At 70.7% G+C, this 55428-nt stretch carries 55 protein-coding genes (2 of these 55 cut by a window edge); 37 read left to right on the top strand and 18 right to left on the bottom strand.

Annotated elements, in window-relative coordinates; genetic code table 11:
- A protein-coding gene (locus tag ACIBSV_RS07455) for a hypothetical protein (RefSeq protein WP_395860213.1) crosses the window boundary here: on the bottom strand, positions 1-637 show its 5' portion. The gene continues 38 nt to the left of window position 1, outside the view; the window shows 637 of its 675 coding nt (coding positions 1-637); it begins with the start codon at positions 635-637; its stop codon lies beyond the left edge, outside the window.
- Positions 638-984: 347 nt separating this feature from the next.
- Complete coding sequence (locus ACIBSV_RS07450) at positions 985-2262, bottom strand: hypothetical protein (protein WP_395860211.1); 1278 nt, start codon at positions 2260-2262, stop codon at positions 985-987.
- 305 nt (positions 2263-2567) lie between these two features.
- Here ACIBSV_RS07450 and ACIBSV_RS07445 point away from each other — a divergent pair, with 305 nt between their 5' ends.
- Entirely contained in the window at positions 2568-4037 is a 1470-nt protein-coding gene (locus ACIBSV_RS07445) for a hypothetical protein (RefSeq protein WP_395860210.1), read from the top strand.
- 204 nt (positions 4038-4241) lie between these two features.
- On the opposite strand, the gene ACIBSV_RS07440 is transcribed toward ACIBSV_RS07445, so the two are convergent.
- Entirely contained in the window at positions 4242-5183 is a 942-nt protein-coding gene (locus tag ACIBSV_RS07440; protein ID WP_395860208.1) for an EamA family transporter, read from the bottom strand.
- 38 nt (positions 5184-5221) lie between these two features.
- Between ACIBSV_RS07440 and ACIBSV_RS07435 the strand changes: the two genes are divergently transcribed.
- On the top strand, positions 5222-5788 hold the full coding sequence (locus tag ACIBSV_RS07435; RefSeq protein ID WP_395860206.1) for a CGNR zinc finger domain-containing protein: 567 nt from the start codon (positions 5222-5224) through the stop codon (positions 5786-5788).
- 64 nt (positions 5789-5852) lie between these two features.
- On the opposite strand, the gene ACIBSV_RS07430 is transcribed toward ACIBSV_RS07435, so the two are convergent.
- Complete coding sequence (locus ACIBSV_RS07430) at positions 5853-6287, bottom strand: VOC family protein (RefSeq protein ID WP_395860955.1); 435 nt, start codon at positions 6285-6287, stop codon at positions 5853-5855.
- A 511-nt stretch (positions 6288-6798) separates the two neighbouring features.
- Here ACIBSV_RS07430 and ACIBSV_RS07425 point away from each other — a divergent pair.
- Complete coding sequence (locus ACIBSV_RS07425; protein ID WP_395860204.1) at positions 6799-7137, top strand: NIPSNAP family protein; 339 nt, start codon at positions 6799-6801, stop codon at positions 7135-7137.
- 126 nt (positions 7138-7263) lie between these two features.
- Here ACIBSV_RS07425 and ACIBSV_RS07420 read toward each other — a convergent pair whose 3' ends face one another.
- The 3 genes from ACIBSV_RS07420 to ACIBSV_RS07410 form a co-directional block, all read right to left on the bottom strand.
- Positions 7264-7686, bottom strand: a complete 423-nt coding sequence (locus ACIBSV_RS07420; RefSeq protein WP_395860202.1) for an ATP-binding protein — start codon at positions 7684-7686, stop codon at positions 7264-7266.
- A gap of 96 nt (positions 7687-7782) precedes the next feature.
- A complete protein-coding gene (locus ACIBSV_RS07415; RefSeq protein ID WP_395860200.1) occupies positions 7783-9282 on the bottom strand; it encodes an MFS transporter in 1500 nt (499 codons plus the stop codon).
- A gap of 63 nt (positions 9283-9345) precedes the next feature.
- Complete coding sequence (locus ACIBSV_RS07410) at positions 9346-9960, bottom strand: TetR/AcrR family transcriptional regulator (RefSeq protein ID WP_395860199.1); 615 nt, start codon at positions 9958-9960, stop codon at positions 9346-9348.
- 436 nt (positions 9961-10396) lie between these two features.
- Between ACIBSV_RS07410 and ACIBSV_RS07405 the strand changes: the two genes are divergently transcribed.
- From ACIBSV_RS07405 to ACIBSV_RS07390, 4 genes are all read left to right on the top strand, one after another.
- Positions 10397-11287, top strand: a complete 891-nt coding sequence (locus ACIBSV_RS07405; protein WP_395860953.1) for an ABC transporter ATP-binding protein — start codon at positions 10397-10399, stop codon at positions 11285-11287.
- Positions 11284-12156 carry an ABC transporter permease gene (locus ACIBSV_RS07400; RefSeq protein WP_395860197.1) on the top strand — a complete coding sequence of 291 codons (873 nt, stop codon included), beginning with the start codon at positions 11284-11286 and terminating at the stop codon, positions 12154-12156. The genes ACIBSV_RS07405 and ACIBSV_RS07400 overlap by 4 nt, the downstream gene beginning before the upstream one ends.
- A gap of 144 nt (positions 12157-12300) precedes the next feature.
- A complete protein-coding gene (locus ACIBSV_RS07395) occupies positions 12301-13446 on the top strand; it encodes an ABC transporter substrate-binding protein (RefSeq protein ID WP_395860195.1) in 1146 nt (381 codons plus the stop codon).
- Positions 13447-13886: 440 nt separating this feature from the next.
- Entirely contained in the window at positions 13887-14768 is an 882-nt protein-coding gene (locus ACIBSV_RS07390; RefSeq protein ID WP_395860193.1) for an HpcH/HpaI aldolase/citrate lyase family protein, read from the top strand.
- A gap of 263 nt (positions 14769-15031) precedes the next feature.
- Here ACIBSV_RS07390 and ACIBSV_RS07385 read toward each other — a convergent pair whose 3' ends face one another.
- Entirely contained in the window at positions 15032-16027 is a 996-nt protein-coding gene (locus ACIBSV_RS07385; RefSeq protein ID WP_395860191.1) for an alpha/beta fold hydrolase, read from the bottom strand.
- 144 nt (positions 16028-16171) lie between these two features.
- Between ACIBSV_RS07385 and ACIBSV_RS07380 the strand changes: the two genes are divergently transcribed.
- Positions 16172-16759 (top strand): helix-turn-helix domain-containing protein, encoded by a 588-nt coding sequence (locus ACIBSV_RS07380; protein WP_395860189.1) that lies wholly within the window; start codon positions 16172-16174, stop codon positions 16757-16759.
- A gap of 250 nt (positions 16760-17009) precedes the next feature.
- Here the strand turns inward: ACIBSV_RS07380 and ACIBSV_RS07375 are convergent, their stop codons facing one another.
- A complete protein-coding gene (locus ACIBSV_RS07375) occupies positions 17010-17297 on the bottom strand; it encodes a hypothetical protein (RefSeq protein WP_395860951.1) in 288 nt (95 codons plus the stop codon).
- Positions 17298-17459: 162 nt separating this feature from the next.
- Between ACIBSV_RS07375 and ACIBSV_RS07370 the strand changes: the two genes are divergently transcribed.
- The 4 genes from ACIBSV_RS07370 (at position 17460) to ACIBSV_RS07355 (ending at position 21937) form a co-directional block, all read left to right on the top strand.
- A complete protein-coding gene (locus tag ACIBSV_RS07370; protein WP_395860187.1) occupies positions 17460-18008 on the top strand; it encodes a cysteine hydrolase family protein in 549 nt (182 codons plus the stop codon).
- A 729-nt stretch (positions 18009-18737) separates the two neighbouring features.
- Positions 18738-19352, top strand: a complete 615-nt coding sequence (locus ACIBSV_RS07365) for an RNA polymerase sigma factor (protein ID WP_395860950.1) — start codon at positions 18738-18740, stop codon at positions 19350-19352.
- Positions 19349-20368: a CU044_5270 family protein gene (locus ACIBSV_RS07360; protein WP_395860185.1), complete on the top strand. Its 1020-nt coding sequence runs from the start codon at positions 19349-19351 to the stop codon at positions 20366-20368. Before ACIBSV_RS07365 ends, ACIBSV_RS07360 begins: the two co-directional genes overlap by 4 nt.
- Before the next feature lie 207 nt (positions 20369-20575).
- Positions 20576-21937, top strand: a complete 1362-nt coding sequence (locus ACIBSV_RS07355) for an SMI1/KNR4 family protein (RefSeq protein ID WP_395860182.1) — start codon at positions 20576-20578, stop codon at positions 21935-21937.
- 80 nt (positions 21938-22017) lie between these two features.
- Here ACIBSV_RS07355 and ACIBSV_RS07350 read toward each other — a convergent pair whose 3' ends face one another.
- On the bottom strand, positions 22018-22380 hold the full coding sequence (locus ACIBSV_RS07350; protein ID WP_395860180.1) for a DoxX family protein: 363 nt from the start codon (positions 22378-22380) through the stop codon (positions 22018-22020).
- A 197-nt stretch (positions 22381-22577) separates the two neighbouring features.
- A complete protein-coding gene (locus ACIBSV_RS07345; RefSeq protein WP_395860178.1) occupies positions 22578-23102 on the bottom strand; it encodes a cupin domain-containing protein in 525 nt (174 codons plus the stop codon).
- Between the two features lie 95 nt (positions 23103-23197).
- Between ACIBSV_RS07345 and ACIBSV_RS07340 the strand changes: the two genes are divergently transcribed.
- Positions 23198-24049: a LysR family transcriptional regulator gene (locus tag ACIBSV_RS07340; RefSeq protein ID WP_395860948.1), complete on the top strand. Its 852-nt coding sequence runs from the start codon at positions 23198-23200 to the stop codon at positions 24047-24049.
- 103 nt (positions 24050-24152) lie between these two features.
- Here the strand turns inward: ACIBSV_RS07340 and ACIBSV_RS07335 are convergent, their stop codons facing one another.
- Positions 24153-24839, bottom strand: a complete 687-nt coding sequence (locus ACIBSV_RS07335) for a hypothetical protein (RefSeq protein WP_395860176.1) — start codon at positions 24837-24839, stop codon at positions 24153-24155.
- 266 nt (positions 24840-25105) lie between these two features.
- Between ACIBSV_RS07335 and ACIBSV_RS07330 the strand changes: the two genes are divergently transcribed.
- From ACIBSV_RS07330 to ACIBSV_RS07315, 4 genes are all read left to right on the top strand, one after another.
- Positions 25106-26101, top strand: a complete 996-nt coding sequence (locus ACIBSV_RS07330; protein ID WP_395860174.1) for an STM4015 family protein — start codon at positions 25106-25108, stop codon at positions 26099-26101.
- Between the two features lie 71 nt (positions 26102-26172).
- Entirely contained in the window at positions 26173-26514 is a 342-nt protein-coding gene (locus ACIBSV_RS07325; RefSeq protein ID WP_395860172.1) for a hypothetical protein, read from the top strand.
- A 191-nt stretch (positions 26515-26705) separates the two neighbouring features.
- On the top strand, positions 26706-27032 hold the full coding sequence (locus tag ACIBSV_RS07320) for a DUF1330 domain-containing protein (RefSeq protein ID WP_395860170.1): 327 nt from the start codon (positions 26706-26708) through the stop codon (positions 27030-27032).
- Between the two features lie 196 nt (positions 27033-27228).
- Positions 27229-28479, top strand: coding sequence for a protein-glutamine glutaminase family protein (locus ACIBSV_RS07315; protein ID WP_395860168.1), 1251 nt, complete (start codon positions 27229-27231; stop codon positions 28477-28479).
- Positions 28480-28800: 321 nt separating this feature from the next.
- On the opposite strand, the gene ACIBSV_RS07310 is transcribed toward ACIBSV_RS07315, so the two are convergent.
- Complete coding sequence (locus ACIBSV_RS07310; protein WP_395860166.1) at positions 28801-30255, bottom strand: PhoX family protein; 1455 nt, start codon at positions 30253-30255, stop codon at positions 28801-28803.
- 288 nt (positions 30256-30543) lie between these two features.
- On the opposite strand from ACIBSV_RS07310, the gene ACIBSV_RS07305 reads away from it, so the two are divergent.
- The 8 genes from ACIBSV_RS07305 to ACIBSV_RS07270 all read left to right on the top strand — a co-directional run bounded on the left by ACIBSV_RS07305 (position 30544) and on the right by ACIBSV_RS07270 (position 37869).
- Complete coding sequence (locus ACIBSV_RS07305; RefSeq protein WP_395860164.1) at positions 30544-30819, top strand: hypothetical protein; 276 nt, start codon at positions 30544-30546, stop codon at positions 30817-30819.
- Positions 30807-31124, top strand: coding sequence for a hypothetical protein (locus ACIBSV_RS07300; protein ID WP_395860162.1), 318 nt, complete (start codon positions 30807-30809; stop codon positions 31122-31124). Before ACIBSV_RS07305 ends, ACIBSV_RS07300 begins: the two co-directional genes overlap by 13 nt.
- A 543-nt stretch (positions 31125-31667) precedes the next feature.
- Entirely contained in the window at positions 31668-32549 is an 882-nt protein-coding gene (locus tag ACIBSV_RS07295; RefSeq protein WP_395860160.1) for an STAS domain-containing protein, read from the top strand.
- Positions 32546-32944 (top strand): STAS domain-containing protein, encoded by a 399-nt coding sequence (locus tag ACIBSV_RS07290; protein ID WP_395860158.1) that lies wholly within the window; start codon positions 32546-32548, stop codon positions 32942-32944. Before ACIBSV_RS07295 ends, ACIBSV_RS07290 begins: the two co-directional genes overlap by 4 nt.
- Positions 32941-33375 carry an anti-sigma regulatory factor gene (locus ACIBSV_RS07285; protein ID WP_395860156.1) on the top strand — a complete coding sequence of 145 codons (435 nt, stop codon included), beginning with the start codon at positions 32941-32943 and terminating at the stop codon, positions 33373-33375. The genes ACIBSV_RS07290 and ACIBSV_RS07285 overlap by 4 nt, the downstream gene beginning before the upstream one ends.
- Complete coding sequence (locus tag ACIBSV_RS07280; protein ID WP_395860154.1) at positions 33372-34436, top strand: ATP-binding protein; 1065 nt, start codon at positions 33372-33374, stop codon at positions 34434-34436. The genes ACIBSV_RS07285 and ACIBSV_RS07280 overlap by 4 nt, the downstream gene beginning before the upstream one ends.
- Positions 34436-36214 (top strand): ATP-binding protein, encoded by a 1779-nt coding sequence (locus ACIBSV_RS07275; RefSeq protein WP_395860152.1) that lies wholly within the window; start codon positions 34436-34438, stop codon positions 36212-36214. The genes ACIBSV_RS07280 and ACIBSV_RS07275 overlap by 1 nt, the downstream gene beginning before the upstream one ends.
- Positions 36211-37869, top strand: a complete 1659-nt coding sequence (locus ACIBSV_RS07270; protein WP_395860151.1) for a SpoIIE family protein phosphatase — start codon at positions 36211-36213, stop codon at positions 37867-37869. Before ACIBSV_RS07275 ends, ACIBSV_RS07270 begins: the two co-directional genes overlap by 4 nt.
- 13 nt (positions 37870-37882) lie before the next feature.
- Here the strand turns inward: ACIBSV_RS07270 and ACIBSV_RS07265 are convergent, their stop codons facing one another.
- Entirely contained in the window at positions 37883-38341 is a 459-nt protein-coding gene (locus tag ACIBSV_RS07265; protein WP_395860149.1) for an ATP-binding protein, read from the bottom strand.
- Between the two features lie 439 nt (positions 38342-38780).
- Between ACIBSV_RS07265 and ACIBSV_RS07260 the strand changes: the two genes are divergently transcribed.
- The 4 genes from ACIBSV_RS07260 (at position 38781) to ACIBSV_RS07245 (ending at position 44362) form a co-directional block, all read left to right on the top strand.
- Positions 38781-40433 carry a PucR family transcriptional regulator gene (locus ACIBSV_RS07260; RefSeq protein ID WP_395860147.1) on the top strand — a complete coding sequence of 551 codons (1653 nt, stop codon included), beginning with the start codon at positions 38781-38783 and terminating at the stop codon, positions 40431-40433.
- 169 nt (positions 40434-40602) lie between these two features.
- Entirely contained in the window at positions 40603-41997 is a 1395-nt protein-coding gene (locus tag ACIBSV_RS07255) for a diaminopimelate decarboxylase (RefSeq protein WP_395860145.1), read from the top strand.
- The gene (locus tag ACIBSV_RS07250; protein WP_395860143.1) at positions 41994-42827 is read left to right on the top strand and encodes a M55 family metallopeptidase; all 834 of its coding nucleotides are present in this window, start codon (positions 41994-41996) and stop codon (positions 42825-42827) included. Before ACIBSV_RS07255 ends, ACIBSV_RS07250 begins: the two co-directional genes overlap by 4 nt.
- 107 nt (positions 42828-42934) lie before the next feature.
- The gene (locus ACIBSV_RS07245) at positions 42935-44362 is read left to right on the top strand and encodes an amino acid permease (protein ID WP_395860141.1); all 1428 of its coding nucleotides are present in this window, start codon (positions 42935-42937) and stop codon (positions 44360-44362) included.
- A gap of 25 nt (positions 44363-44387) precedes the next feature.
- Here the strand turns inward: ACIBSV_RS07245 and ACIBSV_RS07240 are convergent, their stop codons facing one another.
- Entirely contained in the window at positions 44388-45332 is a 945-nt protein-coding gene (locus ACIBSV_RS07240; RefSeq protein WP_395860139.1) for an NAD(P)H-binding protein, read from the bottom strand.
- Between the two features lie 262 nt (positions 45333-45594).
- On the opposite strand from ACIBSV_RS07240, the gene ACIBSV_RS07235 reads away from it, so the two are divergent.
- The 3 genes from ACIBSV_RS07235 (at position 45595) to ACIBSV_RS07225 (ending at position 47692) form a co-directional block, all read left to right on the top strand.
- Positions 45595-45840, top strand: coding sequence for a hypothetical protein (locus ACIBSV_RS07235; RefSeq protein ID WP_395860137.1), 246 nt, complete (start codon positions 45595-45597; stop codon positions 45838-45840).
- Positions 45827-46303, top strand: coding sequence for a Clp protease N-terminal domain-containing protein (locus ACIBSV_RS07230; protein ID WP_395860135.1), 477 nt, complete (start codon positions 45827-45829; stop codon positions 46301-46303). The genes ACIBSV_RS07235 and ACIBSV_RS07230 overlap by 14 nt, the downstream gene beginning before the upstream one ends.
- A 228-nt stretch (positions 46304-46531) precedes the next feature.
- Positions 46532-47692 (top strand): serine hydrolase domain-containing protein, encoded by a 1161-nt coding sequence (locus ACIBSV_RS07225; RefSeq protein ID WP_395860133.1) that lies wholly within the window; start codon positions 46532-46534, stop codon positions 47690-47692.
- Positions 47693-48040: 348 nt separating this feature from the next.
- Here ACIBSV_RS07225 and ACIBSV_RS07220 read toward each other — a convergent pair whose 3' ends face one another.
- Positions 48041-49726: an FKBP-type peptidyl-prolyl cis-trans isomerase gene (locus ACIBSV_RS07220; protein WP_395860131.1), complete on the bottom strand. Its 1686-nt coding sequence runs from the start codon at positions 49724-49726 to the stop codon at positions 48041-48043.
- Between the two features lie 524 nt (positions 49727-50250).
- Here ACIBSV_RS07220 and ACIBSV_RS07215 point away from each other — a divergent pair.
- The 5 genes from ACIBSV_RS07215 (at position 50251) to ppk2 (ending at position 54199) form a co-directional block, all read left to right on the top strand.
- Positions 50251-50844: a hypothetical protein gene (locus tag ACIBSV_RS07215; RefSeq protein ID WP_395860129.1), complete on the top strand. Its 594-nt coding sequence runs from the start codon at positions 50251-50253 to the stop codon at positions 50842-50844.
- A 314-nt stretch (positions 50845-51158) separates the two neighbouring features.
- Positions 51159-51515: a PRC-barrel domain containing protein gene (locus ACIBSV_RS07210; protein WP_395860127.1), complete on the top strand. Its 357-nt coding sequence runs from the start codon at positions 51159-51161 to the stop codon at positions 51513-51515.
- A complete protein-coding gene (locus tag ACIBSV_RS07205) occupies positions 51512-51907 on the top strand; it encodes an ATP-binding protein (protein ID WP_395860125.1) in 396 nt (131 codons plus the stop codon). Before ACIBSV_RS07210 ends, ACIBSV_RS07205 begins: the two co-directional genes overlap by 4 nt.
- An 89-nt stretch (positions 51908-51996) precedes the next feature.
- A complete protein-coding gene (locus ACIBSV_RS07200) occupies positions 51997-52938 on the top strand; it encodes a YihY/virulence factor BrkB family protein (protein WP_395860123.1) in 942 nt (313 codons plus the stop codon).
- A gap of 292 nt (positions 52939-53230) precedes the next feature.
- On the top strand, positions 53231-54199 hold the full coding sequence (gene ppk2 / locus ACIBSV_RS07195; RefSeq protein WP_395860121.1) for a polyphosphate kinase 2: 969 nt from the start codon (positions 53231-53233) through the stop codon (positions 54197-54199).
- Positions 54200-54279: 80 nt separating this feature from the next.
- Here the strand turns inward: ppk2 and ACIBSV_RS07190 are convergent, their stop codons facing one another.
- Positions 54280-54906, bottom strand: coding sequence for an alpha-ketoglutarate-dependent dioxygenase AlkB (locus ACIBSV_RS07190; RefSeq protein WP_395860120.1), 627 nt, complete (start codon positions 54904-54906; stop codon positions 54280-54282).
- 248 nt (positions 54907-55154) lie between these two features.
- Positions 55155-55428, bottom strand: the 3' end of a protein-coding gene (locus ACIBSV_RS07185; protein ID WP_395860119.1) for an acyl-CoA dehydrogenase family protein. 836 nt of this gene lie beyond the right edge of the window; the window shows 274 of its 1110 coding nt (coding positions 837-1110); its start codon lies off the right edge, out of view; the stop codon is at positions 55155-55157.

The raw sequence follows: 55428 nt of genomic DNA, 5'->3' as shown, positions 1-55428 counted from the left end.
GGCGTACCGCTCGGCCGAAGTGGGCGCAGCGCGCCTCGAAACCGGGAGGGAGCCAGGTGCCGCCGAGGAGCCGGGGGTGTGCCGGGAACGCCGCCAGGGCTGCCAGGGCGAACATCAGCGACGCCCACGGGGTGGTGACGCGCACGCACATGTAGCCCTTGCCGTACATGTCGTGGTAGCGGGCCTCGAAGACGCCGGGCTCGGGCAGGTCGATCTGGTCGAGACCGGTGAAGCCGAGGCTCAGCGGATTGCGGGGATGAGCGAGATACGCCGACAGTTGGGTGATGGTCAGTTCGCCGCCGCCGTCGTGCACCCAACGTGGGACGGTGTCCTGCTGCGCACGCTTGCGGCGCGCCGCGTTGCCCAGGGCGTTCAGGGCCAGCGCGCCCACCACGAACCCCGGCTTGCCGATTGCGGCCACGCCGGTGCTGCGGTAACTGCCATTGCCCACCGCGCGCAGTCTGAACTGATCCCCCGGCCCGGTCGCGAGTACGCGTTCCCCCGCCTCGATCCGGGCCGTGCTCGCTACGAGCGGGCGGCGGTGCGCCTGGCCGGTGACGACATCGGCCACGATGTCGCAGGTGTACCAGAGGTATTCGTCATTCTGCGTCCACCCGTCGGCCGGTTGGGAGTCCATCCGGTTCCACCCTTGTTCTTTGCCCGGCGAGCCCCGTGCTACGCCGCACCTTCGAGTCTAAGCGTGCCCTCCGGGAGCCGGCCGGCATGTCGTTGTGACCGAGGTCGACGGCAGGTGCCCGGCCGGGCTCTTCGGCCGGGGCGTCGCGAGCGTCCGGTTTCCGCGCAGGGGACGCGCACCGAACCCCGAGCGGCGATCCCGAGTGCGGTCGTGGACGGGCCGGCGCGTACGCGACTCGGCGACCTCTCGCTGAGACCGCTCGGTATTTCCGGTTCGCCGGTCGGCCGCCAGGGTCCCCATGCCTGTGCGGCGGTGTGCACAGGTGTCTTGCCCACGCGCGACCCGGGCTACTGCTCTCGGGTGCAGTTCTCCAGGTACGGGTCGTCTCGCCAGAGGCAGATCTTGACGGTGACGGCACGGTTGTTGATGACGGTCGGAACAGCCGGAGTACGCACGTAGTCGCGTTCCTCCGTGGGAAGCGCCTTGCGGCACTCGTGCCACGCGGTTTCGCCGTCGAGCCGCCACAACAGGCGTACGCCGCCGGAGTGCGGGTCGTGGTCGTCGGACCCGGCCCTGCCCCAGTAGTACTTGCGGCCCTGGTGACTCAGGTAGCGGGCCGAGCCGTTCATGGTGTCGAAGTCCAGAGTGGGCAGGACCATCGTGGCCTGGCTGTCGACGAAGATCGTCGCGGGGGATTCGATGATGCCGGCGTCGACGACACCGTCGCGGCAACTGAGCACGGTCGGCGCCGACTCGGAAACCGGGTCGATGTGCTGTGTGGCCATGGGCCGCGCGTCGGCGGAATCCGACGGCCGCGCGTCCGAGTCTCCCGAGGTCGCCCACCACGTGATCCCCGCGGATGCCGCCGCGACGGCGGCCAACGCGGCGACAGCGGTGAGTCGGGGCGGTTGACGTCGCCTCGACGCGGTGGTCGGAGAGCCTTCGGACGATGCTGCCGGCGACGTGGCCGACCCACCGTCCGGCGATGTACCCGGGGATCCGTCCGGCGAGGCACCCGGCGATCCGCCCGAAGCAGTGTCCGGTGCCTCGGCGCCGCCTGCGCCCGGCTCGGTGACCGCGTCCGCCGTCGCACCCGCGAGCGGGCGTTCCGGCGGGCTGCCGACCGGGTCGAGCGGGCGGGCCTTGGCCGCGATCTCCGCCCTCCTGCGGAGCGCGTCGGCCTGCCGGGCCGCCGCTGTGTAGGTCCGGGCCTGGGCGTCACCGAACTCCTGTCCGGCGATGTGATGGCAGGCGCGGGCGACGGCGAGCACCAGGTCGACGTTGGCGACGCGGCCGGGCCTGCCCTTCAGGGCCTGGTCGATCGGGTTGTGGTCCGGACCGTCCGTCGGTGACACCGCCAGGTCGTACAGGCGTAACTCGATGACGACCGCCGCGATATGACGCAGCGACCCGGGACGTCGGGGCTTGGCGCTGCCCTTGCGCGGCTCGGGGACCGCGCCGTGCGCGACGGCGCGATTCTGGGCCTCCCGCAGCAGACGGGCGACGTGCTGTTCCGCCGCCACGGCCGCGGCGTGGGCGGACCGTTCGTCGTCGGCGTTCGTACCGCTCGTGTCCCCGGCGACGTCCGCGTCCGCGGAACTGCCCGTACCGGTGGTGTCGCTCATGCTCGAGTCCCCGTCCCATCGCGTAGGCGAGCACCGATTCTGCCGCAGCTATGCGCCTCATCTGTTTCGATCCGTCGCGGAAGACACATCGCGCCAGGTCACAGACACGTCATGGGCGCGATGAACGGTCTCTCCATCACTCGATCGTGGAAAGCTCCACATCGGTGGGGACTGCGGACGGGGCGTCGCGGCGTGCGGCGCCACTCCCACTTCCTCCTCTCACTGTCGTGCCGGTCCTGTGCCGACACCTGTTCTGTTCGCGTGCTTTCGCGGCCCTTGATGAACTCGGAGAAGCCGTGCGGTTGATGTCCAGGAACGTGGCCCTCGCCGGTGCCGTCGCCTTCACGCTCACCCTGGGCGGGTGTTCGGGCGACGGGGACAGCGCGGACGAGCGCCGTCCGGCCGGCGCCAACAGCGATGCCCCGACTGCCGGGGACGGCGCACCGGGCGGCGGCTCGGCGATCCGCAACGGCCCCGCGTACGCCGGGCCCGCGCTGCCGGGTCTGACCGACAAGCCGCTCTGGTCCGTGGCCGCTGGCAAGGAAGGTGCCAAGGTCGACACCTCGACGGGCAAGGTCACCGGGCCGGCCGAACCGCGGATCGTCGGCAACACGGTGGCGCTCGTGCGTACCGAACTGGCCGCGAACGTGCCCAAATCGACACCCGCGCCCGGTGCCGACACCATCGTCGGTGACTGGAACACCGTGGAACTGCGCGACGCCGAGAGCGGCGCGGTCCGCGCGACCGTGAACCTGCGTGGCCGCATCGTCGCCGGAACGTGGGCCGGCAAGCCGGTGCTGTACGCCGTCTACACCGAAAAGACCGCGTCCGACGGGTTGAGCACCGCGAAACGCACCACCGTGTGGTTGGCATTGGACGAGAACGGTCGTGAAGCGGGAAGGGCCGCGCTTCCCGAGGACAGCGACGCCGACACCACGGAGACCGTCGTCGACGGGTGGGTGGTGCGTACCGTGCACGACGGCTCCAAGGCCACGGTGAACGTGCGCCCCGCGCAAGGAGGTTCGGCGGGTGTGACGGTCGAGCACAACATCGCCGACTTCGACGGCGGCAAGGACCGGCAAATCTTCGGCGGCCTGCTGTTCTCCTACGACAAGGCGGACAAGGACGGTGTGAAGCACTTGGTCGCCACCGACATCGCCACCGGTCAGCGCAAGTGGACGACCGCGAGCGTACGCAAGCCCGCCGGCACTCCCGAGGCATCGACGACCAGCGGTCATGCTCCGGCGATCGTACGGATGATCGGCGGCGACAAGATCGTCATCGCCTGGGACGCGGGCTCGAAGGGCAGCTTCAGCTTCGCGACGCAGTGGGGACTGTACGACCTGGCGACCGGAAACCTCGTCCACGAAGGACCGCGCATCACCAGCGGCTACTACCGCGCGATCGTCGACCGCGAGGAGTCGCTGATGTTCGTCGCAGCCGGCACCGGCGGCGAAGTGCGAACCACGGCATGGGACCTGAGGACCGGTCGGATCGTATGGCAGCAGCCCAAGGAGGGTGAGTTGCCGATCGAGTCGTTCGTGGTGGTCAACGGCGCCCTGTACGCGAGCAAGCGCGGCTACAGCCCCAGTGGGAGCATGAACGGCGACAACCCGCGCGCCGGCGATCCGCTCGTGGTCGACGCTCGAACCAGGAAGGTCGTGCTGCCCGAAGGGGTGCCGGGCGAGCTGTTCCCCAGGATGACCGCCGACGGCCACGGTCTGGTGAGCACCAGGGACGGCATCTTCGTCTTCGGCGCCAAACCACTCGCATAACCACCGTCGGTTGGTGAGCGGTCGAACCGTCTGCGGCTGGGGTCGACGCGGGGTATGTGACGCCGCGCTCGCGGTGCGGGGAACCGGGCCACTCGTTCTCGCGACGGATCGATGCGGGACTTCACCGGAGCCGGTTGCCCGCTGCCCGGCTCCGGCGTTTCCCGAGCGCGTTTCGGCAGCGGTCGTTCCTGTGCTCCGGGGGGATCAGCGGTCGTCGAGCTTGGCCAGGACGACGCCGCCGATGATCAGGAGGCCGCCGACGGTCTGGGAAGTCGTCGGTGCCTCGTCGATCAGCAGCCAGGCGAAGCCCACACTGGCGACGACTTCCAGCAGGGCGATGAAGGAGGCGGTGCGTGAGCCGAGGCGGCGGCTCGCCGCGGTTCCCGTCGTGTAGGCCAAGGCGGCGGTGACCAGGCCGAGCAGGAGCACCGGCACCCACCACGGTGTGCTGCCGGTCGTGTAGGAAGCCGGTTCGAGGGTGGCGCGCATCGGCAACAGGCCGACGGCCGCGAGGGCGGCGAGGGTGACCGTGCCGATCACGAGACCGGCGCCGGTCAGGGCCACCGGCGGCAGCCCGGTGTCGGTGTCCGCCGCGATGAGGAAGTACGCCGTCAGGCCCACCATCGCGGCGAGCGCCCAGGCGACGCCCGACCATGCCAGGTCGGCGCCGGAGAGCAGGTCGACGGCCAGTACCAGGCCGGCGGCTGCCATGCCGGCGCCGGCCAGGGTGTACGGCCGCGGGCGCTGACCGCGACGCACCCACAACCACACCACGACGGCCGCCGGAGCGGTGTACTCGATGAGCAACGCGGGCGCGACGTCCATCGTGGCGACCGCGGAGAAGAAGCAGAACTGCGCGCCGGCGAGCCCCAATACGCCGTACACCAGCACGGTCGGCAGCTGCGCGCGCAGTTGCCGCAGGCGCCCGCGCAGGGACGCGACCGCGCACGGCGCCACGACGAGCGCGGCGATGCCGACCCGGGCCAGCACGATGGCTCCCGGGCTCCACCCGGACGAGAGCAGTCCTCGTGCCAACGATCCCGACATGCCGAAGGACATCGCGGAGACGAGGGCGAGGAACAGGCCGCCGCCGAGGGCGCCGGAGGAGGCGCGTACACGCAGCGTGTCATCGACTACCTGGGTCATAGACCATGACGCTAAGAGAGAAGATGTAAGATGTCAAAATGATTTTTGGTCATGACACCGAGTCCGACCTGCAGGCGGCCGTGGCGCTGGTCAACAGCGCGGAGGGGTCGGACACCCTCACCACCGTCCAGGAGTTGGACGCATGGTGCGCCGAACATCGCTACACCGGACGCCGGGACCGCGATGCCGAGGAACTCGCGAGCATGCGCGAGCTGCGGCCGGTTCTGCGCGAGCTGTTGACCGCCGACCGCGACCGCGCCGCGAGCCTGGTGAACACGATGCTCATCGACGCTCGTGCGCTCCCGCAGCTCGTTCGTCACGACGACCAGGACTGGCATCTGCACGCCGTGTCCTCCGACGCGCCCCTGGCAACCCGCGTCATCGTGGAGACCGCGATGGCCATGACCGACGTGGTGCGCGTCGACGAGCTGTCCCGCCTGTTCCTGTGCGCGGACGAAGGCTGTGCGGGCATCGTCCTGGACCTCACCCGGAACCGTTCGCGCCGCTACTGCAGCACCGCGTGTGCCAACCGCAACGCGGTGGCCGCCTACCGCGCCCGCCTCGGCACACGCCGGCCCGCGGACAGGCCGAGCACGGCGACCTGAACGGCGGCGCCCCTGCTCGTCGTCAGGCGGCAGGACCGGCAGGTGGCGGCGCGTTCACGACCGCTCAGTCGAGACAGAACTCGTTGCCCTCGATGTCCTGCATCAGGATGCAGGATTCGTTCACGGCATCGGCATGCAATACCCGCACCTGTACCGCTCCGAGCGCGACCAGTCGTGCGGACTCGGCCTCGAGTGTGGCGAGGCGCTCTTCACCCACGAGCCCGGTGCCGGCCCGTACATCGAGGTGCACCCGATTCTTGACGACCTTGCCTTCCGGAACACGCTGGAAGTACATGCGTGGGCCCACACCGGTGGGATCCATGCAGACGAACGCCGCGCCCCGGCGCTCGGGCGGCAGCGAGCGGTGGTATTCGTTCCAGGTGGCAAAGCCCTCCGGCGGCGGCGGTACGACGTACCCCAACACCTCGCACCAGAAACGAGCGACGCGCTCAGGCTCCGCGCAGTCGAAGGTGACTTGGAACTTCTTGATCGATGCCATCGGTCCACGGTAGCGGCGCGTGCCGTTCACCGGGAGCAGGGCTTGATCGCCGCGCGGCGGACGTGGCCCGCCCAGGTCCGTGAGCACCCTCATACCGCCTTCTCTGCCCAGAAGGCGACACCCCATGCGCTGCCCGCGGATCGCGGGGAGAGGCACGGATGCTCCCGGCACGGGGTGAGCGATCGACGGGGCGCGCTGTGTCGCGCCGTAGTCGGCCAAGACGGCTGATCACAGCGAAGACGGCTGGTCCGTAACGCATGTGCTGCGAACGGATCGCCTGGGCGGCTTTCGAGATTGTCGACGGCGAGGACCGCTACCCGGTCGTCATGTGGGGCTTCGCCGCCGAACCGGGCGTCGTTCCCGTCGCCCATCGCCCGTCGCCTGTCGGCCGTCGCCCGTCGCCCGTCGCCGGCGGCGGCGAAGGGAAGCGCCGAAAGCCTCCGCTTCGGTCGCTCCGCCGCGCCGCCGGACGACCGTGACTGGAAGCTCTGCGGAAGGGAAGGATGTTCGGGTGATCACTTGCGTCGTCGACTACACGATCGATCCCGCCAAGATCGAGGCGTTCGAACGGTTCGGGCGTTGTTGGATGGAACTGGTCGGTCGCCACGGTGGAATCCATCATGGCTACTTCCTGCCTGCCGAGGGGGCGAGCGACCGGGCCCTGGCCCTGTTCACCTTCCCGAGCCTGGCCGCCTACGAGCGGTACCGCGGCCTGTTCGGAGTGGATCCGGACTTCGTGGCAGCGGACCGTATCCGGGACGAGAGCGGTTGTGTCGTGCGCTACGAACGCACGTTCATGCGGCCGATACTGCCGGGGGACGTCGGTCCCGAAGCCGCGCCGCGGGATTGACGGAATCGGCGGCGCATCGCGAACGCCGCCGCCCGCCGTCGTGGTCGTCCCGTACGGGGATGGGGATGTGCGATCTCGCAGGCATCCGGTGGGTGGCCATCCCGCGAACCGCGCTGGGGAGTTGCTTCAGGGCTTCGTCGACTCGCTCGTTGTCGGAGGGCGGAAGCAAGTGTCGATGGTTTTGCCGTGGCGGTGGGGGTGGATGTTCCAGTCGTCGGTGACCGCGTCGACCAGGGCCAGGCCCCGTCCGCCGGGGGTGAGGCTGTCGGGGGTTCGTGGTGTCGGCAGAGTGGGGTCGTCGTCGCACACGTGCACGTGCAGGCAGTGGCCGTCCCAGGAGATGACCACGTGAGCGCGAGTGTGGGCGTGCAGGTGAGTGTTGGTGACCAGTTCGGTGACCACGAGCAGAATCGCGTCCACCGTCTCGGGGGCGTCCTCGGTCCACTCCAGCATGGCCAGGCGTTCCCTGGCCCATCGCCGCCCGGCGCCGACTCCCGTCTCCACGGGGAACGCCCGTGCCCATCCCTTGGCCCGCATCGCCTCGCCCAAAACCGTCCTCCCGGATCGTGTTGTCGCGGGTGCCTACCCGGTGAAGGCCACGCCATCCGTTCCGGGAGAGGTCAAGAAGACGGGCCGGGACATCGACTACATGTGCACGGTGGGGGCCGTGTTCGGGTCGACGACGGGGGCCCCGCGACGGAAGAGCAGCGCCGTGGCGACCAGGCCGACGGCGAAGAACGCGGCGGACCAGCGGTAGGCGGTCGCGTAACTCTCCAGCGCGGCGCGGGCGAAGGTCTCCGGGCCGGCCCGATGGTCCTTCAGGTAGTGCGATCCGGCCGACGCGGACAGCGTGCTCAGCAGCGCGATGCCGACCGAACCGCCGACCTGCTGCACGGTGTTGACCGCGGCCGAGGCAACCCCGGAGTCCTGCGCGCGTACGCCGAACGTGGCCGCGCTCATGCACGGCGCGATGACCAGTCCCACGCCCGCGCCGAACACGATCAGGCCGGGCATCAGGTCGGTCGCGTACGCGCTGTCCAGATCCAGGCGGGTCATGTGGAGCAGGGCGAGCGCTGCCAGGCCCATCCCGGTCGGCACGATCGGCTTGGGCCCGAAGCGCGGCAGCAGGACGACGGTTGCGCTGGTCGCGGTGAGCATGATGCCGAACACCATGGGCAGGAAGGCCAGCCCGGTCTTCACCGGGCTGTAGTGCAGGGTCTGCTGCATGTAGTAGGTCAGGAACAGGAAGATGCCGAACATGCCGGCGCCGGCCACGAGCATGCCGATCAGGGCGGCGCCCCGGTCGCGGTCCAGGAGTACGCGCGGCGGCAGGAGCGGGTTGGCGACGACGGTCTGGATGCGGGCGAAGACGGCGAGCAGTACGACGGCGGCGATCAGGCAGCCGTAGGTGATCGGGTCGCGCCAACCGTCGCTCTCCGCGTGCGAGAAGCCGTAGACGAGCGCGAACAGACCGGCGGAGACGGCCAATGTGCCCGGCAGGTCCAGACGGGGGCGGTCGGCGGCGCGCTCGTGCCTGCCCAGCAGCAGGACTCCACCGACGATGGCGAGGCCGGCCAGGATCAGGTTGACGTACAGGCACCAGCGCCAGTCGAGGTGTTGGGTCAGTACGCCGCCCAGGAGCAGTCCCACGCCGCCGCCCGCGCCGGCGACGGCGCCGAACACGCCGAAGGCCTTGGCACGTTCGGTCGGGTCGGTGAACGTGGTGGTGAGCAGCGACAGTGCGGCCGGGGCGAGGAGCGCGCCGAAGACGCCCTGGAGGGCGCGGGCGGCCACCAGTACCTCGAAGTTCGGCGCGGCGCCGCCGGCGGCGGAGGCCAAGGCGAAGCCGAACAGGCCGATCAGGAAGGCGTTTCGGCGGCCGAACAGGTCGGCGATCCGGCCGCCGAGCAGCAGCAGGCTGCCGAACGCGAGGGCGTAGGCGGTGACCACCCATTGGCGATTGCCGTCGGAGAAGCCGAGGTCGCGCTGTGCGGACGGCAGGGCGATGTTGACGATGGTGGCGTCCAGGACGACGGTGACCTGGGCCAGCGCGATCACCGCGAGGATCCACCAGCGGCGGGGCACGGCGCCGGCAGCGGCCGGGTCCGGTGGTGCCACGGCCGGGGCGGCGGTGTTTTGTGGCATGGCGAATCTGCTCCTGTCGGGTGGGAGAGGACGCGCTTGGGGAAATGGCCCGCGGCCGGCGGTTCAGTGCCGGAGCAGCGCCGGGAGCACGACGGCGTCGATGTAGCGCTGTAGGTATTCCTCGTCGGCGATGCAGCCTTCGATCAGGGGTCGGCCGGTCACCGCGCCGATCAGCAGGTGTGCCAGCAGGCCCACCGCGGGGTTGTCCGGGGCGACTTCGCCGCGCGCGACAGCGTTCGCGAGCACCCGGTCGAGCACCGCCGCCTCGGGATCGACGATGGCTTCCCGTACCGCCAGGCCGAGTTCGGGATCGCCCAGGATGGCGTGCGCGACACTCGCGAGCAGCGCGGTGTCGGGGGCGGCGCCGTACGCGATCCGGTGCACGGTCTCGTACAGGTCGCCACGCAGCGAACCGGTGTCCAGGCCGACCAGGGACGCGCCCTTGTTGTGCCGCAGTGCCGCCGCGACCAGACGCGGCTTGCTCCGCCACTGGCGGTACAGGGTCGCCTTGCCGGCCTTGGCTCGCGTGGCGATGGCCTCCATGGTCAACGCGGCGTAGCCCATCTCACGGAGCAGGTCCAGCGTGGCCACGTACAACTCGGCCTCGCGCTCCGGGGTCAGCCGCGAACGTCGTCCGGAGGGCGCGGAGTCGGTGGTCCCGGTCGAGTCGGTGTGCATGCGGGGGTACCTCGTCGGTTGAAATAGCGAAACGACGTCGTTTCGCCAACGCTAGAGGTGGCGCTATCGAAACGCAACCGTTTCGATAGCGAGGTTGGTGGGGGTGGAGGTGGTCGGTTGTGAATATCGGTTCCAGGACCGGGATTCTCGGCATCGAGTCCGCGCGAAGACGACGCTGTCGAGCACGCCTGAGACTCCGTCAGGTCTCGTGGTGGACACATCTCATGGTCAATGTCATTTTGTCGATTCGATCGATTGAGAAATCTGACGCATCGTCATATTGTCACGCCGGTCGAACGGAATGATCGACTCCGGTGGGGACACCGGCTGTGCTCGAACACGGACGCATACGGGCACCGGACGCAGACGGATCGCGACGGATCGACGGATCGCACGGACCGCACGGACTTCAGGGGTGAGACACGTGGGCCAGGAGCTGCCCGAACCGGCCGCGCAGGCCGGCAGGATCCGAGCCGCGGGGGTCGAGCGCCGATTCGGTCGCGGCGCGAGCCGGGTGCACGCGCTCGGCCCACTCGATCTGGACGTCGAACCCGGGGAATTCTGCTGCATCGTCGGCCCGTCCGGGTGCGGCAAGTCCACATTCCTGCGGATCGTGGCCGGCCTGGTCAAGCCGACCGCCGGCCGGGTCGAGGTGACGGCGGCGACCGCGAACCCCGCCGCGATGGTGTTCCAGAACTACGGCATCAGCCCGTGGAAGACGGTGTTGGCCAACGTTCGGTTCGGCCTGGACCTGCGTCGGGTGCCACGCAAGGAGGCGAACGCGCGAGCGCGCGACTGGCTGGGTCGACTCGGCCTCGCGGACTTCGCCGACCGCTACCCCGCGGCCCTGTCCGGCGGGATGCAGCAGCGCGTGTCGATCGCCCGCGCGCTCGCGGTCGAGCCGGAAATCCTGCTCATGGACGAGCCGTTCGCGGCCCTGGACGCGCAGCTGCGGACGATCCTGCAGGACGAACTCCTGGAGATCTGCCAGGCGGACAAGCGCACCGTCCTGTTCGTCACACACAGCCTGGAGGAGGCGCTGGTGCTGGGCGACCGCGTCCTGGTGATGTCCGCACGGCCCGGCCGACTGATCGCCGAGCGGGTACCGCCGTTCGCCCGCCCGCGGACCGGAGAGGTGCGCAGGTCACCGGAGTTCGCCGCGATGCAGGCCGAACTGTGGGAACTGCTGCGCGGGGAGGTCGAGACGACGACCACCCGCGAGCAGGAGACGGACCGGGAGCAGGACCGGGACCCGAAGCAGGGCGGCAAGCAGAAGCAGGACCCGAAGAGGGAGCAGGAGAAGGACAAGGAGGAGGTCGCGCCGTGACGGTCACCGTGAAGGACAACGCGTCGATCCGAGTGCTGGTCCGCGAACCGGGCACCGCCGAACGCGACCCCGGCCGGGCGCGGACGCGACGGCGACTCCTGGAGATCGGCCTGGCCGTCGCCGTTCCCGTGGTCCTCCTGCTGTGGTGGCAACTCGCCGCGAACCAGGGGTGGATCGACGACCGGCTCTACCCCGCGCCCTCGACCATCGTCGCGGACGGCTGGACCGACGCCACCGACGGCAAGCTGTGGCCGGACGTGTGGGCCACGCTGGCCCGGGTGCTGCCCGGCTACGCGATCGGCGCCATCGGCGGATTCGTCGTCGGCCTCCTGATGGGTACCAACGCGCTGGTTCGGGCCGCGCTCGAACCCACCCTGGACGCCCTGTACGTGGTGCCCAAGCTCGCGCTCCTGCCGATCTTCATGACCATGTTCGGTCTCGGCGAGGCACCGCACATCGCGCTTGTCGCGGTGACGGTGTTCTTCTTCGTCTGGATCGCCACAATGGCCGCGGTCATCGCCGTGCCCGACGGCTACCGCGAGGCCGGGGCGGTCTTCGGCGCCGGTCCGTGGCAGATGTTCCGACACGTGTTGCTGCCCGCGTCGCTGCCGCAGGTGATGGTGGGCCTGCGGATCTCGGCGGGCGTCGCGGTCCTGGTCATCATCGCCTCCGAGGGGATCGCCTCGCCCGACAACAAGGGCCTGGGCTACGTGATCTTCAATTCGCGCCAACTCTTCGACAACCGCGCGATGTTCGTCGGGATCATCGTGGTCGCGATCGTCGGCGTGCTCTTCTCCGAGTTGATCCGCCACGTGGGCCGACTGTGCACTCCGTGGGCACCGCGCGACCGCGGTCCCGGGCAGTCCTGACGCGCCGTCAACCACGACGCGGTCCCGACGCGACGTCACCACCTCAGCGCAGGCCCGATGCGATGCCACCACCTCGGCCGGGCCGCCCGCCTCGTGCGCGGCCTCCCGACCACACCTCGGCGCACCGACCCCGAAAGGCACATCATGGCGAGACGCGGATTCCTGACGACCACCGCACTGTTGGCCTGCACCACGCTGCTCGCCGGATGCGGCGGTTCCGCCGACTCCGGTTCGGACCGGGACAAGACCCCGCAGCCCAAGCGCCCGATCGAGGCGGTCGCGGGATGCGAGCACGCCTGGACCGATCCGGCCGACCTGGCCCCGACCCGCAAGCCGGCGCGCTGCACGGCGGGTTCGCCCGCCGCCAAGCCGCTCGCGCAGAAGGCGAAGATCACCGTGACGGCGGGCTCGTTGTCGGCCGAGTACCTCGGCCCGCTGCGCACCGCGATCGCCAAGGGCGAGTTCGCGAAGGAAGGTCTGGACGTCGAGCTCAAGCAGATGCCGGCCACCGACGCGATCACGCTGCTCGCCAAGGGCCAGGTGGACGTGCTGTATTCGGCGCCCGAGGCCGGCATGGTCAACGCGGTCAAGCAGGGCTTCGACATCAAGTGGGTCGCGGGCAACTATTCGGTGGCCCCCGAATCCAAGACCGGGGTCTGGGCCCGGGTCAAGGACGGCAAGACCGGGGACGCGGTCGACCTGAAGAACGCGCGCTTCGGCACGCTGGTGGGCAAGACGTCGGTGATCATGTACCCGATCGAGAGCGTGCTCGCCCAGCACAGGACCAAGCCCACCGACGTCTCCTTCCAGCAACTGGACGGCGCGGGTGTGCCCGAGGCGTTCAAGAACGGCGGCATCGACGCGGCCTGGCTGCTCGACCCGATCTGGAAGGACTTCGAGGGCAAGCCCGAGTACACCTTCCTGGGCGGTCAGCCGGTCGGTGAGCCGCTCGGCGGAATGCTCTACGGGCAAAACCTTCTGGCGAAGAACCGGGACGCCGGCGTCGCGTTCCTGCGCGCGCTGATCCGCACCGTGAACACGTACTTCGCGGGCGACTACAAGCAGGACCCGGCGTTCGTCCAGGAATTGGCGACGACGCTGGGCAGCAAGCCCGAACTGCTGAAGTCCGTGCCCGCGCAGGTGGTCGACTGGGAGATCCGCGGCGGCACGACCGACCGGGTCCAGAAGATGTACATCGAGGGCAAGGTGGTCGAGGCACCGGCGTTGCCGGAGGACAAGCTCGTCGACCGCTCCTTCTACGCGGAGGCCGTGGGCCACACCGGCCCCTGAGCACGACGGCCGCTCACGCGGGCGGCATCGGATCGAACGCGGCCTTCCCGCCCGGGCGGCCGCGTTCGATCCGGAACCACGGCGTCGGGTGTTCTCCCACGGTACGTCGGCGGCCCCGACTCACGCGGCGCCGCTCGTGGGAACCCGACGCCGACACCTCGCTCCCGCCGCCTTCGACCACGGTCGGCTCGGATGCCGATCCGATCGAATCGAGCATCGGTACACGCAGCGAAACGGAACCTTGATCCTGGGAACGAGCGCGCCTAGGGTGGCGGAGCATCCCGCTCCCGCCGCACGACTGCGCAGTTCGCCCACAGCCGTGCCTTGCGCCCGCGAGGAGACATCATCACCGTCATCGAGCACGTCCCCCCGAAGCCGGTCGCCGGTCCGACTCCCGCTCCGCGTGGCCGAGTCCACCGCGAGGCGGACAGGCGGACCGGATGACCGGCCGCTCATGGCTGTACGTTCCCGGGGACCGACCCGCCATGCTCGAAAAGGCACTGTCCCGAGGTGCGGACGCCGTCATCGTCGACCTCGAGGACGCCGTGCCCGCCTCGGCCAAGTCCGCCGTGCGCGCCGAGGTCGCGCGGTGGCTGACCGGGCAGGACCCCGAGGGACAATGCGCGATCTGGGTCCGCATCAACTCCGGTACGCCGGGCCTCGTCGACGCCCGTGCCGTCGTCGCGCCCGCCCTGCGCGGTCTGGTCCAGGCCAAGTGCGCGGGTCTCGACGAACTGCGCGCACTGCACGACGTCCTCACCGAGCGGGAACACGAAACGGGCATCGACGCGGGCCGGACCCAGGTGTCCCCGCTGCTGGAGGACGCGGCGGCGATCCTCGCCGCACCTGCCATCGCGCGTGCGCCCCGCGTGACTCGACTCCAGGTCGGCGAGGCGGACTTGTGTGCGGACCTGGGCATCGAACCCGGTGACGACGAATCGGAACTCCTCGCGATCCGGTCCCGGATCGTGCTCGCTTCGGCGGCTGCCGGCATCGCCCCTCCGGTCGCCCCCGTGTCGACCGACTACCGCGACCTGGACGCCCTGCGCCGTTCCACCGAACGGTTGCGTCGTCTCGGCTACCGATCGCGTGCATGCATTCACCCTGATCAACTGAGGGTCGTTCACGACGTGTTCACTCCCTCAACGGAGGCCGTCGAGCGCGCCGGACGACTCGTCGCCCGCTTCGAGGCCGGCCTTGCCGCAGGACAGGCGGTCTGTGTCGGCGACGACGGCAAGATGATCGACGAGGCGGTGGTCCGCAACGCCCGCCGGATCCTGGCTGCGGGAAACGCGGCGTCAGGGGGATCGGCGTCCCGATAGGGACACGGGCAACTCGGCGACCACGGCGTGCAGTCGGCCGCCCGGCACGCGGGCGATCCCGATCGCGGTCGGGCAGCGCCGGCACCCGGCGTGACGCACCTGCGCCACCGCGTGGAGCGATGACCTCGACCGCTTCGACAACGCCTCCCGGAGCAGGGATTCGACCCCGTGGGGCCCCGAGGTTGTCGAGCCCTCGACCCCGGGCACCGCGCGGCGGTGGAAGTCGCCGGTGGGGTTGAGAGGTCGCCTGGGCGAGGGAGCGGTCATGCGGCCGGGGGCAATGAGTCGAGCCAGGCAGTCAGGAGATGGTTGACCTCGTCGGGGCGTTCCTGCTGGATCCAGTGGCCGCAGCCGTCCACGATGTGCGAGGAGACCAGGCCGGGCAGCGTGGACGGGTACGCGTCGATCGCGTCGGCCATCCACGTCGTGGAGGCGTCCAGGCCGCCGCCGATGAACAGGGACGGCTGCTTGATGGGCGCGCCGGCGTAGGGGGCGAGGTCCTCCCAGTCGCGGTCGATGTTGCGATAGCGGTTGAGTGCCCCGGTCATGCCGGTGCGCTCGAACTCTCCCGCGTACACGTCGAGGTCGCCCTCGGTCAGCCAGGAGGGCAGCCGACCGCTCGGAAAGCGGTCGCGCAGCAGCCCTCCGCCGCGGCTCACGAAGTGCGGGTCGGGTTCGCCCCGCGCCGGCATGGTGTCGGCGGACAGGGCCGCGAAGAAGCCCGCGAGCCAGCCGCGGACGTCGGGTTCCATCTCGGCCTCGGCGCGGCCGGGCTCTTGGAAGTAGGAGACGTAGAACTCCGCCTCCCCGCCCATCCGGGTGAACACGTCGGTCGGGCGGGGGCCGCCGGGCGGTGCGTAGGGGACGCTCAGCAGTCCGACCGCGCGGAAGCTCTCGGGGTGGAGCAGGGCGGACCCGGCCGCGATGTTCGAGCCCCAGTCGTGTCCGATGATCACCGCCGTGTCCTCACCCAGAGCGTGCACCAGGGCGACGTTGTCCTCCACCAGGGCGAGCATCCGGTAGTCCTGCGTCGCGGCCGGCTTCGAGGAGCGGCCGTAGCCGCGTACGTCCAGTGCGACCGCCCGGTATCCCGCCGCCGCGAGTGCCGGGAGCTGGTACCGCCAGGAGAACCAGGACTCGGGGAAGCCGTGGACGAGCAGGACCAGCGGCCCGGTGCCCTGTTCGACCAGGTGCAACCGGCCGGCGGGTGCCTCGATGGTGCGGTGGCGCAGGTCTGCGGCTGGTGCGGGCTGGTACATGGCCCCTCCTCGGGTTCCCGGGTGGCTGCGGCGACGCACCGATCATGCGCTGCCGCGGTCGACCGACGCGACTTCCCTTGCCATCCTGGCAAACTGGGAGGCCAGGGCGGTGGACACGGCCCGACCGGAAGGGGTGAGGCGAGAATGAGGGACGACGGCACAGCCGAAGCACTGGCGGCCATGGGCCCGCGGCTGCGGACCGTTCGCGAGCGGCACGGTGCCACGCTCACCGACGTGAGCCGAGCAACCGGCATCTCCCTCAGCACGCTGTCGCGCTTCGAGAACGGACGGCGCAAGCCGACCCTGGAGGCGCTGCTGAGCCTGGCCAAGACGTACGGCGTCACGCTCGACGAACTCGCCGGCACCGCGTCCGCCACGGCGGAGAGACCGCGAAGTGCCGGGCCGCGGCGCCCCGGGCAGGACAAGACGATGTTGCCGCTGACCCCATACGTCGGGGGCCTGCACGCCCACAAGCACATCCTGCCCGCCGACGGCGAGCCGCCGCTGCGCCCACGACAGGTATCCCACGAAGGCTACGAATGGCTGTGCGTGTTGTACGGGCGGTTGTGGCTGGCGCTCGGCGAACAGGACCTCGTCCTCACCGCCGGGGAAGTCGTCGAGTTCGACACCCGTACACCCCACGGAGTCGCCAACGCCGCCGCTGACGGAACGGTCGAATACCTGATCATGTTCGGGCCGCAGGGTGAACGGCTGCGCCCGCGCACCCTCTAGGAACCGGGTACGAGTTCGCGCAGGGTCGTGTGGCGCGGAACTCCCGAAGCCGGCGCGTCGCGGCAGCCGGGTCCCTTGCGGCCGGTTGGCTCAGTGGCGATCGCCGGAGGATGTGGGCCGCCGTGCAATGGAAGCCGCCGCACGAATCCCGGCGGGCCGTGCTGCCGGGTCGTCGGGGGCCGGCCGCGCACTGCGTGTTTCGGTGTGCCGGCGGACGTCGGGTGACGGCGCCGCGTTGGTCGGTGTCGGTTCACGCGTCGTCCGGGAGGATTCCGGCGGCGACGGTGTTGTCGGTTGCCTCGTCGACGAGGATGAAGCTGCCGGTCGCGCGGTTGCGGCGGTAGGTGTCGTGGACGAGCGGGGCGGTGGTGCGCGGGGTGACGCGGCCGATCTCGTTGAGCGCGAGGGCCATGGCATCGGGTTCGCGGTGTCCGGTGTTCACGTCGAGGCGATGGCGCCGTTCGGCGACCTCGGAACGGTCACGAGCTTCGACGGAAAGGCCCGATGGCGTAGGCGCGTTGGGACGTGCGCCGGCGATGGGTGGGGGCGGGTCGGGGCATCGGGGCGACGAGCGTCGTCCTCGGGCTCGCCGGGAGGGCGGCCTCGGCTACCGGCTGTCGGTGATCGTATGATCGTGGCGGTCGGAGCGGTTGTCGTGCCGGCCACGGGTGTTGGATACAAGACTGGATGTGGGGCTGTCGTGACCTCCGCACTGATCATCGGCGATATCCAGCAGGGCATCACGAGCGGATACCCGTTCGCTGGGCGTGTCGTGCCGACGCTCACCGAACTGCTTCCCCGTGCCCGCGAGAGCGGTGCTCTCGTGGTGTTCGTGCACTTCGCCGTTCGGGGCAATGGGGCCGATCTGCCGCCGGGCAACGAGCTGTTCAGGACGTTCCACGAAGCCGGGGACACCTTCCATGAGGGATCGGCCGGAACCGAGATCGCGCTGCCGGTGGTCGACGAGGACGTCGTCGTGGTGAAACGCCGCGCAAGCGCGTTCGCCGGTACGGATCTCGACCTGGTGCTTCGCGCGAGGGGGGTCGACACTCTCGCGATCGCCGGAGTCGCGACCAGCGCGATGGTGGCCGCGACGTGCTACGACGCGGCGGACCGTGGCTACGGGGTGACCGTGCTCCGCGACGGCTGCGCCGACGGTGACGCGGCGATACACGACTTCTTCATGGACGCGGTCTTCCCGAGCCGGGGATTCGAGGTCGTACCCTGCGCCGACTGGCCCGGAAAGTAGCGCCGCCACGCCGCACCGGGTGATCTCCGCTCCCGGGCTGCGGATCGCCGGGAGACGGAGGTCGGTGGATTCTGCGCTCCCCACCCTTCAGGCGTGGTCGCGGCGGTGCCGGCGGATGGCCTCGGCCATCGCGGCGGCGGTGGAGAGGACGGCGCGGGTCTTGGCCGGGCCGGTGTTGCCCGCGGCGGCGAGTGCCTCGTTGAGGGGGACGTTGATGCCGTAGTGACTGCTGCATCGAGCCCACGAAGTCCGCGTCGTGCTTGGTGCCGAGCAGCGGCATGATGTACGGCACGGCCCCGACGTGACCGTCGTGCCGCGAACCGTGCGCCGAGGTTCGCGGCTGTACGCGATCCACGGCGGTGGGCGTGGGTCGGTCAGGGTTTGCGTGCCACCGTGCGTGGCGGGAGTGACAGCCGTGCGTGGCGGGAGCGGCGGTGAGGCCCTGATCGCGTCGGGGTCCCGGCTCCGGATGGCGAGGAGCCCGGTGGTTCAAGGCGGGCGGCTTCGCCGGTGGCCGATATTTCGTGATTGCGGACCATCCGGCTATTTCACGATCTTGTAGCGCAGAAGTACCACGCCGTTTGCGAACGATGTGGCCCCGACCGGCTTCAGTGCCGATCAAGGACGCCCGCGCAGGCGCGCGTCGGCGGCCCGGTTCCTGCGCGGCGTCGCATCGTGTGTGGCGCCGGTCACAGGAACCCGCCGATGCCGCCGGACAGGTCCAAGGACATGACGACGAAACTGCGCGCGCGTATTCGCGACGGGGACGACGACGCTTTCGCGGAGTTGTTCGATCAGTACGCACGGTCCGTCTACAACCACGCCTTCCGATTGACGGGGGACTGGTCGACGGCCGAGGACGTCGTGTCCCTGACCTTCTTCGAGGCGTGGCGGCTGCGTGGCCGGTTGGACGCCGAGGGCGGATCGTTGCGGCCGTGGCTGCTGGGGATCGCCACCAACACCGTGCGGAACATCAGGCGCGCGGCCCGACGTCACGCTGCCGCGATGTCGCGGTTGCCACCGGGCGGTGTCCTGCGGGACTTCTCCGACGAGGTCGTGGGCCGGATCGACGACACCGAACTGCTGGACGCGGTACGGCTCGCGCTGGACACGCTGCGCCGCACCGAACGGGAGGTGTTGGCGCTGTGCGTGTGGTCGGGTTGCGACTACGCGACGGCGGCCCGGACGCTGGGCATTCCGGTGGGCACGGTGCGCTCGCGGCTCTCCCGCGCCCGGCGCAAACTCGCCGCCGCGGCGGAGAAACGGGAACCGCTTCGCCGCTCGGGACAGGTGAGAGGTGCCCACACATGCGCGAGCAGGCCCATCCAGGAAGGAAACGAATGAACGCCACGACGTCGCTCCCCGAGAAGGACCTTCCGCCGGGTCGCCATCAGCAGATCAAGGAGCATCTGATGCGCGAGATTCGGCACGACCACGCTCCGACCGGGAGTACTTCCCGACGCACCCCGTGGCTGCGACCCGTCATCGTCGGACCGGCGGCGGCCGGTGCCCTGGCCCTCGCGGTCCTCGCGGGCGTCAGCGTGAACGGTACGGACAATCCCGGCAGGACGATCGGTCGGGCCGGGCCGGCGACGTCCGCCTTCGCCCCGCGGGTCAACGGCGACACCACCGGTGGTGCCGCCGACCTGCTCAACCGCATCGCGATGGTCGCGGCCGAGTCGCACGCGGCGGAGGGCATTCGGGACGACCAGTACGTCTACGTGCGCAGCCGGGTCGCCTCGGCGACGGTCGGCGAAGGCATCCCCACCACCATGACCCCCTTGCACCTGCGCGAGGTATGGAGGGCCGTGGACGGCTCCCGCCCGGGACTGGTCCGAGAGCCGGGTCAATCGCACCTTGCCGACGGGGAGCCGCTCGAGGCCGAGGCGCGTCCCGGCGAACTCGGCTACGAGTCGACCACCAACTACCGGCACCTTTCGACCCTGCCGACCGACCCGGACGCGATGTACCGCTGGCTGCGGGCCCAAGGCGACAAGGAGGCGGACGACCGGAACCTGGACCAGGACGCCTTCGTCCTGGTGAGCGGCCTGCTCCGCGAATCCCTGATGCCGCCGAGGGTGGGGGCCGCGCTCTACCGGGCCGCCGCCAGGATCCCGGGCGTGCTCGTCGTACCCAACGCCGTCACCGCCGCCGATCGACACGGCGTCGCGATCGTGCGATACGACTCCTACAATCCCGGTGTCCGCGACGAACTGATCTTCGACAAGGACACGTTGCGGTACATCGGTTCGCGTCGTGTCGCGACGAAGGCGACCGACAGCATCGAGGCGGGGCAGGTGCTCGACACCTCGGCGGTATTGGAGACCGCGGTGGTCGACAGGCCGGGCATGCTGCCCTGATCGACACCCGACGCGAGTCCCGAGGACCGGCGGAGCCGGCGGCGGATGGTCGACGCGAACATCCCCGGTGGTGACGTGACGCAAGGCCCGGGCGCCGACGAACGGTTCCGGGGCCCGCTTCGTGCGGGCCCCGGGCCGAGAGCGCGGGCCGTTGTCGCACCCCTGTGGTGGGGTGCTGTCGGACGGTCGACAGCGAGGGCGGGGACGATGGGTGAACGTACGGTCTGGCGGGCGTTCTTGGACCAGTGGAGCGAGGAGTGGGTCGCGGGGCACGATCCGGAGCGCGACGGGCCGCTCGCGGAGGAAGTGGTAAGGGACACCTGGCTCGGGTTCGCGCCGGCGAGCGAGGCCGAGGTCGCCGAGGCCGAGGCCCGACTCGGGCGCCGACTGCCGCCTTCGCTACGGGAGTTCCTGCTCGTCACCGACGGGTGGCGGGATGCGGGGAACTTCATCTACCGGCTGGCGGGCAGCGCGGAACTGGAATGGCTGAGGGACACCGACGACCGTAGCTGGATCGACGTCTGGGAAGAACTCGCGGAAGACGAGGACGACGAGGAGGCGTTCGGCGTCCAGGAGGCGAAGGTCCTCGCGCGTTCGCTGCGTCTGTCCCTCGATGGTGACGCCGCGATCATGCTGCTCGACCCGGACGACGTGGACGGGGACGGCGAGTGGGCGGGGTACTGGCTCGCCTCCTGGTCCGGCGAAGGGCCCCAGCGGTACGAATCGTTCCACGACCTCATGCACCGGCAGTGGGTGTCCTTCCACGCCCTGCGCAAGCCGCCGGGTGCCACTCGGGACCACTGGGACGCGGAGGTCGAGCGGGCTCGCCGTGAGGCGCTCGCCGGGGCGGTGAGCGGGCCGTTCGCGGTGTTCGCCCAGGCGCGCGAGTACGGACGCGAGCGCGCCGATGTGCTGAGCACGCAGATGGAGGCGATGCTCGGCGATTGGCGCAGGCACCTCGCCGGCCTGCTGTGGTACGGCCCGAGCAAGGACGATCTCCTTGCCGGCCCGCTGTTTGCCGCGGAACTCCTGCCGCTGCTGGTCAGGCACGACCGGCTCGCCCACGCTCACGACCTGCGGCCCCTGCCGCGGCTCAAGGAGTACGCGCCCGAACCGATACGGGAGCTCATCGCCGACTACGAGGCCCGCGCCGACGCACCGGGCTTCCGGCTCACCTTCGGCGGCGGCCCCGAGTTCGACGCGGCCGTGCACGCCGTCGCCGACTTCCTTGCCGCACACCCGGCCTTCCAGGTTCCTGTCGAGCCGACGCCGCGTACGGGCCCCATCGTCATCACTGCGTACGCGAGCGGCGACCCGGCGCCCGAAGTCGACCCATGGGCCGATCCCATGAAGGCGCGGGCGGCCCGCGCGGCCCTGTGCGACGAAGCCTGGCCCGAACTCCGGGCGGCGCTGCGCCTGTGGAGGCCGGTGTGCGAGGACCACATCGCCCCGATATCCCTGTTCGCCGCACCTGTCCTGGCCGAGATGATCACCGGGGCCCGCGGCCGCGAAATCCTGGCCATGCCTCGTGGTGCGGGCTCCGGCGTGCGCCGGGTCGGGAGGGCGTGAAGGCCGCGGGCCGGCCGGCGGTCGGACCCGGCGGGTCGTGCTCTCGGTGGTCGCATCCACCGGTCGAGGGCTCTGCTCGATCACAGCCAAGCGGTGGCAAGCCAGATGGTCGCCGCACCAGCGGTGATCAGCCCGATGTTGAGCGTGACTCGGCGGTCTTCGCCGGTCAGGTGGACGGCGATCGCACCGATCTGCAGCAGGGTGAACCCGATGGCCGCGGCCGGGGCCATCCAGAGGGCGACGCCGGTCGCCGGCGGCAGGAGCAGGCCGACGGCGCCCAGCACTTCGACCGTTCCCAGCGCCCTGACGGCGGGCAGCGGTATGCGGTCCACCCAAGCCATCATCGGCCGGAGCAGATCGGGGCTGCGGACCACCTTGAGCCCTCCCGCGTAGAGGTAGAAGGAGGCGAGCAGTCCGGCAACGATCCAATAGGCGATGTTCATGCTCTCCGTTCGGGGTCACCAAGCGTGGATGACCCGCCGGTTCCGGGGTGACCCGGAAGGTGTCAATAGGCGTGTGTGAGTGACCCGGACGCCGAGGGTGGCCGAGGGGTGGCAGCGCCCGGGTCGTGCCGCACGCTGCCGGGTGCGGGGCGGCCGGGCGGCGCCGGGCAGCCCTGCGGTGCCGGGAGCCGCAGGCTTCAGGCGAAGTCGGTGGCGGGCTCGGTGGCGTAGCGGCTCATCGTGTGGAGGCCGGCCCGTGGTGTCGGCGGTCGGCCGTCCGCGGTCATGCCCTGGAGGTCTCGGAAGTACTGCACGTAGAGGTCGGGGGTGAACATGCTGAGCATCACGGCGGGTTGGTCGCTCCGGTTGGCGAAGGTGTGCGGGGCTCCGCGCGGGACCATCACGAGTGTGCCCGCGGTCGCGTCGTGCTCCCTGTCCCCGATGGTGAACCGCAGCGTGCCGGAGACGATGTAGAAACCCTCGTCGTGCCGGGCATGGCGGTGTTGCGGCGGCCCGGAGGTGTGCGGGGCGAGGATGGACTCGGTGACTCCGAGACGGTGCTCGGTGTGGCTGCCGTCCTCGAGGACTCGCATGCGCGTGGTGGCCAAGACGATCACCTCACCGTCGTCGGGGCCGACCACCGATACGCCGGGGTGGAGGGCCGGCGATTCACCGGTTGTCGCTTCATCGGGTGCGCTCTCGGATGTGCTCTTGTCGGGCATGCTCCAAGTGCACCGCCGGGGCTCGGCCGCTGTCCAAGACCGATTCCGGCACGCCGATACCGCGCGGGTATCGTTGCAGCGTGGAGCTACGTACCCTGCGCTATTTCGTGGCGGTCGCCGAGGAACTCCACTTCGGCCGGGCCGCCGCCCGGCTGCACATGAGCCAGCCGCCGCTGAGCCGGGCGATCAAGCAGTTGGAGGCGGAGGTCGGTGCCGTGCTGTTCGTCCGCTCGCCCGGCGGCGTCACGCTCACTCCGGTGGGGGCGATACTGCTCGACGAGGCGCGTGCGCTGCTCGACCAAGCCGACCTCCTCCGCGCGCGCGTGGCCGCGGCGGCCGGCCTGGCCGGCATCACCGTGGGCATCCTGGGCGACAGTACCGATCCCGGCATCACCAGGCTGGCCGCCGCCTTCCGCCGCAGCCACCCCGGCGTCGACATCCGCATCCGCGACGCGGACCTGACCGACCCGACCTGTGGGCTGCGCGCCGGGCTGGTCGACGTCGCCCTGACGCGTGCACCGTTCGACGAGACCGCCCTGACGGTGCGCGAACTGCGCGCCGATCCGGTCGGTGCGGTATTGCGCGTCGACGATCCGCTGGCCCGCCGCGACCACTTGGACCTGGCCGATCTGGCCGACCGCCGCTGGTTCCAGTTCCCGCGGGGAACCGACCCGATCTGGCAGTCGTACTGGAACGGCGGCGAGCCGCGCGAGGGCCCGGTGGTGCACGTCGTCCAGGAATGCCTGCAGGCCGTGCTCTGGAACGGCACGGTCGGCCTGGCTCCGCTCGGACACGGCCTGCCGGAGAACCTGCTGCCCGAGAACCTGACCGTGGTTCCGCTGGCCGACATGGCACCGAGTCGAGTGGTCTCGGTGTGGAACGCCGGCGACAACAATCCATTGATCCGCTCGTTCGTCGAAATCGCAACGACCGCGTACCGCCCCTGAACACCCGAGCACCCGAGCACCCGACGGTCCGGCCGCGCGCGGACCGGTACCCGACCGTCCGTCAGGTTTCGGTAGTCGAGATCCGTCGCAGCCGGTGCCCGGGTTACTGCGGGTGGGGGGAGGGGCGGCGTGGTCGGGTGTGGCGGGCTCCGATCTGCGGGATGAGCAGGGCCGCGAACACCACCACGGTGAAGGACCGTTCGGCCTTCCGCAGCGAAGCGCCCGGTCGGGCGACTCGACGCTCGGGCACGGTGTCCAGTCGGCCCTTCGGGTCGTAGCGGATACGCAGCGACTGGCCCTTCTTCGCGGCGGCGCGGCTCGTGGTCATGTTGGTCGGACCGCCCTCGGGGCAGTTCAGTCGGTGGTCGTTGTACGTGCGCGTCGTGGTCGTGGTGTGGCCGTTGGCGTCGGTGGAGGTGGATGTCTCGGTCCGGGCGCGCACGTCGAGGACCAGGCAGGTCGTGGAGACGCCGCGCTTGGCCAGCGCGGTGTCGCCGACCGCGTTGGACGCATGCTGGATCGTGACGAACATGGCGAAGAAGACGACGAGTCCACCGACGACGGCGCCGCCCGACGGACACGACCACACCACGGTGGTGGTGGCGAGAACCATCGCCATCGAGGCGAGCGCCAACACCACGACGCACACCGACCGCCACCACGTGGCGGGTCCGTAGGCGTTGAGGAACGCGGCGGCAACCGCGATGCCGACCGTCGCCGATGCCAACCCGACGGAGGCCAGGCCCACGAGGAATACCTGCCCGGCGTCGCCTCGCCCGTGCCTGATCATCGCACCTCCCGCGGTCGGTCTCCCTCTTGTTCAGGGTGCGGGAACGGAGCCCCGACGCGGGAGTGGAGATCCCTCGGATCACGCGACGAACGGAACGAGGACATGAACACGACGACTTCGTCGGAGGAAGCGCGAACCGCCCCTGCGCCGCGTGCGTCGGTGTGCTCTGGTAGGCAGGACTCGTCCGTGAGTCGACCGATCCACGCGTGCCACCGTATCCACCGCGCTCCCGCGCTCCCGACGCCGCGAAGGAACGAACCACCACCATGACCTTGAACGGCCACCGGAAACGATTCGGCGGGCTGCCCGTCGCCGAACTGCACGAGATCCCGCGTCCCACGACCACGGAGGCGAACAGCGCGCCCTCCACGCCGCCGGACCCGCGGCCTCGGGCCGGGGACGCCGCGTGGGCACTGCGCGTCGGCAACAGCTACCGCGGCCACAGCATCACCGAATCCTTTCCCAATCTCTTCGCGCGCTTCCTGGAAACCGTGGACACCACCGAGGTCTCCGCGATCGTGATCGGTCTGTGGGGTGACCACAACGAGTCGGCCGCCGTGCCCATCGAACTGCTTGCCGCGGCCGCGGATCGGCTTCCGGCGCTGCGGCACCTGTGCCTGGGCGACATCGTGGCCGAGGAGAACGAGCTCTCCTGGATTCAGCAGAGCGACATCACGCCCCTCCTGACCGCGTTCCCGGCGCTGGAGACACTCATCGTCGCCGGCGGCGAGGATCTGCACCTGGACCCCGTCGGTCACGACGCTCTGCGTGTCCTGGAGTTCCTGTCGGCGGGGCTGCCCGCCGAGTTCGTCCGCGCGGTCGGCGCATCGCTCTTCCCGACCCTCCGAGCACTGGACATGTGGCTCGGTGTCGAGCGCTACTACGGCGACAGCACGATCGAAGACCTCGCCGGCATCCTGAACGGCGAGGGTCTGCCGATGCTGACCCGGCTGGGCCTGATGAACAGCGAGATCCAGGACGAGATCGCGGCTGCCGTCGCGGTGGCTCCCATCCTCGACCGGCTTACCGAACTCGACCTGTCCATGGGCACGTTGGGCGACGAGGGTGCCGCAGCACTGCTGGTCGGGCTGCCGGACGCCCACCTCACACACCTCAATCTGCGTCACCACTTCATCAGCGAGTCCCTGCAACAGCGCCTGCGCGACTCACTGCCCGGGGTCCGCCTCGATCTCGACGAGGAAGAGGAACCGTACGAATCGGCGGACGGCGAGACCGGACGTTATGTCGAGGTGGCCGAGTAGTACTCGCCGCTTCCCCAGCCCCTTCCCAGCCCGATGCCCCGCGCCGCCCAGGCACGGCCCGACCTACTCAGGTGAGCAACCGGCATGAGCATCCCGGGCTGCCCGCCCTCAACCACCTCGGCCTCATGGACAGCGAGATCTCCGACGAGATCGCAACAGCCCTCGCGAGCGCCCCCATCGTCGCGCGGCTCAGGGAACTCGACCTCTCCATAGGGACGTTGATCAACGCGGGCGCCGAGGTGCTGATGGCCGGGCAGCCGCTCACCCACCTCGACCGGCTCGACGCACGCCACCACTTCCTCGACGAGGCAACGCAATCGCGCCTGCGCAGTGCCTTGGCGGGGGTCGACGTGGACCTCTCCGACACCCGGAACGACTGGGGCGGCAAGAGATACGTCGAGGTCTCCGAATGAGGTCGTCTCGATCCGCCACACGGCATCGATCCGCAGCACAGCGCCGGTCGGCGGAGCCCGACCATGCCGATGCGGAGCGGGGAGCGGGCGAGAGCGATACCTATACGTGACAGATTCCGCGTACGCCGTCGGCACGTAACGTTTCGACCCGTAAGGAAACCCACCGCCGACACAAGGCCGAGGAGGCCCTCATGACCGCGTACGCGTTCGCGCACCTGCGCTCCGTCGACTTCAACGCCGAGATCGTCGAGTACGTCGAGAAGATCGACGCCACCCTGGACGCACATGGTGGTCGGTTCATCGTGCACAACAAGGTGCCCGAGGTGATGGACGGCTCGTTCGAGGGCGTGTTGGTCCTCATCGAGTTCCCCTCCGCCGAAGCTGCCAAGGCCTGGTACCACTCCGCCGGCTACCAGGAGATCGTCGACTTCCGCATCAACAACTCGGACGGCGGCGCGGCTATCGTCGAGGGAGTCGGACCGGGCTACCGCGCGGCGGACATGGTTGCGGGCAAGTAGCTCGCGCAGGTCGAATGTCCGGGGCATCGCACCACCCGGGTCGGCCGAACGCAGCCGTGCCGCTCCGAACTGTCTCGCACTCCAAGCGAGTTGGTTCCGAATGTGCGGCGCGCACGAAATCGCGATTGTCGCGTCGGCGGGCATTTCGGTCCGTAGGCTGGGCTGCGGGGTGGAGGGACTTCCCAGGGGAGGATCCATGAAACGCGATCGCGATCTCAAGAATCCGAGCAGCCAGGGCGTGGAGCCGATCGAGCGGGGGCCGGACGACGACACCAAGCGTGCGAAGCTCACGTATCCCGCGCCGGACACCGAACCCGTCGGGGACGCACCGGTGATCGTGCCCGAGCAGGCGCACGTGCCCGGGGCAGGGCCGGGGACCGCAGCGGCCGACACACCGGCGCACACCGACACGGCGGTGCCGGCGACCTCGCCCGCGCCGGAGACCGGACAGACGGGCGCGACGCCGGAAACCCAGCCGGCGCCGCAGCCGTACCGCTTCCAACGGGCCCCCGGCTTTCTCGCTGCCGAGAAGGCCGAGGAAGAGCGCGCGAGGCGCAAGGCCGAAGCGGAGGCCGCAGCCGCGGCCAAACCCCGTGGTCCGGGTGCCGTGGCCGAGCCGAAGGTGTCGATGGTCCCCGGTACACGGACCGGGGTCGACCAGGAATCCGATGAGGAGCAGGGGCCGGCGCAGTTCGAAGAGCTGAGCCGAACCTCGATCGCCGGCATGCCCCTCGACCGGATCACCGCCGCCATCGAGGAACGCTATGACAACCTCGGCGGACTGACCCCGGATATGGGAGCCCTGATATTTCGTCAGTCCGCGCTCGGCCTGTGCGCCAACCTGTCCTTGGCCAGGAGTGTCGGGTGTGTCGGACGGGTTCGGTCGTGGCTCGCGACGCAGGCCGATCTGGTTGCCGAGTTGATCGTGATGTGTGATCAACGGGAGGCCGATCTGGCGTCGCCGGCCGAGCCGCCGCCGAGTGTGGCCGAACTGATCGGCGTATGGACGCAACTCACCGATGCGTTGATCGTGCCCAAGGGCCAGTCGCAAGACGGTTGCGAGTTCCTCGCGCACGCCGTCTGTGAATGGATCGAGAGCACGCACCCGCACTGGACCCGGTTGCACCTGAGCAAGCGGTGGGTGGTGGCGCCCGGCGGCACCATGCACCCGCCGTACAACTGGAAGCACCACGTGGCTCCGCAACTCGTCTGTACCGAGGGTACGTTCGTCATCGATCCGCTGCTCGGCCCGACGACGCCCATGGCCGCGGACGCGTGGGTCGTGGCGGCCAAGGGCAAGAGGCCGCCTGTCGACGTCTTCGAACAGACCGCCCCGTGGGAATTCCTGGGAGCGCCCGCCTCCACGACAACCGACCTCGATCCGGAGATGTTGTCCCCGATCGGCGGCACCATCCTTGCGAAGATCGCGGCCTGCCGCCGGGCTTGACGCCCACAGCACAGGGATTGGAGAACCCACCGCGTCGCCGCACCGCATCCCGCGAGATCCGGACATCAACGCCGCACGGTCGGCTTCGCGTTCGGGTGTCTCCCGTCATTCCCCGGCGCCCACGAACGCGACGACCCTGTCGTGGAGTTCGACGAGCGGGCGCTGGGGAAGACGGGCAACACCGGTACCCGACCCGCTCCCGAGGACCGCGCAACACCTCGTGGGGCGGGCGCGGGGCGGCGGCAATCCCGATCGCCCCGCCGCCCCGCGTCGCGGGCCACGCCGACGAAAACCCCGCCGAACCGCTCGACTTCTCGCGATTCAGAAGCCTCCCCGGTGCCAGGGCCCCCAGATGGCGATGCTCATGCCCAGCTTCGACTGGATGTTGACATACAAGGTGTGCCCGTCCGGACCGAAGGTCGCGCCCGCGAACTCGGCGCCCGGGTCGCCGGTGACCGGCTCCATCCTCGACAGGTCGAAGATGCGGCCGTCCGCGGTCAGGCCGCGCAGGAAGTTGTCCCCGTCGCCGTCCTCACACAGCACGAGCGTGCCGCGCGGGCTGACGGTGACGTTGTCCGGGAGGTCGAGCCTGGTCGCGGACGGCGATTCGTACACGAGCCGAAGGCGCCGCGTGACGGTGTTGTACGCCCACACCTGGCCGCGCCCGTCGCCGAAGCCGTCCGGCGCCGCTTCGCCGGGCGCGGTCGCGCCGCCCTGCGTGGACACGAAATAGACGACGCCGCGCTGGTGGTACGCGCCTTCGAGGCGCGAGAAGAGCGCCGCGCCCTGGGCCCGACCCTGGTTGCCGACGGCCTGAATGGCCTGGTCGTTGGTGGTGCCCGGGGCGAATGTGGGGTCGGGGTCGTCGATGTCGACCCAGGTCACGTCGTACGCCGCGCCGGGACGCTGCGCCGCCGACAGGTCGATCCCGGGACGCCCGCGCACCGCGAGCATCTGGAGTCGGCCGCCGTCGCGCAACCGGTCGCCGACCCAGGGGCTGACGGGCGGCAGGTAGCGGTAGAAGCCGGACGCGAAGCCGAAATTGTCCTCGGTCAGGTACACGGCGCCGCTGATCGGGTCGTATGCCGCCGACTCGTGGGCGAACCGGCCGGCGCTGCGGATCGGCACCCGTGTCGAGACGCCGTCGGTCGGCACCTCGAACAGATAGCCGTGCTTTTGCGTGAGCTTCTTGTTGTCGGCGCCGGTGAAGTCGTTGCCGACATCGGGGCCGTTGACGGTCTCCTCGCAGGAGAGCCACGACCCCCACGGCATGGGACCGCCCGAGCAGTTCATCTGGGTGCCGTTGAGGCTGACGTACGACGTCTGCACGGTGCCGTACCGGTCCACCACCACGGTGGTGGTACCGCCGCCCGTCGCCGGGTCGTAGGCGTGCGCCGCGTCGCCGAACGCGCCCACCGGCCCGTTGACTTCGTGGTTGCGGACGAGGACGGTCGTGCCTCGGCGCCCGCGGAAGGCGGCCATGCCGTCGTGCTTGCCGGGGGTCGGGCCGCCGTCGGTGAGCGGGGACCCGGCCGGGGTGAAGGAGCGGTAGTGAAAGCCCTCGGGCAGGTGCAGCCGTACCGCGCCGTCGCGTTCGTCGGGGACCGGCCCCAGCGGACCGTATCCGCCGGAGCCGGGGCGTCCCCGGTCGGCGTTCGAGGCGGTTCCCGAGGCGGCGTGCGCGGCGCCCGCGACGAGACCCTGGAAGGGGCCGCCGACGACGGCGGTACCGGCCGCGATCACAGCGCCGCGGGCGAGGAAACGACGACGGTCCACAGGCGTACAACCTCCTTGACGGCCCGTCAGGCGGGCCGGATGCGCGACCGAACGCCGAAACGCTACTCGCGTAGAGCCGGTGTCGCCAGTGCATCGTGGATGTTTCCGTCGCGCCGCCGACCCCGTGTCGAGTCCCGGTACCACCCACGACGCCGACCGCCGCGGCCGAAGCTCGGGCGCGAGCACCTGTCGTTGCGCGGGTGTGTGTGGGGAAGTCCCTGTGGTGGCCCGGCCGTGCGGGTGCGACGTTGATCCCTCGGACGCGCGGTGCGGGGGACGGGGGAAAACATGGGAAGAGTCGGATGGGGCGTCGTGCCTTTCGCGGTGGCCGGCGTACTGCTGTTGTCGGGGTGCGCCGAGGAGGACGACAAGCGCGGCACGGGAGACGCCCCGGTGGCGAACCAGCGCGGTGACGACACTCCGGCCCAGGTGTTCAACATGCCCGACGGTTTCGGGAATCTCGCGACCAAGTGCGTCGGCCACGGGTTCCGCGCCTACGTGACCACGAACGCGAGCGGTCCCTCCAATGTGCAGATCGTCCCCGACGGCACGTGCGCGGGCTGAACGCGATGCGGTGTGCGCTGATCGTGGCGATGTGTCTGGCCCTCGGCGGCGTCGCCGGTTGTTCGCAGGGGTACTACGACGAGCGCGGCAAGGCCGACGGACCGGTGCTCGACGGTCGAGGTGAGGACGGCCCCGCGGAGGTGTTCAACTTCCCCGACGGTTTCGGGAATCTCGCGACCAAGTGCGTCGGGCCCGGCAAGCGTGCCTACGCGACGACGAAGGGGTCCGTGTCGATCGGGGAGGACGAGGTGATCATCCCCGCGAACGCGCTGATCGTCGACGATCCGACCTGTAAGGGGCGCTGAGTCGGCCCCGGACCGGGGAGGCGGCCCGCCGGGTTCGATGGCTTCCGACCGTCTCGGCCGGGTCGGCCCTCGCCACACCCGCACGAGCCGACAGCGCTGTGTCCCGGCGCCGGCGCCGCGAGCACACGGACCCGGCGCCGCGAGCACACGGACCGAACCCGTCGGCCACTCCGGCGCAGGCCCTCGCCTGGCCGCTCACCCGTCCCGCGCCGGCCTCTCCGGCACCCGGCACCGTTTCCGCCGGCCCGTCCCACGCCGCCTGTCCCGACGCCCGCCCGGCGCGGGACAGGCTCCCGAGGTATGTATCCCAACTCTCGGGGCAATCGTCATCCGTCGAGGGAAGCCCGGGCGGTGGGCACGTCGTCCCCCGGCTTTCGGCGATCTGCCGGGGCCGCGAATCCTCGTGCACGACCGGTGGGGTGGGCCGTCGGGGGAGGCCGGTCCCGATTCGTGGTGGGGAAGAGGGAGCGCCTTGTGGGCGGGCGAGACCGATGCCCTAGTCTTTGTTGTCCTGTGACAATCAATCGGTGATGGGAGCGCGGCGTGGCGGAAGACGGCGCCATCGGGGTTCGCCTGCGGGTTCTGGAGTTGTTGAAGTCGAACGAGGCCATCGTGACGGAGCGGTGGTCGGCGAAGGTGGTCGCAACCCTGCGCGGACGCGTTTCCGCAACCGAGGCGACCGGTGAGTTGCGCGACTTGTTCTCGGCTCTGGTCGCCGGACTCGAGGCCGGTGGTCGCAACGACGAGCCGGAGGACTCCGGGAGCGAGTCGTTCGGCGAACTGCGGGCCCTGCTGTCGGAGTTGTCCCGCAATCGGGCCCGGCAGGGCTTTACGCCGTCCGAGACCGCCGTCGGCGTGTTCGGGCTCAAGGACGTGGTCTTCGACCTCGTCGCGACGGACGATGCCTCGCTGCCGAACTACCAGGCGGCGCACCGGCTGGGGCGGCTGCTGGACGGGTTCGGCCTGTACACCTTCGAGACGTACTCGAGGGCGCGCGAGGAGGTCATCGCCGATCAGACCGAGCAATTGTTGGAACTGTCCACCCCGGTCGTGAAGTTGTGGGACGGCGTGGTCGCGGTGCCGTTGGTGGGCACTCTCGACTCCGCGCGTACCCAGGTGGTGATGGAGAAGCTGCTCCAAGCCCTGGTGGACACCGGTTCGGAACAGGCGATCATCGACATCACCGGTGTTCCGGCCGTCGACACCCAGGTCGCCCAACACCTGTTGAAGACCATCGTGGCCGCACGCCTGATGGGCGCGGAATGCACCATATCGGGCATCAGCCCGCAAATAGCGCAGACCATCGTCGCTCTCGGTATCGAGTTCGGGGACATCACGACCAAGGCGACCCTCGCGGACGCTTTGTCGCATGCCTTGCGCCGGAGCGGGATCGCGGTGCCCCGGCCGCATGCGGGGAGGTCGTGATGGAACGTGTGCCGATCCTGAAGATCGGTGACGTCCTGTTGGTGTCGATCCAGATCGACCTGCAGGACGAGAGCGTGCTCGCGCTCCAGGAGGACCTTTCGGAACGCATCGTGCGGACCGGGGCGCACGGAGTGGCGATCGACATCTCCGCCGTCGAGATCGTGGATTCCTTCATCGGCCGCATGTTCGCCACGATCGCGGCCGTCTCGCGCATGCTCGACGCGGAGACCGTGGTGGTGGGCATGCGACCCGCGGTCGCGATCACGCTGGTGGAACTGGGGCTGTCGATGGGCGGGGTGCACACCGCGCTCGACCTGGAGAAGGGTTTGGCGCTCCTGGCCCGTCGACGGACGGACCGGCACGGTGACCTCTCGTTCGACGTGTCCGGCGGATGACCGCGCCGATCGCGGGCCCGGCGGGCGGGGACTCGGACGTCCTGTCCCTGCCCATCCGCGGCAACGACGACGTGGTACGGGCACGTCAGGCCGTGCGGGACTTGGCGCAACGCATCGGCCTGTCCCTGGTCGACCAGACCAAACTGGTCACGGCGGCCAGTGAGATCGCCCGAAACACGCTCATCCACGGCGGCGGAGGAACAGCGCACATGCACCTCGTGGCCGAGGGCCGGCGGCGCGGGGTGCGCGTGCGCTTCGTCGACGAGGGCCCCGGGATCCCCGACCTCGACCAGGCGTTGACGGACGGCTGGACCAGTGGTGACGGTATGGGTCTGGGGCTCAGCGGTTCACGCCGCCTCGTCGACCAGTTCCGGATCGACACCGAAGTGGGGACCGGTACCGAGGTGGAGATCGTCAAGTGGTCCCGATGACGCCCGGCGTCGGCGAACCCACGAGCAACGAAGGCCCCGCGTCCTTCAGGCCCGCGTTCGCGACGGACCCGACCTGGTTCCGCCACGGCGAGCCGAGCATGCCGGGGGCGGTACGGCGAGCCGCCGTCGCGCTCGCGCTCCGAGTGGGGTTCGGAGCCGTGCGTTCCGAGGAGATCGGGATCGCCACCCAGGAGACCGCCACGAACCTGCACAGACACGCCGACGACGGCGCGCTGCTGCTCCGGTCGGTATCCGTGGGCGAGTCCGTCGCGGTCGAGTTGGTGGCCGCCGACAGCGGCCCCGGGATCTCCGACGTGGCGTGGGCGAGCCTGGACGGCAACTCCAGCCGCGGAACCCTGGGGATCGGCCTGGGCGGCATCCTGCGCCTGGCCGACGACGCCGACCTGTACTCGGTGCCCGGTCGCGGAGTCACGCTGGCGTTGCGGTTTCGGGCCGAGGGGGCGCGCGGGGTGCCGCTGGACGAGGTGAGCGGGCTGACGCGGGCGATCGCCGGCGAGACGGTGTGCGGCGACGCGTACGCGGTGCGTGTCGACGACGGGGTGACCACCGTCATGCTGTGCGACGGCCTGGGCCACGGTCCGCTGGCCGCGCGTGCCTCGGAAGTGGCGGTGAACGCCTTCGTGGCCGCTCCCGCGGGGCGACCGGACGCGCACGCCGATCGACTGCACCGTGCGATGGCCGGCACCCGAGGCGGCGCGGTCTCGATCGCCCAACTCGCACCCGGTGTCGTGCGTTTCTGCGGCATCGGCAACGTCTCCGGCACGATCCTCGGCGACTTCGGCCGCAGAGGCATGACGCCCCTGCCCGGCATCGCCGGCCAACACGCCCGCACCCGGCGGGTGTTCGAGTACGACCTGCCGGACGGCGCGATGGTCGTCCTGCACTCCGACGGCCTGACCGACCGAGGACGCGTCCCCGACGCCCCCGGCCTGACGTCGCACACCCCGCTCGTGGTGGCGGCGACGCTCCTGCGGGACGCGGGCACCCGTTCCGACGACGCCTGCGTCGTGGTGGCGCGAGCACCACGCCGGTCCGGCTGATGGTGGACGACGCACGGTACGAGTGGCAGCCGACGTTGACCACGCTCATCCGCTGTCCACTCGTCGACGCCAACGACGTCTTCGTCGTGCGCCAACTCGCGCGCGATGTCGCCGAGGCCGTCGGCCTGGGGCGACAGGATCGCGTTCGGGTGGCCACCGCCCTCAGCGAGATCGGCCGCGAACTCATCGACGCCGTCGGTCCGGCCGTTGTGGACTTCGGCGTCGAACTCGACGGCGTCGCCCCTTCGCTGGTGGTGGAGATCACCTGGGAGACGCCGAGTCCCGACAGCCCGAACGCGCCGTTGCCGACGGCGGGTGCCGCGGAACGGCTGGTGGAACGCGTCGAACGCCTCGACGGTCGCATTGTCGTACGCAAGCGCCTGGGCGACTTCCGCCCCGGTGACGTGGAGAGGGCACGGGCTGCGGTCGCCGCCGCGAGTCCGCGCGGGGCGCTGGAGGAACTGCGCTCGCAGAACCAGGAATTGGTGAGCGCGCTGGACGACCTCCAGGCCCGCCAGGAGGACCTGCTGCGCCTCAACGGCGAACTGGAGGAGACCAACCAGGGCGTGCTCGCGCTGTACGCGGAACTGTCCCAGGAACTCGCGGAGACCAATACCGGTGTGGTCGCGCTGTACGCCGAACTGGAGGACAAGACCCGCCAGTTGCGCGAGATCGCGGAGACCCGCACCCGGTTCTGGGCCAACGTCAGCCACGAGCTGCGCACCCCGGTCAACTCCGTGATCGGCCTCGCCCGACTGCTCCTGGATCCGGCCGGCGACCCGCTCACCGAGGAACAACACCGTCAGACGCGGCTGATCGCCTCGTCCGGTGCCACGTTGTTGACCCTGGTGAACGAACTGCTCGACATCGCCAAGGCCGAGTCGGGTCGCATGGAGCCCTCACTGGCCCCGGTGGACCTGGTCGAACTGCTCACCCACGTGCACGGCGTGATGCGCCCGATGGCGGCGCCGGGTGTGACGTTCCGCGTCGACGCCGACGGCCGACCGCCCGCCGTGGTCACCGACGAGGTCATCCTCACACGCGTCCTGCGCAATCTGCTGTCCAACGCCCTGAAGTTCACCCCGCGCGGCGAGGTCGTGCTCATCGCCGAGCACGACGCGCTCGCGAACCGATTGGTGTTGACCGTCCGCGACACCGGCATCGGCATCACCGCCGAGCACGCCTCGCGAGTCTTCGAGGAGTTCTACCAGATCCCCGGGCCCTTGCAGGCGCGGGCCGCCGGCACCGGCCTCGGCCTGCCGTACGCCCGCAGTCTCACCCGCCTGCTCGGCGGCACCCTGACCCTGGAGAGCACTCCGCAGGTCGGAACCACCGCCGTGATCCGTCTTCCGCTGCACGGCACCACCGCCCCGACCCGAGCCGAACATGCCCTCCTGATCGACGACGACCCCGCCTTCCGGGAGTTGTTCCGCGGCTTGACCCAGGGACTTGTCGCCCGACTGACCGAGGCGGCCGACGGAACCCGCGGACTCGCGCTGGCCGCCGAGGACCCGCCCGACGTGATCTTCCTCGACCTCCACATGCCCGACCCGGACGGATTCGAGGTCCTGCGGCGACTGGCGACGCACGACACGCTGTCGCGGGTACCGGTCGTCGTGGTGACCTCCCTCGACCGGTCGGTACTGCCGGCACAGGCCGCCGTCGCGAACATCCTGTCCAAGAGTGACCTGACCGCCGAACGAATCGCCGACACCCTCACCGCGCCGCGGGCCGATGACGGAAACGGAGACGGAGACGGAGACGGAGACGGCACGTGACCCGAGCCCTCGAACCAGGCGCCGCGACGGAGCACGACCCCATGCTCGACGACGGCCCCGCCACCGTCCTGGTCGTCGACGACACCGAGACCAAGCGTTACATCATCGGCAGTTGGCTACGGCGCGCCGGACACCGTGTCCTCGAAGCCGAGACGGGTGCCCAGGCGCTGGATGTGGCCTTCGGTGCGGCCGACCACGGCGATCCCGTGGATGTGGCCATCGTCGATGTGCGGCTGCCGGACACGAGCGGTTTCGAGGTGTGCGAACGCCTGAAGTCCGACGTCCGCACAGCCTCCATGCCGGTCGTGCACGTCTCCGCCTCCGCGATCACTGTCAGCGACCGCGCCCAGGGCCTGTATCGAGGTGCGGACGCCTACCTCATCGACCCGATCGAACCCGAAGTACTGCTGGCCACCCTCCAGGCCGCGCTGCGCTACTCGCGTGCCCGACGCCGTGCCGAACACCGGGTCTCCGTCCTGTCCGAGCTCGCCCGCGCGACCATGCTCGTCAACGCCGCCGGCACCCTGGAGGAACTCGGCAACGCCATCGCGACGGGAGCCTCCCTGATCAGCCGAGCGCCGGCGGCCTCCTACATAGACGGGCCGGGCGACAGCGCCCGGCGCACCGTGATCGGCGAGTACGGCGTCGAGCCGAAGCAGGCAAACGTTCCCCCCGCCCTGTTCGACGCCCTGTCACGCTTCACGGACCTCGGTGAGGCAACGGGTTCGACATCGGTGGAGATCACCGCCGAGGAGTGGTTGCGCACACTCCCGGACAGCCTCGCCTCGGGCCCGGTCCACCTGTCGATGTGCCGAACGAAGACCGCCCGCCCACCGACCGCCCTCGCCGTCCCGGCGGACGCCGCCCGACACCCCGAGGAGCGGCAGGCGCTGCGCGAACTCGCCCGCACCGGAGCCCTCGCCGTCGAGGCGTTTCGCTCCTACGCCCGGGAACACGCGCTGGCCCTGGACCTGCAACGTTCCTTCCTGCCGTCCGTGCTCCCCGTATCCGACCTCGTGGACATCGCGGTGCGCTATCGTCCCGCGTCCGACGAAGCCGAGATCGGCGGCGATTTCTACGAAGCCGTCGCCATCGAGGACCGCCTGCTCGTGGCCATCGGCGACGTCGCGGGCCACTCCCTGCACGCGGCGACCATCATGGGCGAACTACGCCACGGCCTGCGCGCCTACGCGAGCGACGGACACGAGCCCGACGCGATCCTGGAACGCCTCAACACCATGTTGACGCGCTACCACCGCTACGAGACCGCGACGGTGTGCGTCCTGATGTTCGACCCCCGCACGGGCGTGATCGACCTCGCCAACGCCGGCCACCTGCCACCCCTGGTACTGACCGAGGACGGTCACGCGCACTACCTCGTGGCCGGCGGCCCCCTGCTCGGCCTCGAACTGCCCAGACCCGGAACCACCCGGTTCGAACTGCCCGAGAAGGCGACCCTGCTCCTGTACACGGACGGACTCGTCGAGGAGCGCGGCAGCGACCTCGACGAAGGCATGGAGCGGCTGCGGGCCGAGACCGTTCGGGAGACCACACCCCGAACCGACCTGGCAGCCCTCGCCGACCACCTCCTGTCCGCGCTTCAAGGCGACGAACGCGACGACATCGCCCTCCTGTTGCTGCGCAGGACCGGCTAGCCGCCCCGGCGACTCACCCGGGTGGCGGGGTGTCGGGGGCGCGGATGTGGGCGGTGACGGTCTTGCCGGTGGCGGTGGCGGTCACGACGAGGTCGGTGCTGAGGGCGCGTACGAGTTCCAGGCCGTGTCCGCCGACGCGGAGGGGACCGTGGTCCCGGGGAGTGGGTGCCGCGTGTGCGTCGTCGTGGACGGACACCCGCACACCGCGGTCGACATGGGCGAGTTCGAGTCGACACGGCCCGGTCGCGTGACGTATCGCGTTGGTCACGAGTTCGCTGACGACCAGCTCCACGGTGTCCGCCAGGCCGGGAGCGGCCCCGGGGCTTTGGGCGAGGAACTCCCGTGCGGCCCGGCGCGCGGCGGCCGCGGCGCCGACGCCCGTGAGCGTGATCGAGCGTGGACCTCTTGCCGGTGACCGCCGCGCGTCGTGCGGTGAGGAATCCCCGGAGCGAAGTTCGAAATCGGCGGCCATGGGTTCCCCCCGGGGTGAACGTCGGTTCAGGCATGGGACATCGCGTGCCGACCACCCGTCTCGGCTCCCCCGTGCGGCAATGGGCCCAGTTCTCGACATCGGATCCCACCGTTGTACCGCGCCGGAACGACGCTCGTCTCGCCGGGCCGTCGTACCGGCGAAGCCCGCGCGCCACCGGACGGGCGCACGGCGGCGCGTGGCCCCGTCCCCGTCCCCAGGCGGATCCCGGCCCGGCCCGGGGCGGGGCCGGCATCGGCCGGCCGGCTCGCCCGCGCGGGCATCGACGCGTTCGCTCCGACGATCGTCCGCTTCGCCGGCGTCCGACCCGTCCGTGGTGAACCCCGGCGAGGTGGCCGGGACGCCTGACGGGGCGGGCGAGGACGCGGGGGGAGCGGTGCCGGTCCCACCGGTGCGTCGACACGCACGCGATCATGGACGTATGAGCGAGCGTGAATCCTCCGGCCGTCGCGCCGCGACGACGCTGGCGCGGGTGCTGGATCTGATCGACCCCGGGATCCTCGACGTCGTGGTCGCGCCGCGCGGGACCGAGGTGCCGGTGAACGGGGTCACCCTCTACGACCTCGGCGACGAGGACGCCGACGAGTCGACGCTCACCGGGATGATCCTCCTCGCGGTCGGCGTGGAGCCGCGCGGGCCCGGTGCGGTCGAGGCCGTGCGCGCGGCCCGGCGCGCGGGGGCGAGCGTGTTGGTGATCCGGCGCGGCGCGACCGGCGCGGATCCCGCCGCGGTCGAGGCGGCCGAAGACGGCGGGATCGCCCTGCTCACCCGGCAGCCCGGACGTGGCTGGACCGACGTGCTCGGCCTGTTGCGCAACGCCTGTGCGCAGAGCAGCCCGTCCGAACTCGCCGCGGTCGACAGCCTGCGCCCGGGCGACCTGTCGGGCCTGGCCAACACGGTCGCCGACCTGGTGGGCGGCGCGATCACGATCGAGGATCCGCAGTCGCGGGTGCTGGCCTACTCCCGGATGGACCACGAGCCGGATCCCATGCGCCGGGCGACCATCCTGAACCAGGAGGTGCCCCGCTGGCGGGTGGCCGAACTGCGCGAGAGCGGCTTCTTCCGCACCCTGTGGGGCACCGACGACGTGGTCCGGCTGCCCGCCGACGACCGCTACGCGGAGCGGTTGGCGATCGCGGTGCGCGACGGCGGCGAGGTGCTCGGGTCGATCTGGGCCGCGGCGGACGGGCACCCGCTCGCGCCGGACGCGGTGGCGGCGTTGCGCACCGCCGCCCGGGCGGCCCTGCCGCACCTGGTGCACCACGAGACCCGCGGTCGCGAGGCGGCGCGCCGTCGGGAGGAGGCGGTGCACACGTTGCTGAGCGGCGGCGCGGGTGCCGACCGGGCGGCCCGGACGGTGGGGGTGCGCCCGGACCGGCCGTACGCGGTGATCGTGGTCGAGGCGTACGAGAACCCCACGACGGAGTCCGCGTCCGACGCGCCCACGCCCGCCGAGCAGCGGGTGCTCGACGTACTCGCGTTGCAGGCGGCGGCGCTTCGTCCGGGGTGTGTGACCGCGCGGGCCGGTCGACGGTTGTTCGTGCTGACGCCGGCGGGCGAGGCGCACGCGGACCCGGCGCGCGACCTGGTCGCCACGGCCCGGTCGGTACCGGGCACCGTGGTCTTCGCCGGTGTCGGTCCCATCGCGGGTCGGCCGGCCGAGTTGCCCGACGCGCGCGAGGAGGCCGAGATCGTGGTGCGGGTGCTGCGCGAGCGGGCGTCGGCGGCCGGGGTGTCCGCGTCGGCGTCGGCGCTGTCGGCCGACGTGGTGTCGGAGGCGGCCCTGGTGCGCTTGCTGGACCGGGTCGAGCCGCTGTGGCCGATGGCCGGACCGGTGTACGCGATGGTCGAGCACGACCGTCTGCACGGATCGGGGTACTCCGCGTCGGTCGGCGCCTACCTGGGCGCCTTCGGCGACACCGTGGCCGCCGCGCGCGGGCTCAGCGTGCACCCGAACACCCTGCGCTATCGGCTGCGCCGGGCCAAGGAGCTCTTCGGCGTCGACCTGGACGACCCGACGGGCCGACTGCTCGCCGACATCGGACTGCGCCTGGCCCACCGCGAGCACGGGTGAGCCGCGGGGGCCGGCGACCATTTTCATGATCATTTTCCTGTTGAGGCAAACAACCGATGCGTCCTCCTTTGGTCGGGCCGGACGCTGACGCCCGCCCACGCCCGGATCCAAGCTGTGCATGCGACTCGAACGGGTCGCGAACACTTGAGATCTTCGAGGTGTGGTGGACGTGACTTCCGCAGCGGCCCGACGGCGTCGATCGGCCCGACAGGCGGCCCTGGCCCGAGTCGTCGAGCAGGGCCTGCTGGGCCCCGAGCAGCCCCTGGTGGGACTGCTGGACGTGGACGGCATCCGGGCGTCGGTCGGCGCGCTTTCGGCTGCGTTCGGCGACGCGCCCGTGCTGCACACGTTCGCCGCCAAGGCGTGCGGCCTGGTCCCGGTCCTGCGCCTGCTCGCCGACGCGGGGATGGGCTGCGAGGTCGCCTCGCCGGGCGAACTGGAGCAGGCCCTCGCGGCCGGGTTCACTCCCGATCGGCTCGTCCTGGACAGCCCCGCCAAGACGGTCGAGGAGTTGCGGTACGCCCTCGCGCACGGCATCGCCGTCAACGTCGACAACTTCCAGGAACTGGCCCGCATCGACGCGATCGTGGCCGAGCGCCCGGCCGCGGGACCGATCGGGATCCGGATCAACCCGCAGGTCGGCGCCGGCACGATCGGTGCGATGAGCACCGCGACCACCACGTCCAAGTTCGGCATCGCCCTGCGCGACCCGGGGGCCGTCGACGCCGTGGTCGAGGCGTTCGCCCGCCGACCGTGGCTGAACCGGCTGCACGCGCACGTCGGCTCCCAGGGCTGCCCCCTGTCGCTGATCGCCGCCGGCCTGCGCGCGACCTACGAATTGGCCGAGCACATCAACTCCGTCCTGGGCCGCCGACAGATCACCGGCCTGGACATCGGCGGCGGCCTGCCGGTGAACTTCGCCGGCGACGAGGACGACCCGACCTTCGCCGACTACGTCGCCGAACTGCGCGCGGCCGTACCCGAACTCCTGGACGGCCGCTACCGGTTGGTCACCGAGTTCGGCCGCTCGCTGCTCGCCAAGAACGGCACGATCGCCTCGCTCGTGGAGTACACCAAGAGCGCGGGCGGCCGACGGATCGCGATCACCCACGCGGGCGCCCAGGTGGCCACCCGCACGGTGTTCATGCCCCAGGCGTGGCCGCTGCGCGTGGGCGCGTTCGACGCGCACGGCCGGCCCAAGACCGCGCCGGAGGAGATCCAGGACGTCGCGGGGCCGTGCTGCTTCGCCGGCGACCTGACCGCCGTCGGCCGCGCCCTGCCACTGCTCGAACCGGGCGACGTCGTCGCGCTGTACGACACCGGCGCCTACTACTTCTCGTCCCACTTCGCCTACAACTCGCTGCCCCGACCGGCGGTGTACGGCTACCGCGTCGTCGACGACGAGGTGCGCCTGGCCACCGTCCGCGAGGCGCAGACCGTTCGCGAAGTGGTCCAGGAGAGCGGCGCGGCACACGTGCACGCCCTGGTGGACCTGGTGTCCACGACTTCCTCGGGGAACCGGTCCGAGCACGACTGTCCCGACCCCGAGGAGGTTGCGGTATGACCCGCGTCCTGATCTCCGCCGACATGGAGGGCGCCACCGGCACGGTGCTGCCCGCCGACGTGAGCGCCGGCAACCCGCGCTACGAACGCTTCCGACGCCTGCTCACCGGCGACGTCAACGCGGCCGTGGCCGGATTCCTGGACGGCGGCGCGGACGAGGTGATCGTCAACGACGCGCACTGCGGCATGGACAACGTGCTCCTGGAGGAACTCGACCCGCGCGCGGTGCTCATCGTCGGCCGCAACAAACCGCTGGGCATGCTGCAAGGACTCGAACTCGACGTGGACGCGCTGGCGTTCGTCGGCTACCACACCGGTGCGGGCGAGGCCGGCGTACTCGCGCACACCTACCTCTCGCACAGCGTGCTCGCCGTACGTGTCGACGGACGCCCCGTCGACGAGGGAAGCTTCAACGCACTCGTCGCCGCGGAGGCCGGCGTCCCGGTGGTGCTGGTCACCGGTGACGACCTGACCTGCGCCGAGGCCGAACGGTACGCGCCGGGCTGCCGCACGGTCACGGTCAAGACGGCGATCTCCCGCCACGCGGCGATCTGCCGCACACCGGCCGCGACGGCGACCGACATCCGCCGCGAGGCCGCCGCCGCGCTGGCGGGCCCGCCGGATCGGCCCACCGCGACGCCCGCCGCACATCTGGTCGAGGTGGACGTGGACAGCCCCTACCTCGCCGAACGCGCGAGCGCGATGGGCGGGGTCGACGTCGTCGGCCCGCGCACCGTCCGCCTGCAAGCCCCCGACGCCCGCGAGGCGTTGCGCCGGTTCCGGGCACTGACCTGGGTGATCGGCGCCGGCCGCGAGGGCGACTGGACCTGACCGGTCCCGCCTCCGCCGCCGATCGGGCGTCCGTACCGGCTCACCGCCGCACCCTCACGCCGTTGTTTCCCGCTGCCTCCACCGTTCCCCGCTTCGCAGGAGTCTCCATGTCGCAGCACACACCCCCGACCGAACAACCCCGACTCAGCCGCTCGCTCCGCAATCGGCACATGGCGATGATCGCGATCGGCGGGGCGATCGGGGCCGGTCTCTTCGTCGGCAGCGGCAGCGTCATCAAGACCGCCGGGCCGGCCGCGATCGTGTCCTACTGTCTCGCCGGCGCGCTGGTGTTGTGCACGATGCGCATGCTCGGCGAGATGGTCGTCGCGAGACCGTCCTCGGGTTCGTTCTCGGACTACGCGCGCAGCGCCATCGGCCCCTGGGCGGGTTTCACGATCGGCTGGCTGTATTGGTACTACTACGTGATCATCGTGGCCGTGGAGGCGGTCGCGGGCGCCGCGATCCTGCACGCCTGGCTCGACCTGCCCCTGTGGGTGCTGGCGATGGCGCTGATGGCGGTGATGACCGCGACGAATCTGCTGTCGGTGAAGTCCTTCGGCGAGTTCGAGTTCTGGTTCTCCTCGGTCAAGGTCGCCGCGATCATCGCGTTCCTCGTGGTCGGCGGCCTACATGTGTTCGGCGCGTGGCCGGGCAGTTCGTTCGACTTCTCCAACCTCACCTCGCACGGTGGCTTCGCGCCGAACGGCTTCACGTCGATCTTCTCGGCCATCGTCGTGGTCATCTTCGCCTTCGGCGGCGCCGAGATCGTCACGATCGCCGCCGCCGAAAGCAAGGAACCCGAGCGCTCGGTGGCGCGGGCCACGACCGGCATCATCTGGCGGATCATCCTGTTCTACGTCGGCTCGATCTTCCTCGTCGTCACGATCGTCCCGTGGGACGGCGCCGAGGTGCTGGCGAGCCCGTACGTCGCCGCGTGGGACATCATCGGCCTACCCGGCGCGGGCACCGTGATGGACGTCGTGATCCTCACCGCGGTGCTCAGCGTGCTCAACTCGTCGGTGTACGTGTCCTCGCGCATGCTCTTCGCGCTGGCCTCGCACGGGGACGCCCCCAAGTGGTCGGTCAAGACCAGCAAGCGCAACGTCCCGGTCCGGGCGATCCTGGCGGGCACGGTCGTCGGCTGGGTCTCGGTGGTGCTCGCGTACCTGTCGCCGGACACCGTGTTCACGTACCTGGTCAACTCCTCCGGCGCGATCGCCATCTTCATGTACGTCATGATCGGCGCCTCGCAACTGCGCATGCGCCGGCGGCTGGAGCGCGAGGCCCCGGAGCGACTGGCCCTGAAGATGTGGCTGTTCCCCTACCTCACCTGGATCGTGATGGCGGGCTTCGTCGCGGTGCTCGTGGCCATGGCGGTCATCGACGACCAGCGCACGCAACTGTTCACCAGCCTGGGCAGCCTCGCGGTCGTGCTCGTCGCGTACGGGGCACGCCGGGCCTACGGCCCCCGTGCGACCGGATCGGGTGACGTCCGGGGCACGAAGGCCGTCCCGGAAGCCATGTCCACTCCGTAGCGAACGGATCCGACACCCCCAGGCGTTACCGCCCCGGGTCCTCCCCGCCTCGGGCGGCCGGGCGGAGAGCCGCCGGGTCGGCCGGGGCATCGGCGGTTTCGTCGATCCGGTGTTTGAGATGGTCGTGGGCCCAGGCGGCGAGCGTGGTCGGGGTGGTGGTCCGCACGGTGCGCGGTTGTTCGGGCTCGAAGTTCTCCCGCAGGCCGGTCGACATGCCGAGCACCGCCTCGACCAGTGCGTCGGTCATCCCGGCCCGGTGGAGCAGGTCGCGCATGGCGTCGTCGGTGACGCGTTCGACGTCGATCCGGCGGCCGGTGGCGGCGGTGAGGATTTCGGCGACCTGTCGCCAGGTGAGGTCGGTGGGTCCGTGCACGGCCTGTACGTGGCGTCCGGACCAGTCGGGGGAGAGCAGGCGGGTGGCGGCGACTTCGGCGATGTCGCGCGGCGCCACCCAGGCCATCGGCCGGTCGAGCGGAAGGATCACCTGGAGGAGGCCGGCTCGCAGGGCGTCGAGTTGGAGTTCGAGGTTGGTGAAGAAGTAGCCGCAGCGCAGGTGGGTGACGTCGACGCCGGTGTCGTCCAGGGCGGTTTCGGTGTGTGCCAGGCCGTCGATCTCGCCGGCGCCGTGCCGCTTCTCGGCGCCGACGCTGCTTTGGAAGACGACGCGGCCGATCCGGTTGGCGGTGACGGCGCGGACCACGCTTTCGGTGGCGCGGGCGTAGTCGGCGAGGGGGTCCTCGCCGCCGGTGGTCGGGTCCACCCAGAACAGTGCGTCGACAGCCTTGGTGGCGGCCACCACGGCGTCGGCGTCGTATTGGTCGACCCGCACCGCGTCCACCTCCTCCCGGATGTCGGGAGCCAGTCGGTCGGGCTCGCGCAGCAGCACGCGCGGCCGGATTCCGGCGCGAAGCAACGTCGCCACGACGTGACGGCCGACGTTGCCGGTCGGGGTTGTGACAGCGATCTGCATGGTTGTCTCGTCTCTCGATCGGGGCCCGGGTCGAGACGCTCCGGCACCCGACGCCGGGTCGGATCGGCCGCGGCACCTTCCGGCCGGCCGCAGGTTCGGGTGTATCACCAGGCCCCGGCGCCGCGCCACCAGGAGATCCCGGCCGCGGTGGGGCGGGAGTGTGCGGATGATCGGGGCCGCGAGGAATCGATGGCGACCCGGCCCGTCCCGGTCTTTGGCAACTCGGGTTGACTATCTCCATTAGTCAACTACAGTTGCTTGTATGTCGGCCGCCAAGAATCCCCTTCCACCGGAGCCCGCCGACAGCCTGGCGGCTGTCGTGGCGTTGCGGCGCCTCGCCGATCAACTGGAGGACGCCGCCGTCGAGCAGGCCATGCGGGCGGGCTGGGGTTGGCCGCAGGTATCCGAGGCGCTCGGTATCACCCGCCAGGCCGTCCACAAGAAGCACGCCAAGCGGCTCATCGCCGCCGGAGTCAAGCTGAGGAGACGCGGCGATGAGCGCGTTTGACAAGTACCTGCACGCGGTCATCGTGCGGGCGACGCACGAAGCCCACGAGGACGGGTCGGCGACGATCGACGCGCACCATCTCCTGATGTCGATCGCCGCCGATCAGGGGTCCACCGCACAGCAGGTCCTGGCCTCGGCCGGGCTCGATCGCGCTGCTGTCCGCGAGGCACTGGACCGGGAGTTCGAGCACAGCCTGAGCATGATCGGAGTGTCTCCGGCGGCCTATGACCTTCCCGGGCCGAGCCGCGCTCGCGAGCAGCCCAGGATGGGCGCGTCCGCCAGACTCGCACTGGAGCGGAGCTTCGCCCTCGCCCGCAAGAAGGACCTGCGGTCGACACATCTGCTCCTCGGGATCCTGCAGGCTCGCATCGGCACCGTGCCGCGCGCTCTCGCCTTGGCCGGTGTCGATCGGGCCGAACTGGCGGACCACGCGCGGCAGACGCTCGACAGCCGGGACCGCTGAGCACCGAAAGCAGCCGACCCGGCAGACCCGCCTCGCGGGCGTGCCCTGGCCGGGATGTGCGCAGAGCCCTGTGGGCGTACGCGACGGATCGCACGGGCGCTGGGCCCAAGCCTGGGGTAGAAGCCGGTGCGCCCGGGGGCCGGAGTCAACGGGTCGGTGGGCCGACGAAATCACGCCGTGGAGAGGGCCGGGCGGCCTTCTTCGCGTTGCGCGCGACAAGGAGAATGAATGCACCGACACACCGCTCGTACGGATGGCAGCGGACCGGACGCCGAACCGGCCACGGATGTGGGCGCCGTATCCGAGGCCGCGTCGGCATCGGAGGCCGAGGGCTACGAGGCGATCCGGCTCCTGCTTCGGCAAGCCGTGACTCGCGGTGGCCTTCCCGGCATTCTCGCCGAGGTCCGCGACGGCGACCGGCAGTGGTTCGGGACCGCGGGAGTGGCCGACACCCGAACCGGCCGCACGCGCTCACGGCAGGACCGATTCCGCATCGGCAGCATCAGCAAGACGTTCGTGGCCACCGTCGTGCTGCAACTGGCGGCCGAAGGCCGGCTCAGCCTGGACGACACCGCGGAACGGTGGCTGCCCGGCGTGGATCACGGCCTGCGCCACGACGGTGCCGGGGTGAGCATCAGGATGTTGCTCAACCACACCAGCGGGATCTTCAACTACACCGATGACCAGGAAGCGCTGAACCGTTCCGAGACACACACTCCCGAGTCACTCGTGCGGATCGCCGCATCCCATCCGCCCACCTTCGCCCCGGGCTCGGGCTGGGCGTACTCGAACACCAACTACATCCTGGCGGGCATGATCATCGAACGGGCCACCGGCCGCACGCTTGCCGAGGAGATCACGGAGCGGATCACCCGCCCGCTCGGTCTGGCCGGCACGTATCTGCCACGCGGCAGCGACCCGACGATCCACGGGACGCACTCCCGGCACTACACGAAGCTCTTCCGGACCGACCCCGGCGCGCCGGTTCACGACGCGACCGAGTTCGACGCATCGATGTTCTGGGCAGCCGGCGGCATGATCTCCACCGCCGGTGACCTCAACCGATTCTTCGGTGCCCTGCTGGGAGGCCGGATACTCCCGGCGGACCGACAACGCGACATGTTCGAGACCGTGCCCACCCGCGACTGGATCTCCGACTCCGCCTACGGCCTCGGCGTTTCCTCGGTGAGACTGCCCTGCGGTGAAACGGTCTGGGGCATGGGCGGCGCGCTCTTCGGATCGTGGTCCTACACCTATGGCGCTCGCGATGGCGAACGCATGTTCACCGTCAACGTCAACGGCGACTGGAGCGAAGGCGGGTGGGACGACCCCATCGGCATCTTCACCGATCTACTCCAGGCGTGGTTCTGCCGCCGCCTCCATATCTGAACACCGAGTGACAACATCGGCCGCGCGGCCCGCGTCCCGTCCGTCCGCGAACCCGGCGACGCGAGGGTTACCGCATCGACCCCGTGCGAACTCTCCTTCCGCGTGGGGTCGGTGCCGTGGCCGGTGGCGCTACTGCCGGATGGTGGGCGCCTGTTGCCCCGCTGCCGGAGGCGCCGGGTCGGTCTGCTCGCAGGTGGGGTGCGAAACAGGACTCGGCGCTCCTCGGGGATGGTGTGGGTCGACGGGAGCGGCCGGTCCTCGCGGATTCCGGACGGAAGCACGGTGACCGCCAGCGTCGGTGTGGCCGGGTCGATCGCCCGGTTCGCCTCCGGGGCGGACTCGAACCGATCAGGTCGCGGCCAGCAGGTCGACGACGAACACGAGGGTCGCGTTCGGCCGGATGTCCCCCGGGGGCGTGGCGCCGTACGCCTTGCCGGGTGGGATCACCAACTGCACGCGGCTACCCACCCGTTGGCCGACCAGACCCTCGTCCCAGCCCTGGATCAACTGCCCGACGCCGATGGCGAAGCTGGACGTGCTGCCGCTGGTCCACGTGGAATCGAAGACCACGCCGTCCGCATAGTAGAAGCCGGTGTAGCGCACTTCGACGCGTTGCCCCGCCTTGACCTCGGCGCCCGATCCGAGCGCGAGGACGCGAACGTCCATCTTGTCGGCAGGGCCGAGGGTGAGCCGGCGCATGTCGGGCGCGCCGCGCGACGTGTCGTCCCCTGTGCTGGTGGCGGAAGGTGAGGTTGGTGCCGTTCCGCCGGACGGAGGAGCGCCGATGCCGGGGGTCGTGACGACGGGCTTCGGCGAAACGGCGCCCGTGCCGGTCGCGTTGCGGTGGTCGCGGCCGTCCTCGCGCGTGGCGAGCAGGGCCGCGACGACCGCGGCCGTGACCACGATCGCCGCAACCGCCGCCGTGAGGACCCGACGTGGGCGCCGCCGTGTACCCGACGTCTTCGGCGGTGGCGCGAACGGTGTCGGGGGCGCCGTCACCGGCGGCGGGGGGATCGGTGGCAGGGGCTGGTCGTCTGCCGGCGGGCCGACCGGGGCCGACGCGTGTGGCGGGTGTGGCGGGCGTGCCGTATGGGCCACGCCCTCGGCATCCGGCATGGCGGCGGCGGGGGAGGCCGCAGCTCCCGCATCGACCCCGTCCCCGGTCTCGGCGCGACCCGCGATCGCCTCTGCCACACCGTCCGGCAGCCACCGGCGCCTCCCCGACCCAGGGACGGTCGTGACCGCCAGTTCGGTGAGCACCTCGGCCGCCGTCGGACGGTCCTCCGGCGACTTGGCCAGGCACGCGGACAACAACGGGAGCAACGCAGGGGGTACGCCGTCGAGCGCGGGCGGGTTGTGCACGACGCGATACAGCAGCGCGGGTGTGGGCCCGGTGCCGAACGGGCCCTCTCCGCGTGCCGCGAAGACCAACACCGCGCCGAGCGAGAAAACGTCCGACGCCGGTCCGATCGCGAGCCCGCCACACTGCTCGGGCGACATGAAGCCGGGGGAGCCGACCGTGCTGCCGGTATGGGTGAGCGCGCTCGCCTCGGACGCCAACGAGATGCCGAAGTCGATCACCACGGGCCCGGCCGGGGCCAGCATGACGTTCGACGGCTTCAGGTCGCGGTGGATCACCCCGACCCCGTGGATCGCGGCGAGGGCCTCGGCCAGCCCGGCGCCCAACATCCGCGACTCGGCGCTCGGCCACGGGCCGTGGGCCGCCACCGCTTCGGACAACGACATGCCGTCGACGTACACCGTGGCAAGCCACGGACTCGGCGCGTCCGGTGCTGCGTCCACCACGGCGGCCGTGAACGCCCCGCCTACCGCGCGGGCGGCGGCCACCTCGCGTGCGAATCGCCGCCGGAAGTCCGCGTCGTCCGCGAGTTCGGGCCGGACGACCTTGATCGCCACCGCCCGACCGGACGGCGACCGGCCGAGGTAGACCCGCCCCATGCCGCCTTGGCCGAGCCGCCGCTCGATCCGGAACGGCCCGATCCGCGACGGGTCGTCAGCCGTCAGCTCGCTCATGCCGCTCCCCACCAGCGCCCGCCCCGCGGCACACGGGAAGGCCCGCCGCAGACCGTCGACCAACATCCATCGAACCGAACCCTAGCGTGGGCTTGACGCAAGCCCCGGCCGCCGCCCACGCGCCGCCTTCGGCGACCGCCGACGCCCGGAGCCGAGTCCGACCTGCTCCGGGTGCGGACCCTGGCGGGAGGCGACGGTGTTCACCGACGCCGGCCGCGCGGCCCCGGAAGCGGCGGAGCAGGGCACCCGCCCGACCGAAGGAGCGGGCGTCGCTTCGGGCGAAGCCCGGGACACGATGCGCGCACGCGTCGCCGCTCCCGCCGGGCCGTGCCGCGTGCGGCCGCGCCCGGTCTCCCGCGCATGCGGCTCGGCCGGCCCGGCCCGGAGGGACGTGCCGGCCCTTCCACCCGACCCGGCCCGGAGGGACGTGCCGGCCCTTCCACCCGACCCATGGGTCCGGGTATCGAGTCGTTCCAAGCGGGTACCCGGGCCTGGCGATGTAGCCCATCCGGAAGGAGCCCCCCATGTCGGACCCGTCGCGGCGACAACCTTCTCGACCGGCGCCACCCACGGCCTTCCAGCAGGCGCGGCGGCGCAAGCACCCCGGGAAGCCGTCCTCCGGGGACGACTCCGACGCCGCGCGCCTGCTTCGCATCTACCTGGGCGACCACTTCGCCGGCTCCACCGGTGGCGAAAGCCTCGCCCGCCGCATCGCACGCAACCACAGGGGCCGGGTGCACGGGCCCGCGCTGTCCGCCATCGCGGACGAGGTGGCCCAGGATCGCCAGTCGCTGAAGCGGATCATGAGCGATCTGGGGATCGCGCCACCACCCGCGAAGGCCGTCCTCGCCTGGGCCACGGAACGAGCGGCGAGGCTGAAACCCAACGGCCGATTGCTCGGGCGTTCGCCCCTGAGCAGCGTCATCGAACTCGAGACCATGCGCATGGGCGTCGAAGGCAAGGCGTCGTGCTGGCGGAGCCTGCGCGCCGTGGCCGACCACGACCGGCGCTTGTCCGCACAGGAACTGGACGAACTCCTGAACCGCGCCGAAGCGCAGTCCCGTCGTCTGGAGGACACGCGGACCAGGATCGCCGCGGCAACCTTCGGCCGACCCTGACCGCACCGACCCCGCCACCCGGTGTGATGCGGCCACCGTCCGGGCTCGCCGCACGGTGGATCCTGGGGACGCCGAGCCCCACCCGGGATAGGGGCGTTACAGAGCGGCCTCGATCGCTTTCGCGGGTGGGCGCCGCGTCGGCCGAGACCTTCACCGAGGGTCTCGGCGGCGCCCCGGGCCGATGAGGATGCGAACGAGGCATGGAGTGGGGGCTGCGGGGCAGAGGAGCGTCCAACCATCGCATCCCACGAGTTCCGACCGCATGGTGCTCCGCCACCCACTGCGGGATTCGTCGAGAACCGAGGAGAGTCTCCATGAGCACCGGGCCCAGCGTGTGGGGTCACCGTCCCGAGTCCGGATACACCGCCGGCACGAGCCTGACCGGCTACAAGGTGGACGCCTTCGACGGCCACATCGGCAAGGTCGACAAGTACAACGACGACGTCGACATATCACACCTGGTGGTGGACACCGGTGCGTGGATCTTCGGCAAGCACGTCCTGCTCCCCGCGGGCACGATCGCGAGCATCGACCCGGAGAACAAGGTCGTCCACGTCGCGTGCAGCAAGGAACAGCTCAAGAACTCACCCGAGTTCGACAAGAACAAGCACGTCGATCGACACTGCGGACGTCCACCCCAACCACCAGGAGCGGCTGGAGCCAGGACATGACCACCCCGCCGCCCGACCCGTCCGCCGCCACCCGGAGTTGGGCCGTGTCGAACGCCCCCGGCACCCTGGCCGAGGTCCGTGCCACGGTTCGAGACGTCCTCGGCGCCTGGGGATGGACCGAGGACCGCGTGGACGATGTCGTGCAGATCGTCTCGGAACTCGTGGGCAACGTCATCCGCCATGCCTACGGCCAGGCCGAGTTGACGCTGACCCGCACCTGTGACGGAGTCGAGATCGGGGTGGGGGATCGGGCCCGCGACCTCCTCGTACTCCAGCGTCCCGCGAACGGCGACGGTGGCTACGGACTGCGCCTGCTCGACTTGCTCACCACCCGGTGGACCGTGGAACAGCATGCCACGGGCAAGCACGTGCGCGCCCACATCATGCGCTGAATCCGCCACCGCGTCGGCACGGTGCGTGCACGAACCGACACGCTCCCTTCCCGAGTGCTGCATTCGTGACCGGTGGGCAGAAGCGGTGCATGGGCACAGCGAAACGAGTTCCACAGACGCGGGACATGAAGGGCGAGGAACTCTCCGCCGACGAGGCGTGGTTGACATTGCGCCGGTACGGCGGCTGGACACTGGTCAAGAACGCGTTCGTTCGCTTTCGCTATGCGGACGGGTTCACCCACTCCCGCGCGCTCGCGCTCCAGGCGGTGCTGTCGGTACTGCCGTTCGCGATCGCCGTCGTCGGACTCTCCCGGGTCCTGCACACCGACAAATTCGGCCGGTTCGTCTCCGCGGTGCTCGCCCGGCTGTCGACGGGCCCCAGTTCGGCCGTCGTGCAGGACACGCTGCGCGACGCGGGCGGGGGCAGCGCGGTCGCGCTGTCCCTGGGACTGGTGTTCTCGCTGGTCAACATCGCGACCGCGATGAGCCAGATCGAGCGCGGCGCGAACCGCATCTACGGCGTCGAGCGTGATCGCCCGTTCCTCCACAAGTACGGCCGCGCCGCAGCGATGACCGTGGTGGTCGGCATCCCGATCGGCCTCGGCGTGCTGTTGACCGTGGCCGGCCGCGACATCGTCGGGGCCGCCGCCGACGTGTACGGCTGGAGCGACACGCAGCGCACGGTGTGGGGCATCCTGTGCTGGCCGGTGGGCGTCACACTCGCGCTGATCTCCGCGTCCGCGGTCTTCCGGTGGTCGCCGCGCCGCCGCCAACCCGGGTTTACCTGGCTGGCGTTCGGGGCGGCCGTGTACCTGGTGTTGTGGGTGCTGCTGTCGTGGCTGCTCGGCCTCTACATTCGGCTCAGCGGCTCCTTCGACTCCGTGTACGGCCCCCTCAGCGCGTTCGTGTCCTTGATCCTGTGGGCCTACCTGACCTCGATCGCGCTCTTTCTGGGCCTGGCGTTCGCCGCCCAACTGGAGGCGGTCCGCGCCCACTTGCCCGAGCCGGTGCAACCGGATCCGGGCACCTGAGGATCCGGCGGACGACGACTTCCCGTGGCGGGCGCCGGTTCGAAGTGTTCGTCCGGGTCGCCCTGCCCCGCGCGGCCCGGTCATCGACCGCCTCGTGCGGCGCCACCGGCGCGGGCGACCTTCGTGCCGGAAACCGTGAGGGGTGTGCCGGGGTCCCGCCGCCGAATACCGAAACACCGGCGCCGACGTACGTCGACCTCCTGGTCGACGGCCCGCTCCCGGACGTGCCGAGCATCATCATCTCCGACCGGCCGGCCCGCGTACGAGCGGGACGGGCGGGCACACGCAGTGTGTGAATACCGGAGACGTCGACAGTGGCCCAGAGCCGCGGTTGCTCAAGGGGCTGACCGTGGATTCCAGCAGGCCGGAGCAGCCCGTGCTGCTGGATGCGAGGGGACAGCCCCTTCAGACCTGGCGGGAGAATTTTCCGTACGAGCGCAAGATCCGCCGGGTGGAGTACGAGCGTGCCAAGCGGGTGCTTCAGATCGAACTGCTGAAACTCCAGCGGTGGGTCAAGGAGACCGGACAGCGCTTGGTGGTGATCTGCGAGGGCAGGGACGCCGCAGGCAAGGGCGGCACGATCCAGCGATTCACCGAGCGCCTGAACCCGCGTGGTGCTCAAGTCGTGGCCCTCGGCACACCCACCGAGCGCGAAGCGTCACAGTGGTACTTCCAGCGGTACGTCGAGCATCTTCCCGCGGGCGGGGAGATCGTCTTCTTCGACCGGTCCTGGTACAACCGGGCCGGCGTCGAACCGGTGATGGGTTTCTGCACCGAAGAGCAGCACCGGCTCTTTCTCGCCCAGTGTCCGGATTTCGAGCGGATGCTCGTGGAGGACGGGATCCTGCTGGTGAAATTCTGGTTCTCCGTCTCGCGGGCGGAGCAACGTACACGCTTTGCGATCCGCCAGGTCGACCCCGTGCGCCAGTGGAAGCTCTCCCCGGTCGACCTCCGGTCGCTGGACCGCTGGGACGACTACACGAAGGCCAAGGTCGACATGTTCCGGGCGACCGACACCGAGCACGCGCCGTGGACGGTGGTCAAGACCAACGACAAACGGCGCGGCCGGCTCGAAGCCATGCGCAGCCTGCTGACGCGCCTGGACTACCCCGCCAAGGACGAGGCGGTGATCGGCGTACCCGACCCGCTCATCGTCGGCGCCGCCGGAACACTCCTGGAACCCGGCGAGGAGAGCAGCGACCTTTCCCCCACTCCCCTCGCGCACCCCGACGGCACACCCGGCGAGCATCCACAGCAGTAGGCCCGTCCGCCTTTCGACCTCGCCGCACGGTGAGGTCGAAAGGCGGTGCTCGATGCCCGTGGCGGCCGGGTCGCCGCCGCTCAGCCGATGCCGCGTGGCCGGAACTGGATGCTGATCCGCGGCCCTGTCGCCCTGGTCGTCTTGGGGATCGCGTGCTCCCAGGTGCGCTGGCAGGTGCCGCCCATGACGATCAGGTCACCGTGGCCGAGTGGGCGCCGTACCGTTTCACCGCCACCGCGCGGGCGGAGCAGGAGATCTCGCGGAGTGCCGACGGACGCGATCGCGACCATGGTGTTCTCGCGGGCTCCGCGGCCGTTGCGGTCGCCGTGCCAGGCGACGCTGTCGTGGCCGTCGCGGTACAGGCACAGCCCCGCGCTGACGAAGGGCTCGCCGAGTTCCGCCGCGTAGTGCTCGGAGAGCCGGTCGCGCGCCTCGGCGAGGGCGGGGTGGGGCAGCTCGTCGGCAGCGCCGTAGTAGGCGAGCAGGCGAGGAACGTCGACCACCCGTTCGTACATGCGCCGACGCTCGGCCCGCCACGGGACGCTCTCGGCCAGCGCGGCGAACAACGCGTCCGCGCCGGCAACCCAGCCCGGCAGCTCGTCGATCCAGGCGCCGTCGCCCAGCATGGTGCGTCGCAGGCCGCGCGGCGGCCCGACACGGATGACGTCGCTCTGGTCGAAGAGCGAACCCTGGAGACAATCCGACATTCCGCCACGATACTCCATCCAGCCGAACATGCGTTCGAGACGCGATCGGGGTGTCGAACGCGGGCGTCGAGATGCCCGTCCAGATTTGTCCCGGTCGGGCGCTGTTCGTCGCCGCCGGTGTCTGGTGCGTGCCGTGGGCCGTCGGCGGTGGACGCTGGTCGCCGTAGTCGACCGCCCGACGGCCACCGCCGCCACCGACCGCCACGGCACGGCGAGGAGCGGCGGTGGGCGGCGGCAGTCGGCCGGCTTCAGGGCTGTTCGCCGCCGGTGAGGCCTTTGCCGATCATGTCTCGGCAGACCTCGACCGAGAAGGCCATCAGTGCGCCCGCCTGGGCGTCGCGGAAGTGTCGCTGGATCGGGGAGGACCGCAGAAAGCCCGAGCCGCCGCCGACCCGGAGCCCGAACTCCGCGATCGATTTCGCCACTTCGTTGGCGTAGAGCTTCGCTTCCACGGCGGCGACGAGGGCGCCGGGCGCGTTCCGGTCGGCGAGCCACATGGATCGTTCCGCGAGGGTGCGTGCC

This window comes from Embleya sp. NPDC050154 (assembly GCF_044460165.1).
Taxonomy (GTDB): domain Bacteria; phylum Actinomycetota; class Actinomycetes; order Streptomycetales; family Streptomycetaceae; genus Embleya.
The sequence above is the reverse complement of the archived record's forward strand: the minus strand, read 5'-3'. Positions and strand labels throughout refer to the sequence as shown.

What these genes read in the sequence shown, in the direction of transcription:
- ACIBSV_RS07450 (WP_395860211.1), bottom strand. Translation starts at nt 2,262, where the DNA reads ATGAGCGACACCACCGGTACGGGCAGTTCCGCGGACGCGGACGTCGCC.
- ACIBSV_RS07445 (WP_395860210.1), top strand. Translation starts at nt 2,568, where the DNA reads ATGTCCAGGAACGTGGCCCTCGCCGGTGCCGTCGCCTTCACGCTCACC.
- ACIBSV_RS07440 (WP_395860208.1), bottom strand. Translation starts at nt 5,183, where the DNA reads ATGACCCAGGTAGTCGATGACACGCTGCGTGTACGCGCCTCCTCCGGC.
- ACIBSV_RS07435 (WP_395860206.1), top strand. Translation starts at nt 5,222, where the DNA reads ATGATTTTTGGTCATGACACCGAGTCCGACCTGCAGGCGGCCGTGGCG.
- ACIBSV_RS07430 (WP_395860955.1), bottom strand. Translation starts at nt 6,287, where the DNA reads ATGGCATCGATCAAGAAGTTCCAAGTCACCTTCGACTGCGCGGAGCCT.
- ACIBSV_RS07415 (WP_395860200.1), bottom strand. Translation starts at nt 9,282, where the DNA reads ATGCCACAAAACACCGCCGCCCCGGCCGTGGCACCACCGGACCCGGCC.
- ACIBSV_RS07410 (WP_395860199.1), bottom strand. Translation starts at nt 9,960, where the DNA reads ATGCACACCGACTCGACCGGGACCACCGACTCCGCGCCCTCCGGACGA.
- ACIBSV_RS07395 (WP_395860195.1), top strand. Translation starts at nt 12,301, where the DNA reads ATGGCGAGACGCGGATTCCTGACGACCACCGCACTGTTGGCCTGCACC.
- ACIBSV_RS07390 (WP_395860193.1), top strand. Translation starts at nt 13,887, where the DNA reads ATGACCGGCCGCTCATGGCTGTACGTTCCCGGGGACCGACCCGCCATG.
- ACIBSV_RS07385 (WP_395860191.1), bottom strand. Translation starts at nt 16,027, where the DNA reads ATGTACCAGCCCGCACCAGCCGCAGACCTGCGCCACCGCACCATCGAG.
- ACIBSV_RS07380 (WP_395860189.1), top strand. Translation starts at nt 16,172, where the DNA reads ATGAGGGACGACGGCACAGCCGAAGCACTGGCGGCCATGGGCCCGCGG.
- ACIBSV_RS07365 (WP_395860950.1), top strand. Translation starts at nt 18,738, where the DNA reads ATGACGACGAAACTGCGCGCGCGTATTCGCGACGGGGACGACGACGCT.
- ACIBSV_RS07360 (WP_395860185.1), top strand. Translation starts at nt 19,349, where the DNA reads ATGAACGCCACGACGTCGCTCCCCGAGAAGGACCTTCCGCCGGGTCGC.
- ACIBSV_RS07355 (WP_395860182.1), top strand. Translation starts at nt 20,576, where the DNA reads ATGGGTGAACGTACGGTCTGGCGGGCGTTCTTGGACCAGTGGAGCGAG.
- ACIBSV_RS07350 (WP_395860180.1), bottom strand. Translation starts at nt 22,380, where the DNA reads ATGAACATCGCCTATTGGATCGTTGCCGGACTGCTCGCCTCCTTCTAC.
- ACIBSV_RS07345 (WP_395860178.1), bottom strand. Translation starts at nt 23,102, where the DNA reads ATGCCCGACAAGAGCACATCCGAGAGCGCACCCGATGAAGCGACAACC.
- ACIBSV_RS07335 (WP_395860176.1), bottom strand. Translation starts at nt 24,839, where the DNA reads ATGATCAGGCACGGGCGAGGCGACGCCGGGCAGGTATTCCTCGTGGGC.
- ACIBSV_RS07330 (WP_395860174.1), top strand. Translation starts at nt 25,106, where the DNA reads ATGACCTTGAACGGCCACCGGAAACGATTCGGCGGGCTGCCCGTCGCC.
- ACIBSV_RS07320 (WP_395860170.1), top strand. Translation starts at nt 26,706, where the DNA reads ATGACCGCGTACGCGTTCGCGCACCTGCGCTCCGTCGACTTCAACGCC.
- ACIBSV_RS07315 (WP_395860168.1), top strand. Translation starts at nt 27,229, where the DNA reads ATGAAACGCGATCGCGATCTCAAGAATCCGAGCAGCCAGGGCGTGGAG.
- ACIBSV_RS07305 (WP_395860164.1), top strand. Translation starts at nt 30,544, where the DNA reads ATGGGAAGAGTCGGATGGGGCGTCGTGCCTTTCGCGGTGGCCGGCGTA.
- ACIBSV_RS07285 (WP_395860156.1), top strand. Translation starts at nt 32,941, where the DNA reads ATGACCGCGCCGATCGCGGGCCCGGCGGGCGGGGACTCGGACGTCCTG.
- ACIBSV_RS07280 (WP_395860154.1), top strand. Translation starts at nt 33,372, where the DNA reads ATGACGCCCGGCGTCGGCGAACCCACGAGCAACGAAGGCCCCGCGTCC.
- ACIBSV_RS07275 (WP_395860152.1), top strand. Translation starts at nt 34,436, where the DNA reads ATGGTGGACGACGCACGGTACGAGTGGCAGCCGACGTTGACCACGCTC.
- ACIBSV_RS07265 (WP_395860149.1), bottom strand. Translation starts at nt 38,341, where the DNA reads ATGGCCGCCGATTTCGAACTTCGCTCCGGGGATTCCTCACCGCACGAC.
- ACIBSV_RS07260 (WP_395860147.1), top strand. Translation starts at nt 38,781, where the DNA reads ATGAGCGAGCGTGAATCCTCCGGCCGTCGCGCCGCGACGACGCTGGCG.
- ACIBSV_RS07250 (WP_395860143.1), top strand. Translation starts at nt 41,994, where the DNA reads ATGACCCGCGTCCTGATCTCCGCCGACATGGAGGGCGCCACCGGCACG.
- ACIBSV_RS07245 (WP_395860141.1), top strand. Translation starts at nt 42,935, where the DNA reads ATGTCGCAGCACACACCCCCGACCGAACAACCCCGACTCAGCCGCTCG.
- ACIBSV_RS07240 (WP_395860139.1), bottom strand. Translation starts at nt 45,332, where the DNA reads ATGCAGATCGCTGTCACAACCCCGACCGGCAACGTCGGCCGTCACGTC.
- ACIBSV_RS07235 (WP_395860137.1), top strand. Translation starts at nt 45,595, where the DNA reads ATGTCGGCCGCCAAGAATCCCCTTCCACCGGAGCCCGCCGACAGCCTG.
- ACIBSV_RS07230 (WP_395860135.1), top strand. Translation starts at nt 45,827, where the DNA reads ATGAGCGCGTTTGACAAGTACCTGCACGCGGTCATCGTGCGGGCGACG.
- ACIBSV_RS07225 (WP_395860133.1), top strand. Translation starts at nt 46,532, where the DNA reads ATGCACCGACACACCGCTCGTACGGATGGCAGCGGACCGGACGCCGAA.
- ACIBSV_RS07220 (WP_395860131.1), bottom strand. Translation starts at nt 49,726, where the DNA reads ATGAGCGAGCTGACGGCTGACGACCCGTCGCGGATCGGGCCGTTCCGG.
- ACIBSV_RS07215 (WP_395860129.1), top strand. Translation starts at nt 50,251, where the DNA reads ATGTCGGACCCGTCGCGGCGACAACCTTCTCGACCGGCGCCACCCACG.
- ACIBSV_RS07210 (WP_395860127.1), top strand. Translation starts at nt 51,159, where the DNA reads ATGAGCACCGGGCCCAGCGTGTGGGGTCACCGTCCCGAGTCCGGATAC.
- ACIBSV_RS07205 (WP_395860125.1), top strand. Translation starts at nt 51,512, where the DNA reads ATGACCACCCCGCCGCCCGACCCGTCCGCCGCCACCCGGAGTTGGGCC.
- ACIBSV_RS07200 (WP_395860123.1), top strand. Translation starts at nt 51,997, where the DNA reads ATGGGCACAGCGAAACGAGTTCCACAGACGCGGGACATGAAGGGCGAG.
- ACIBSV_RS07190 (WP_395860120.1), bottom strand. Translation starts at nt 54,906, where the DNA reads ATGTCGGATTGTCTCCAGGGTTCGCTCTTCGACCAGAGCGACGTCATC.